This window comes from Roseovarius aestuarii (assembly GCF_019966515.1).
Taxonomy (GTDB): Bacteria; Pseudomonadota; Alphaproteobacteria; order Rhodobacterales; family Rhodobacteraceae; genus Roseovarius; species Roseovarius aestuarii.
Genome location: NZ_JAIMIB010000004.1, coordinates 114048 through 170155, shown reverse-complemented (window position 1 = coordinate 170155; position 56108 = coordinate 114048). Strand labels below are relative to the sequence as shown.

The window sequence follows — 56108 nt, the reverse complement described above, 5'->3', positions numbered from 1 at the left end:
CAATGATCTGGGCATGCTTGGGCGGGCCGGAATGGGTGTGGCGCTGCATGCCAAGCCATCGGTTGCCGCCCAATGTGATCTGCGGGTGAATTGCGGTGACCTGACCGCGCTACTCTATCTGCAGGGATATAGCCGAGACGAATTCGTCAGCTAAGCGGGCGCAGGTTCAACCGGATCGCCGAAGGGTCAGCATATTACCCCTTCTCCAACGAGGTCACGGTCTCATCCCGCAGAGACCTCAGCTCTTTTATCGCCTGATCCAGCTGCGCGCGCTGATCCGAAAGCTCGCTTAGCTGTTTGTCCGCGAGTTCAATCCAGCTGCGCATCTGTGCTGCGGTGCCTTCCTGCTCGTAAATCAGCAGCCATTGGCGGATATCCTCAAGCGCGAAGCCAAATTTGCGCCCCCTGAGGATCAATGTCATCCGGGCACATTCGCGCGGCCCGTAAAACCGCGACCGGCCCTGCCGCTCGGGCTGCAGCAACTCGATATATTCGTAATAGCGCAAGGTACGTGGCGTCACGTCGAACCTGGCGCACATTTCCTTGAACGAAAGGTTGGTATCGGTCATCGGTTCGGCCTCTCCCACCCACAAGGTTAATTTCAACTTCGCTCAGGTGCAACAGGTGCCCTTGCGGCGGCGGCATTTTAAGGCTCATAAAGAGGCATATGACAGGAGAGCGCCCAATGAGCGGCAACAAGGCTGAGCTGGCCCGAAAATTCATGAGTGCTTTGCCACATGCCCAGGCTCTGGGCATGGAATTGACCGATGTCGGGGACGGCACCGCTGAATTCAGCATGGCCTATGATCCGCGCTTTGTCGGTGATCCGGAAACCGGCGTCATTCACGGTGGCGCGGTGTCGGCATTGATGGATACCTGCTGTGGTGCGGCGGCGCTCAGCCATCCGTCATCTCCCGGCGGGACAGCCACGATTGACTTGCGGATCGACTACATGCGTCCGGCCACGCCGGGTCAGGCGATCCGGGCCCACGCGGAATGTTATCATATCACCCGTTCGGTGGCCTTTGTGCGCGCTCGGGCGGTGGATGACGACGATAGTCTGCCCGTGGCAACCGCCACCGGCACTTTCACCGTGGAGGGCGCATAGTGGCACGCCGCACACCCGACCCGGTCCAGGTAGTCAAGCAGCGGCGCGATGCAGCGCTGAAAGCGCTGGTCGACGGCGTGCCTTATATCCGGTTTCTGGGGATCGGATTCGAGCGCCGCGGTGACGAGCTGACCGCAATACTGCCGTTTGATGAAAAGCTGATCGGCAACCCGCTTCTGCCCGCCCTTCATGGCGGGGCCACCGCGGCCTTTCTTGAGGTCACGGCAATTATTGGCCTCAGCTGGGCGATGCTTTGGGAAGAGATCGAAAACGGTGCGTTCGACCCTGACGCACTGGTCGGGGGACAGATGCCGCGACTACCAAAAACCATAGATTTTACTGTGGATTACCTACGCTCTGGCCTGCCTCGCGATGCCTATGCACGCGCACAGGTTAATCGCTCGGGACGGCGCTATGCCAGCGTTCATGTCGAGGGTTGGCAAGATAATCGCACCCGCGCCTTTGCCCAGGCCACGGGCCATTTCCTGATGCCGAAACGTGATGGCTGACACGGCCCGCGCCGTCACCCACCGGCGGGTTTTCAATATTGCCGCCCCCATCGTGCTGGCCAATGCCACCGTGCCGATCCTGGGGCTTGTGGATACCGGAGTCGTGGGTCAACTGGGACAGGCCGCGCCCATCGGTGCCGTGGGCATCGGCGCGATAATCCTGACCGCGATCTACTGGATGTTCGGCTTTCTGCGCATGGGCACCACGGGCCTGACCAGCCAGGCCCAGGGCGCGGGTAAGACCGGCGAAGTGGCGGCAATGCTGACCCGGGCGCTGATGATCGGACTGGCGGCCGGTTTCGCGCTCATCCTGCTGCAGGTTCCGGTCTTCTGGGCGTCTTTCCAGATCTCACCCGCCAGTGCAGAGGTCGAGGCGATGGCCCGCGACTACATGCAGATCCGGGTGTTCAGCGCCCCCGCCATCATCGCGCTCTTTGGTGTCACCGGCTGGCTGATCGCGCTGGAACGCACCCGCACCGTGCTGGCGATTCAACTTGTGATGAACGGCCTCAACATCTCGCTGGATCTATGGTTCGTGCTGGGGCTGGACTGGGGGGTCAGCGGCGTCGCCTGGGCCACGTTCATTGCCGAATGGTCCGGGCTTTCACTGGGGCTGTGGCTGTGCAGGGACGTGTTTCGGGTTCCGGCCTGGCGCGACTGGGAACGTGTCTTCGACAACGAACGGCTTTGGCAGGTCTTCGCGGTCAACTCCGACATCTTCCTCAGGACGCTGATGCTGGAATGCATCTTCGTGTCCTTTCTGTTTCTCGGTGCTGACTTCGGCGATGTCACGCTGGCCGCCAATCAGGTCCTGCTGCAGTTTCTGCACATCACCGCCTACGCACTTGATGGTTTTGCCTTCGCCGCCGAGGCTTTGGTAGGGCAGGCCCTGGGCGCGCGCAACCGGCCGCAACTACGTCGCAGCGCCATCGTCACCAGCCAGTGGGGTCTGCTCATCATCGTAATTTTGGCAGCGGTCTTCGCCCTCTTTGGCGGGTCGATCATTGATCTTATGGCCAAGGCCGTCGAGGTACAGACTGAGGCACGATCCTATCTCATCTACATGGTGTTGGCGCCACTGGTCGGACTGGCCGCCTGGATGCTTGACGGCGTCTTCATCGGGGCCACCCGAACCCGTGACATGCGCAACATGATGGCTGTCAGCCTGATGGTTTACGTAGTTGCCGTGATGGTGCTGGTGCCGATGATCGGGAACGACGGGCTTTGGCTGGCGCTGCTGATCAGCTTTGTCGCGCGTGGCGTGACGCTGGGCCTGCGCTACCCGGCGCTGGAAGCGGCGGCAACCAGCGGATGTTCTTCCGACTCTGCCTAGCGAGTCCAGCGTTTACAGGCGGCTCTGATCCGCACCCCGAACCGCCGGGCGGTTTCCAGATCACCAGCGTCGATCAGCTGATCCTTGTCGCGGGACGAGGTTGCCGTTACGCCAAGATTGCTGCCGTCACCATTGAGGCCGGGATTGTCCGGGTTGACCGGCGGGCCGATTTCCGTGGGGCCGACCCAGATCATACCCATCTGCGCCGCATAGACTGCCAGCCGGATCAGCGTACTCAGCTTGTCGCCCGCAGGATAGGTGCCCACCGTAAAGCCGCCTGCGATCTTGTCGGCCCAAAGCTGGTCTTCCCAGCGTGACGCGGCCTCTTCCAGAAACCCATCAAAGACAGCCGCCGATGACCCCATATAGGTCGGCGTCCCAAAGACAACCGCATCGGCTGCATCAAGTGCCGCCCAGTCGGCGTCGCTCATGCTCTCGACGTCAATCATCCGGGCGGGGGCCGCACCCTCGGCCACAGCTTCGGCCAGACGGCGCGTATGGCCGTGGCCGGTAAAGTAGACGATGGCGATGGCAGGATCGGGGCTTTTCATGCGCGCGACGCTGCCGCAGCGCCACCCGAAAGGCAAGAGGGGCGGATGGCTTTGCAATTGCCCCGGAATGCAGCCTATCTTGCGCCGAAATCAGGCAAGAGGCTGCAATGAATCAGGTCAAGGATCAGTACGAGGCATACCCCTACCCGGAACGCGATCCGAAAGACGAAACGAAGCGGCTGATCAGCGGTTCGCCCTCGCACCCGCTGGAGATCGATCATTTCCTCTTTGCCGGGCAGCGTGACTGGTCAAAACCGCTGCGCGTTCTGGTAGCAGGCGGCGGCACCGGCGACGGTCTTATCCAACTGGCGCAGATGCTGACGCAGGCGGGCAAGGCGTATGACATCACCTATGTCGATCTGTCCAAAGCCTCGCGCAAGGTGGCCGAGGCAAGGGCAAAGGCGCGCAAGCTGCAAGACATCCGTTTTGTCACCGGCAGCCTGCTGGATGCGCCCGATCTGGGTGAGTTTGACTATATCGATTGCTGCGGCGTGCTGCATCACCTGCCCGACCCCGAAGCCGGTTTCCGGTCCCTGCGCGCGGCGCTGGCGCCAGAGGGCGGGCTTGGCTTCATGGTCTACGCACCTTATGGCCGGTCAGGTGTGTATCCGCTGCAAGAGGCTTTCGGTGCGCTTTACGACGGCATGTCCCCCAAAGACCGGTTGAAAGCCGCGCGTAAGCTCGTTTCGGCGCTGCCCGAGGGGCATCCGTTCAAGGGCAACCCCAATCTGGGCGATCACCACGACAGCGATGCGGGGTTCTATGATCTGCTGCTGCATTCGCAGGATCGCGCCTTTGATGTGCCGCAACTGCTTGAGACGATGGCGCGGTCGGGCTGGGAGTTGAGTGGCTTCACCATGCCTGCGCTTTACGACCTGGCACGGATCACGGACGTGCCCGAGCATCTTGATCCGCTCGCACGCATGGCGGTGGCGGAAAAGCTGCGCGGCACGATCAAGACCCATGTAGGCTATGCCGTGCCATCGGGCGAAGGTCGGGCACCTGCGAACGGTCGGAACCGCGCACTGATCCCGCACCTTAAAGGCGTGGACGCACGGGCACTGGCGCAGGCGGTCGCACAGGGCAACGAACCAAAACTGAGCTTTACCGGCGTCGACACACGGTTACGGCTGCCCAAACAGGCGGCGCCCCTGATCGCGGCAATCGACGGGCGTCGCAGCCTGACCGATATCGCCGCCACAACCCGGACCGACCCTATCGGCATGGGCGCCACCTGGGCGCGGATCGAGGCTGAACTGACGGGTTGGGGCTTGATGGTGTATTCAGGCATTCTGCGGTAGCCCTGACACCACGCTGATACCAATGGCGCAGAAGTTAAAGATTCGGGCACCCGTTAACGTTCTACTAACCATGATCAGCGACGCTCGCGTCATGTCAAACGGGCCCGCATTCTCTGAACAGCCTCTTCCCCTTTTCACCGGGGACGAAGCCATTGCGACCGAGGTGTTGAAACCAGGGCAGCAGCCCTCGTATATCCGCGATCATCGCAAACGCCTGCGCGACCGGTTCCTGATGGGCGGGGCACAGGCGCTGCCGGATTACGAGATGTTGGAACTGATCCTGTTTCGCGCCATCCCGCGCCGTGATGTCAAGCCACTTGCACGCCAGCTCATCGACAGGTTTGGCGATTTCAACGCCGTGGTCTCGGCCCCTGCCAATCATCTCAGCGATGTGCCCGGCGTTGGCGAAGCAGTCATCTGCGAGTTGAAAGTTGTCGAGGCTGCCGCGCACCGCCTGTCTCGCGCCCGGGTCATGCGGCAGCAGGTGATCTCGTCCTGGGATGCCCTGCTGGATTACTGCCATACGACGATGGCCCATCGCGAGACCGAGCTGTTCCGCGTGTTCTACCTTGATCGCAAGAACGTTCTGATTGCAGATGAAGAACAGGCAAGCGGCACGGTCGACCATGTGCCTGTCTATCCCCGCGAAGTGGTTAAACGCGCCCTTGAACACAATGCCAGCGCCTTGATTCTGGTGCATAACCACCCGTCAGGAGATCCGACACCGTCGGACAGCGACATCGACATGACGCGGCAGGTGCAGGTGGCGGCAGAGGCGCTTGGCATTACGCTGCACGATCACATCATCATCGGCAAATCCTGCGAACTCAGCTTTCGGTCGCGAGGATATCTTTAGAGCAGATCAGTTTTATCGGGACCAATGCCAATCTGGATTGGCGTTGAGCGACCATCGAATTGAAACCGCGCGAAGTCCAAGCAAGAACAGCAGTTTCAGGCCATTAGCCTCATGAATTCCATCTGACACCAGCAAGTTCTAACGCACCCAGACCTCGACGCGCCGGTTGACCTGCCGCCCCCATGCACTGTCATCGCAGGCCATCGGCATCGCCTCGCCGAAGGCTTCAACCCCCAGATCAATACGATCAAGATTAGCGGTTTCGGCAGCACTTGTCACCGCGGTCATCACCGCCTCTGCCCGGCGCATGGCGATATTTTGATTGGCGCTTGCAGGCCCTTCGCCATCGCTGAATCCGACAAAGACCAGCCGTCGTGCATCATAACGCCCAACCTCCATCGCCCGCGCCAGTTGCTGGACGTTCGAGCGCGATTGCGCATCCAACCGCGCCGACCCGGATTCGAACCTGAAGGTTGTCGACAGGCGCTTGAGAGGCGCAAGCATGCTGGCCATTCTCTGCAGCTCCTCCAGAGGCACATCGTCGCCCGCACGCAGAATGGCATTGGCAAAGCGATCGCCCTGCTCGCTTATGCGTATCTCTTCGGGTGCCTGATCGACAAACCCCGCACGGCGGATCACCAACTGCGCAGACGGATCACGCATATAGGCCAGAAACTCGCGGACCAGCTTGGGAAAGCGGCGTGCCGGAAGATAGAGAAACATTGGCGCTGTCAGGGGGTAATCCTCAGTCTTGACTGACCGGCGGGTGGCGTTCAGCGCAAACCCGCACGCGCCTTTAAGCGCAAGTTCCCACGTATTACCCACTTCCGACCGACTGGTGATGCCAAGGGCAAAAGGGTCGTCCGAGACGGCCGCAGACAACGCGACGCTATCCTTGTGGCGGATGGCACCCTCAACCAGATCCAGGTTCTGGGGTGCCAACAATCGATCTTCCGTAGCCTGCCCCAGCCCCGATGTCGCGTCGTGCAAATGTACGCTGACCGGGGCGTCGGGCCCTCCCAAAACGGTCCAGTTGTCGATCTCGCCCGACAGCACTTGTGCAAGCTGTGGCGTTGTAATCGCCTGAATCGAATTGCTGGGCGCAACAATCGGGACCAACGCATCCAGTGCCAGCACACGGCTGCGGCCCCGCGCCGTCAGATCGCCCAGACCAGCAGCGCGTGCGTGCGCTACCTCCTCGTCGCGCACCTCGCGCAACGTCATGGCAATGTCGGCCTCATCGGCCAGGAGGTCGGCAAAGCCTTCATCAGTATTGGTCAGATTGAACGTGAACTCGCCAAGCTCCGACCCGTCCGCCTTGCTGGACAATGAAATCGCGAATTGGCTCTCAGAGAGGTTTTTCCGCGTAAGGTCATAATCACTACGGATGGCAAAGGCCTCGACAAGGGCGGGCATCAGGACCCGGCCGATTGTCGGCGCGCCCGAAAACGTGACCCGCGCAACGTAATTTTCAAGATTGGGACATCCCGGCCCATCGCACAGGACGCCGGACCCATCTACCGTTAATTCGCCATATATGGTCTCAACGCGGTAAAACTCACCGTCAAAGCCCAGAAGGTTGCCTGAAATCTCGACGTCACCGTCGCGCGATTTCAGAACCACATCCTGTGCCAGTGCGGCAAAACCGCCTGCAAAAATGAAATGTGCGGCAAGCAAAGCCGCACGCATCATTGTCATGAATAGACCCCCGAGCGCCGCAGATTAGTTGCTGGCGATCTTCAAGTCATTCAACACGTTTTTCAACACCAGAAAATCACCTTCGGCGCTGCAATCGGGCATGGCAAGCATAAGATCCCGCACCTGCAGACGCCCGTTTTGGCCCAGCTGTATGGATTGCGCTTCGATATCGTGACCGCAATTCGCCGTGGTAACCTCGGCCTCCAGGCTCAGGCGCACTTCACCCTGGCGCCTGCTTGTTCCTGAGGGAAACGTGTAAACCTCTGCCATGTAAGGATTTTCAATGCCTGGCGCGCCATACCGAGCGATAAAGCCGCCCTGGCCGCGCGCTGCAACTGATAATTCACGGGTGTCGTCAGCCCAGACATGTCCCGCACTCTCGTAGTCTGCATCGAATTCAAACGCATGGATCTGCAGCCCGCTTTGTCCGGCCCACTGCACCACAACGCGGTCATAATACTCAAGCGTCCCGACCGAGACCCGCGCAATGGCACCGTCGTCGGGTGAAAAGGTCACCATATAGACAGCTTCTTCGGTCAGTGCCGGAACTGTCAGATTGCGTCTGCCGTTTTCATCGGTCACGTCGGTGAACATCATGCCATTGTGATGCAGCGTAAAACGCGCCCCGGCAAAACATGGCGCATCCACGGTAAGCGCAACCATCGCCGCTGCTCTCGGCTCTGCCGTCAAAGTGGTCTTGCACGCGAATGTTGGTGCCACTTCTTCTTCGGGCAACACGTTGATCGGTCGATCCGGGTTCGCTTTTGCCCGCACAATGGGTGCGTCCGGAAAGAAAGCCGGACCAGGCAACGACATCGTAGGGGGCAGGATCGCCGAGGTCAGGGTAATATCGGTAAGTTTCAGCGGCGCGCCTTCGTTGCGTACCAGCGGATCCACTTCGACCGGAGGTGCAGATAACTCGCTGGTGGACGGTGCTGCCTGCTGCGCATTGCTCTGCATCAGATAGCCGATGCCCCAAGCGCAGAACAAAGTACCGCCAACGGTGATAATCCGCTTGGGGTTAATCTTTGTCTTAAACATATTGCTCTCCCACACCTTGAACAGGTCTGGTTAAGCATTAGTGCGAGAACGTGGCCTGCTTATGGCATGGTTAGGGTGTGAATCAGGCGGCGATGTGGCGCCTGATCATCAGGCCAACCGGCCGTGGCAGTGTTTGAATTTCTTGCCTGAACCGCAGGGGCAGGTTTCGTTGCGCCCCGGATTGCCCCAGGTCGTCGGGTCGGATTCGACAAACCCCGCTGCGGCGTTTGCCGGTGTTTCATCCGCCATTGCCTGGGCCGTTGCTTGCTCCATCTCGGCGCGCTGTTCTTCAACCTGCGCCAGCATCGCTTGCTGTTCCTCTTCGGTCATCGGCCTGATCTGTCCCAGCTTCTGGCTCACGTCCTGCCGAAGACTGTCGAGCATGGTCTCGAACAACTGAAACGCCTCGTTCTTGTACTCATTGAGTGGATCGCGTTGTGCATAGCCGCGAAACCCGACCACGCTGCGCAGATGTTCCAGCGTCAGCAGATGCTCGCGCCATTTGCCATCAATCGTCTGCAGCAAGATCTGCTTTTCGATCATGCGCATGTTTTCCGGGCCGAACTGTGACGCCTTCTGCGCCATCATTTCATCGGCAGCCGTCTCCAGGCGTTCAGCGATATCCTCGTCGTCCACGCCTTCCTCATCGGCCCATTCCAAAACCGGCAGATCCAGATTGAGCTGTTCGGCAATCGCGGTTTTCAGCCCTTCCATGTCCCACTGGTCGGCGTAGGTTTTCGGCGGCATATGTGCATCGACCAGATCGTCGATCACCTCGTTGCGCATGTCCCGCACGATCCCGGACAGATCGCTGGCACGCATGATGTCCAGCCGTTGCTTGAAGATCACCTTGCGCTGCTCGTTCATCACGTCGTCGAATTTCAACAACTGCTTGCGGATGTCAAAGTTGCGGCCCTCGACCTTGGCCTGCGCCCGTTCCAGCGATTTATTGACCCAGGGATGGATGATGGCCTCGCCCTCTTTCATTCCCAGCCCAGACAACACTTTCTCCAGCCGTTCCGAGCCGAAAATACGCATCAGATCATCATCAAGGCTAAGGAAGAACGCCGATTTACCCGGATCACCCTGACGGCCCGACCGGCCGCGCAGCTGATTGTCGATCCGGCGGCTTTCATGGCGCTCGGTTGCGAGAACGAACAGGCCGCCAGCCTCAAGCACCTTCTGTTTCTCATCCGCATGCTCGGCCTCGATCCTGGCGCGCAATGCCTCGGGATCGGCCTCGGGATCCGCGGTCAGTGCTTCCAGCACTTTCATTTCGACATTACCGCCCAGCTGAATATCGGTCCCGCGTCCGGCCATGTTGGTGGCAATCGTAACGGCGTTCAGCTTGCCCGCGTCGGCTACGATCTGCGCCTCTTTTTCGTGCTGGCGCGCATTCAGGACGTTGTGCTTGACCTTGGCATCCGTCAGCAACTGGCTCAACATCTCGGATTTCTCGATCGAGGTCGTGCCTACAAGGATCGGCTGGCCCTTTTCATGGGCCTTCTGGATCGAGTCGATGACCGCCTTGAACTTGTCCTCGGCATTGCGATAGACCGCGTCGTCACGGTCCACACGGGCAATCGGCATGTTGGTCGGCACCTCGACCACGCCCAGCCCGTAAATCTCGGAAAATTCCTCGGCTTCGGTCGAGGCCGTGCCGGTCATCCCCGCCAGCTTATTATAGAGCCGGAAATAGTTCTGGAATGTCACCTGCGCCATGGTGACGTTTTCAGGCTGAATCTGACATCCTTCCTTGGCTTCGATCGCCTGATGCAGGCCCTCGGACAAGCGACGCCCGGCCATCATCCGGCCGGTGAATTCGTCAATCAGCACAACCTCGTTGTCGCGAACGATATAATCCTTGTCCTTCGAGAAGATCTTATGCGCCCGCAAACCCTGGTTTACGTGATGCACGATGGTCGTGCTTTCGGGATCGTAAAGCGACTGCTCCTTCGGCAGGATACCTTCGAACTGCAACAAATTCTCAAGAAAATCATTGCCCTCATCGGTGAAGGTGACGCTCCGGGTCTTCTCTTCAATCTTGTAATGTTCATCCTTCAGCCGCGGGATCAGCTTGTCGATGGCCACGTAAAGATCGCTTCGATCTTGCGCCGGGCCGGAAATGATCAGCGGTGTGCGCGCCTCGTCGATCAGGATTGAATCGACCTCGTCCACTACGGCAAAATTATGCCCACGCTGGCTCATTTCTTCCAGGTTCGCCTTCATGTTGTCGCGCAGATAGTCGAACCCAAGCTCGTTATTGGTGGCATAGGTCACATCGGCGGCATAAGCCCCCTGCTTTTCGCTTTCCGGCTGCTGTGGATAGACCACGCCGGTGGTCATGCCCAGCGCGGTAAAGACCTTGCCCATCCATTCGGCGTCCCGCTTGGCCAGGTAGTCGTTGACCGTCACCACATGCACGCCCTTGCCGGAAAGCGCGTTCAGGTAGGATGGCAGGGTCGCGACAAGGGTCTTGCCCTCGCCGGTCTTCATCTCGGAAATGTTACCCTGATGCAGGAAAATACCGCCCATCAGCTGCACATCAAACGCCCGCAATCCGAGCGCCCGGCGTGCAGCCTCACGGCAATTGGCAAAGGCTTCGGGCAAAAGCGCATCAATGCTCTCGCCATCCGCGACGCGTTTCTTGAATTCCTGGGTTTTCTCGATCAGGCCATCGTCGGTCAACGCTTCGAATTCAGGCTCCAGCGCATTGATCTGTTCGATCAAAGGCCGCGTTGCCTTGATCTTGCGGTCATTCGGGGTGCCAAAAATCTTTTTGGCAACAGTTCCGATACCCAGCATATTCTATCCGTTCCGGTGTTTTGACAATACGTGAATGGCAATTACTTGCCCCGCATTCCGTGCCACCGTACAAGGTGGTTCAGACAGCAGGACTGCCTTGATCTTAAGGCGATGTAAGGGGCTGCTGGTAGAGTGTCAACGTCGCGCACCCGGGCGACATTCAAAGCAGCGTCCGCAAAGGAAGAATTCCATGTTTACCCGCCTCAGATTTCTGCCCTCCGCAATCCTGACCGTCATGCTTGCTGCTTCGCTGCCGGTTGCGGCGCAGGATGAGCCGACCGCCGCAACCGTGGTAGCAAAAGTGGGCGATAAAGAAATCACCGTCGGGCACATGCTGGCGCTGCGGTCGGGGTTGCCGCCACATTACAACGAACTGGCCGATGAGGTGCTGTTCAACGGTATTCTCGACCAGCTGGTCCAGCAGACCCTGTTGATGCAGATGATCGAAGAAGATCCCAGCCTTTTGACCCGGCTGATGATCGAAAACGAAAGCCGCGCCCTGCTGGCTGCCGAAGCCATACGTGGTGTCATGGAGCTGCCGATTGACGAGGAAGATCTTAAAGCCGCCTATGCTGAACAATTTGCCGGCCAGAGCCCGGAAACTGAATACCACGCCGCGCATATTCTGGTCGAAACCGAGGACGAGGCCAAGAATATCATCAATCAACTGGGCGAAGGGGCCGAATTCGCTGTGCTGGCCAAGACCCTATCGACCGGCCCGTCAGGCCCCAACGGTGGTGATCTTGGCTGGTTTGGGGCCGGTGTCATGGTCGAGCCTTTCTTTAACGCGGTCGAGGCACTTGATCCCGGTGCAGTCTCGGCCCCGGTGCAGACACAATTCGGATGGCATGTGATCAAACTGATCGAAGTCCGCGCCAAGGACATCCCCACAATGGACGATGTACGCGAACAACTTGTGGAAGAATTGCGCCAGCAGGCGTTTGACGACCTTATCGCCGCGCGTCAGGCTGAAACCGAGATTGACCGCTCGGGTGCGGATGCTATCAATCGGGCTGTTATCAAAAGCGACGATATTCTGGAGAATTAATTATGGGAGCAACGCCTCCTCTCTCGCCCTTGGCACCTTCGGATTTTCCCGACCTTCCCGTGATCGAGGGCGTCAGCTTTGCCACCGCCGAAGCGGGCGTACGCTATACCGGCCGCCCGGATGTGATGCTGGCGAAACTGGTAAGCGCTACCACGATTGCCGGTGCCTTCACCCGGTCGGCCACCCGCTCCGCCGCAGTGCTGGATTGCCAGGAAAAGATCGGCCAAAACAGCGATGCAGGTGCCGCGATCCTGGTGAACTCCGGCAATGCCAACGCTTTCACGGGCCGCAACGGAACCGATGCGGTCAAAGCCCTTACCGAGGCCACGGCCAAGACGCTGAATATCCCCGAGGACCGCGTTTTCACCTCATCCACCGGCGTGATCGGTGAGGCCCTGCCACATCAGCGCATCACCGACAAACTGGCCGAGTTGTCGAAAGCGCTTGCCCCCGGCGACATCAGCGCCGCCGCCCGCGCCATCATGACAACCGATACTTTCCCCAAAGGGTCCAGCACCACCGTCACCATTGACGGACAGCAGGTGCGCATCGCGGGCATCGCCAAGGGCTCAGGCATGATCGCGCCGGATATGGCCACGATGCTGGTCTATATCTTTACAGATGCAGCCGTGGATCAGCCGGTACTGCAATCCATGGTCACGGCGCTGAACCGCAAGACTTTCAACTGCATCACCGTCGACAGCGACACCTCGACCTCCGACACGCTTCTGGTCGCCGCCACCGGTGCCTCAGGCATCCGCATCACTGAAAGCAGCGTCGGCTTCATGGAAGGTCTTCGGCAGGTCATGCTGGATCTAGCCCATCAGGTCGTGCGTGACGGCGAGGGCGCCACCAAGTTCGTTGAGATTGCCGTGACCGGCGCCGCCAGTGATGCAGAAGCCCGTATCCACGGCATGGCCATTGCTAACTCCCCGCTGGTCAAAACCGCCATCGCCGGTGAGGACGCCAACTGGGGCCGTATCGTCATGGCGATCGGCAAATCCGGCGCCCGCGCGGATCGCGATCAGCTGTCGATCCGCTTCGGCGATATCCTGGTGGCGAACGAAGGCTGGGTTAATCCCGATTACAGCGAGGATGAGGCCGCCGCCTACATGAAGAACCAGGAACTGGAAATCCATGTCGACCTGGGCCTTGGCGGCGGCACCGCCGTGGTCTGGACCTGCGACCTGACCCACGGCTATATCGACATCAACGCGGATTACCGTTCGTGAGAACCGGTTTCCCATGAAGACAGTTCTGGTTTCCGCTGTTGCCCTGATCGACATCGACGGGCGCATACTGCTGGCGCAACGGCCCGAGGGGAAATCCATGGCCGGTCTCTGGGAATTCCCCGGCGGCAAGGTCGAACCCGGCGAAACACCCGAAGCCGCGCTCATTCGCGAATTGCACGAGGAACTGGGCATCGACACCTGGGAAAGTTGCCTCGCCCCCCTGACCTTTGCAAGCCATAGCTACGACGACTTCCATCTGCTGATGCCGCTCTTTGCTTGCCGCAAATGGGAAGGTCAGCCGCAGGGCCGCGAAGGCCAGACCCTGAAATGGGCCCGCGTCAACCAGCTACGCGACTACCCAATGCCTCCAGCAGATATCCCGCTGATCCCAATTTTGAGAGATTGGCTTTAGCAAGTGAAAGACGAACGATCCGCTCCAAGCTCGCAGCTGACACTAGAACTAAACACAATCATAACAGCGATTTTGGTCACTATGGTCAAAGAGGAAGGTAGCTAGGTATGCAAGACACTGCAGCGCCACTGATTAACTTTGCTTGCGTTGAAAAGTTGGACTCAGCCCCTGATTCCTACCCAATTGGGTTATTTGATGACTTGGAGAAAGCTAAAGGGTTCTTGGCCGACTTTCGTTGGGTTCTTTCAATTGAAGAAGAGTACTTAGGCGGCTTTTATCCAGAGATTATCGGGATATTTCTGTTCAAGTTTACTCCTAAACTTGTTGGCGTTGATGACTTTGTTTGGGTCATCGTTGGTGAAGTACCAAGTGCCTACATTACAGTAGAAGAATGTCCGAACCCAGCTACCGCTTTGGATGGGTACATTGGTGCTATGGAAGAATGGGTAGAGGCTGTTTTGAATTCTGAACCAACTGGTGGTTTGATCCCAGTCAATGAATCGGAAACAAAAGAAAATGCTTTGGTTCTGATAAGACGACTAAAGTATCTCAATGATTTAATTTTGCCAGACTGCAAAGGCTCACTCGAAGAAGACCGCAGACAATAATCGAAGTTGAGTTCCCCTGATTTCGTACATGGTTACAGGCAAAGGCCCATTTCGTCCGCTAAGCGGAAATAGGAAAGGGCCGGAAAAACCCGGCCCTTTCAAATCGAACTTTCCAATTGATCAGTCGAGCGAACGTTCGACCTCTTCGCGTTCGAAGATTTCGATCACGTCGTCGGGGCGGATGTCGTCGTAGTTCTCGAACGCCATGCCGCATTCCTGACCGGACTGAACCTCGGGTACTTCGTCCTTGAAGCGTTTGAGGGTCTTCAGCGTGCCTTCGTGGATCACCACATCATCACGCAGCAGACGCACACCGGCGGACCGGCGGGCGACGCCTTCAGTAACCAGACAACCCGCGACCTTGCCGACACCGGTGACCTTGAAGACTTCCTTGATCTTGGCATAGCCGATGAAGTTCTCGCGGATTTCAGCACCCAGCAGACCCGAAGCCGCCGCTTTAACGTCATCCACCAGATCGTAGATCACCGAGTAATAGCGGATCTCGACACCCTTCTGGTTGGCCGAATTCCGTGCCGGCGCATTGGCCCGTACGTTGAAGCCAAAGACCGGCGCGCCGGATGCTTCGGCCAAGCCGATATCGCTCTCGGTGATGGCACCGACACCCGAATGCAGCACGCGCACGCGCACCTCGTCGTTGCCGATCTTCTCCATCGCCTGAACGATCGCCTCGGCCGATCCCTGCACGTCGGCCTTGACCACGACGGGCATTTCCGAGACGCTTTCGTTCTCCTTGGCGTTGGCCATGAGCTGTTCAAGCGAGGTCGCCGCACCGGCAGCGGCACGTTTGTCCTTGGCGGCTTTCTCGCGGTACTCGGCGATTTCGCGCGCCTGCGCATCGGTCGAGACCACGTTCAGCACGTCACCCGCTTCGGGTGTACCGTTGAGACCCAGAACCTCGACCGGCACCGACGGCCCGGCCTCGTCCACACGATCGCCCCGGTCGTTGATCAGTGCCCGGACCTTGCCGTATTGCTCACCCACGACGAAGATATCGCCCTGACGCAGCGTGCCGTTCTGAACCAGAACGGTGGCGACGGGGCCACGGCCCACGTCAAGCTGCGCTTCGATCACGGCACCTTCAGCGGCGCGATTCGGGTTGGCCTTGAGTTCAAGGATTTCCGCCTGTAGCGCGATGGCTTCCAGCAGTTCATCCAGCCCCTGACCGGTATGCGCCGACACTTCAACGTCCTGCACATCACCCGACATCGCCTCGACAATCACTTCATGGCGCAGAAGGTCCGAACGTACCTTGTCCGGATCTGCCGCAGGCAGGTCGACCTTGTTGATCGCCACGATCATCGGCACTTCGGCCGCCTTGGCATGGTTGATCGCCTCGATGGTCTGCGGCATCACCGCATCGTCGGCAGCAACCACCAGAACGACGATATCGGTGACCTGCGCACCCCGCGCCCGCATCGACGTAAACGCCGCGTGGCCGGGGGTGTCGAGGAAGCTCAGCACCGTGCCGCTGTCGGTTGTCACCTGATAGGCGCCGATATGCTGGGTAATGCCTCCGGCTTCGCCCGCAACAACCTTGGCGTCGCGAATCGCATCCAGAAGCGAGGTCTTGCCGTGGTCGACATGGCCCATGATGGTGATAACCGGTGGACGGTCTTCCAGATCCTCGGGCTTGTCCTCGATCTGCGCAATCACGTCTTCCACATCGGAATCGCTGACGCGTACCACCTTGTGGCCGAATTCCTCGATGATCAGCTCGGCAGTATCGGCGTCAATCGACTGGTTCTGGGTAACCATCATGCCGTTGTTCATCAGTGCTTTGACAACATCCGCGACCCGCTCGGCCATACGGTTTGCCAGTTCCGATACAACGATGGTTTCAGGCAGCTGCACGTCGCGCACCACCTTTTCGCGCTCTACATTGCCGCCCATCGCCTTCTGGCGCGCGCGCTCCTGCTTCCGCTTCATCGCTGCCAGTGATTTCTGACGACCACCTTCGCCGCCAGAAAGCGCCTGGTTCAGCGTCAGCTTGCCCGAACGGCGGCCATCGTCACCGCGACCCTTGGCGCGGCGCTGCTGGTCACGATCCTTATCCTGTTTGCGAGGGGCAGGTGCCGATTTCGACGGGGCTGGCCCACGCTCTGCGGCTGGCGCGGCAGCGGGTTGTGCCGCAGCGGCGGCGGCCTCTTTAGCCGCGGCTTCGGCGGCAGCCTTGGCGCGCTCCTGCTCTTCGACCTTGGCCTTGGCGCGCTCGGCACGCTCCTGCTCTTCGCGTTCCTTGGCCTCCGCCTCCTCGCGGCGGCGCTTGCGGTCGGCTTCGCGCTCTTGCTCTTCGGCTTCTCGCTTTGCGGCTTCTTCGCCTTCGCGCTCCTTGGCCGCCTGCAGCGCCTTCATCCGGCGCTCCATCTCGGCATCGGAAATGCCTGCCGGGCGCTTGCCTGATTTGCCGGGTGCAACCGATTTCGCGGGCGCAGCAGAACTGGCCGCACCTGCCGCCGGTTTGACGATGCGCTTCCGCTTGGTTTCCACCACGACGTTCTTGGTCCGGCCATGGCTGAAGCTTTGCTTCACGTTCCCCGCACGAGGACCGCCACGAACGCCCAGTGTTTTCTTTCCGTCGTTGTCGCTCATCAGCTTCTACTTTCCTTTCCGGTGACCCTTGTCACCGTCCGAGACGCGCAGGCCTTTCAACCTTTGCGCCTCCTCTACAACACGTTTGGACAAACCACCAGCACCCAGTGCCGCATGCACCGCTGTTTGTCGCCCAAAGGCATGGCCCAGCTCTGATGCCGTCAGCCAGCCTATGAAACTGCCGCCCTGAGGCGTGCTGAGTTTCGATTTCCCCCGCTCCGAGCCGTCACTGGCCTGGATCAGAATTTCGGCTTCGTCCTTGGACAGCCAATCCTTGACCCTTTCATACCCAGTTGTAGCTCGTCCCCCCTTGCGGGCAAGGCTGATCAAGTCGATCACCCTGCTCGCCAATATCGCTTCCAGAAGGTCAACAAGCCCCTCCGGCACTGTCACCGGTTGCCTTGCGGCGCGGGCAAAAAGGCCCTTCTTGACGGCCTTTTCCACCGCCGCCCGGTCAGCTGACAGCCAGATGCCGCGGCCCGGCAGCTTTTCCGCCAGATCAGGTGCGATCTGTCCGTCCGGACCAACCGCAAAACGGATAAGCCCGTGCTTTGGTTCCAGAGCGCCCGTGGCGATGCACTTGCGCTCTGGACCATCCGTCCGGTCTTTGGGTTGCCCGCCGCGACCCATCAGGTGCCTCCGAGGCCTGATAAATCAGGCCTCAGCCTCCTGCTCTTCGCCTTCTGTCTCTGCTTCATCGACATCAGGTTCAAGATCGGCGGGATCGACCCAACCCAGCATGATGCGGGCGGTCATGACCATGTTCTGCGCTTCCTCAAGCGAGATATCGAAGGGTTCCAGAATGCCGTCATCCTTGACGCGCTCACCATCATTGGTGGTCCAGCCACCGGCAAGTTCCCAGTCGGCGCAGGTAGCGAAATCTTCCAGTGATTTCACGTCATCTTCGGCCAGCGCCTGCACCATCTGGGGTGTCAGGCCCTCGAATTCAATCAGGCTGTCCTCAACACCCAACTCGCGCGCCTTGTCCAGCGCCGCCTTGGCCTGCGCATCAAGCACATCGCGCGCGCGCGCCTGCAGCTCGTTGGCGGTGTCTTCGTCAACACCATCGATGACCAGAAGTTCATCCAGCTCGACATAGGCGACTTCTTCGAGATTGGTGAAGCCTTCCGACACCAGAAGCTGGGCAAAGAACTCATCCAGATCCAGCGTGTCCATGAAGAGCTTGGTGCGCTCTTCGAATTCGCGCTGGCGACGGATCGAATCTTCGGCCTCGGTCATGATGTCGATATCAAGGTTGGTCAGCTGGCTCGCCAGACGCACGTTCTGACCACGTCGACCGATGGCAAGGCTCAGTTGCTCTTCGGGCACAACCACTTCGATCCGCTCGGCTTCTTCATCCAAAACCACCTTGCTGACCTCGGCTGGCTGCAGCGCGTTCACCAGGAAGGTCGGCTGATCTTCGTTCCACGGAATGATGTCGATCTTTTCGCCCTGCAATTCGTTCACAACGGCCTGCACCCGGCTGCCGCGCATACCAACGCAGGCGCCCACGGGGTCGATCGAGCCGTCATAGGAAATCACCGCAATCTTGGCACGGCTGCCCGGGTCGCGGGCCACAGCCTTGATCTCGATGATGCCGTCATAGATCTCGGGCACTTCCATCTTGAAAAGCTCGGCCATGAATTCCGGCGCGGTACGGCTCAGGAAGATCTGCGGGCCACGGGCCTCGCGGCGCACGTCCTTGATGTAGCAGCGGATACGGTCATTCGGGCGATACGATTCGCGACCAATCTTCTCGTTGCGGCGCAGGATCGCCTCGCCCCGTCCCACATCGACGATGACGTTGCCATATTCCTCGCGCTTGACCTGACCGTTGATGATCGTACCGGCCCGGTCCTTGAATTCCTCAAACTGACGATCCCGCTCGGCTTCGCGAACCTTCTGCAGAATGACCTGCTTGGCCGATTGTGCCGCGATCCGGCCCATATCAACCGGCGGCACCTCTTCAATCAACTGGTCGCCCACTTTCGGGTCTTCCAGATACTGCTTGGCCTGCTCGACAGTGAATTCCGCCTGATAATTCTCAAGCTCTTCATCCTCGACGACGGTGCGCACACGGGTAAAGGTCGCCTTGCCGGTCTTGCGGTCGATCTGTACGCGAATGTCCATTTCGGCGCCGTAACGGCTCTTGGCAGCGCGGGCGAGGCTTTCTTCCATCGCTTCGATCACCAACACCGGGTCGATCATCTTTTCGCGGGCGACAGCCTCAGCGGTTTGCAGCAGTTCCAGCTGGTTGGCAGATGTGATTGCCATTCTCTCAGTCCTCCTCAGAACCGGTTTCGGTCTCTATATCGTCAAACTCGTCTTCGTTCAGCGTGCCCGCGGCCTTGCGCTGGCGCAGCATTTCCTTGATCAGATCATCAGTCAGCACCAGCTTGGCATCGACCAGCCAGTCAAATTCCAGACCGACAGTGATCGTCTCGTCGCCCTCTTCGATATTGATCAGCACTTCACTGCCTTCAACACCCGCCAACACACCCTTGAAGCGCTTGCGCCCGTCGATCAGATCAGCGGTTTCGATCTTGGCTTCATAACCCTCGAACGCCTCAAAATCCTTGAGCCGGGTCAGGGGCCGGTCGATACCAGGCGAAGACACTTCAAGCGTATAAGCCTCGGTGATCGGGTCCTCGACATCAAGTGTCGCACTGACCGCCGTCGAAATCTGCCCGCACTCATCCACTTCGATGCCACCCTCGGGCCGCTCGGCCATGATCTGCAACGTATGATACTTGCCACCCATCAGCCGCACGCGCACCAGCTCAAACCCCATATCTTCGATGACGGGGGTGATGATCTCGGCCATCCGGCGGTCAATCGCTGCTTTGGCAATCAGGTCGTTGGTCATAGGTTCCTGGCAGTAGGACAGAGCACAAAAAAACGGGCGCGCGGCCCGTCGAACTTATCCGGTGGAGCCTTCGGTGTGGACCCGTAAGCGCCGCTGTTGAAATGCATATACGCCCGGCGCTCTGAGTCTGCAAGCCTTGTCTTCAACTATCGCGCGTTGACACGCGACCTTCCGCGCTCTCTAGATAATTCTGCACGGAGCATGGGGGGTCAAATGGCACCGAAACAAGATGCGGTCAGAGACCTGATCAGCAAACATATCGACGCATGGTGTGCCAAATCGCCAGACGGCGTGGCTGCCTCCTACACCGTTGACGCCGTGTTCAGCATCAACCGGGGTGAAGCGATGATCGGTCAAGCGGATATTGCTGAGATGGTCAAAGGCTTCTGCGATGAATTTCCCGATGTCGTGCTGACCCTAGACCACTCTTTCATCGCCGGTGATCACGCGGTCTATGTCTGGACCTTCACCGGAACCCATGCCGAAAGCGGCAAGAAAGTCAGCTTTCAGGGCTGGGAAGAATGGGAACTGACCGACGAACCGAGGGTCAGATCGTCACTGGGCTGGTACGACGCCGAAGATTACGAACAGCAACTTCACAAAGACCCCTGATCGCCCAAAACCAGCGACGTCGGCATTCTGCCGTCAAAGCACTGTTCCTGATTTTCTGAATCACGAACAGCGCTCCGGCATTTCTACGTTAAGCGAACCGCATCGGATTTTTTGATCCGAACAGGTTTCCACGGACAATAACCTGCCTGCAACCTCTATTCCGCGGGCACGGCCTCTGCTTCGATGCCCAGCGGCGCGGGCAGCTTGTTCAGCATCTCAATCGGGCAGACCTGCAGGAAATGCACCTTTTCCACATCCCAGTATTGCAGCAGTTTCTGCGCCTTGGCGCTGCCGGTTTCTGCGGCATGACGCTCGATCAGCTCCTCCAGCTCATCCATCCAGTGACCCTCCGCCACCGGACAGGTCACCAGCGTTTCGGCGTTGATCAGTTTATCCGCGCGCCCGTCAGGATCATACAGATACGCCATCCCGCCGGTCATGCCCGCACCGAAATTGGCCCCGATCGTCCCCAGGATCACGGCAACCCCGCCGGTCATGTATTCACAGCCATTGCTGCCGCAGCCTTCGATCACCACTTTCGCGCCGCTGTTGCGCACGCCAAAACGTTCACCGGCCCGGCCCGCCGCAAACAGGAAACCGTCCGTGGCCCCGTAAAGCACGGTATTGCCGATGATCGTGTTCTCCGACGCCTCCAGCGGGCTTGCCATCGACGGGCGCACCACGATGGTACCGCCACTCAGGCCCTTGCCGACATAGTCATTGGCGTCGCCCGCGACCTCCAGTTTCAGCCCCGGCGCCGCGAAGGCGCCCAGTGATTGCCCGGCACTGCCCGCCAGCTTCACTGTCAGGTGGTTGGGCTGAAGGCTGTTGTTCATGCCGAAATTCCGCACGATATGGCTTGAGAGCCGCGTGCCCACCGTCCGGTCGGTATTCTGCACCGCGTAGGACAGCTGCATCTTCTCGCCATCCTCCAGGAACCGCTGCGCATCGCGCACGATTTCGGCATCCAGCGTCTCGGGCACCTCATTGCGGCCGCGCTCGCGATCATAGACGATATCCGCCGCGCCATCGACAGTGATCAGCATCGGGTTGAGGTCCAGATCGTCCAGATGCGCCGACCCGCGGCTGACCTGCGTCAGCAGGTCGGCCCGGCCAATCACATCGTCAAGACTGCGTGCGCCGATGCTGGCCAGCACCTCGCGCACTTCCTGCGCATAGAAGGTGATCAGGTTCACCACCTTGTCGGCATTGCCGGTGAACTTGGCGCGCAACGCCTCGTCCTGGGTGCAGACCCCCACGGGGCAGGTATTGCTCTGGCACTGCCGCACCATGATACAACCCATCGCGATCAGCGCCGCTGTCCCGATCCCGTATTCCTCGGCCCCCATCATCGCCGCCATGACGATATCGCGCCCGGTGCGCAGGCCCCCATCGGTCCTGAGCGTGATGCGTTCACGCAGATTGTTCATGCTCAGCACCTGATGCGCCTCCGTAAGGCCCATCTCCCACGGCAGCCCCGCATATTTGATCGACGTCGCGGGGCTGGCCCCGGTGCCGCCATTATGGCCCGAAATCAGGATCACATCCGCCTTGGCCTTGGCCACGCCGGCGGCAATCGTGCCCACGCCCGATTGCGCCACCAGCTTCACCGTCACCTTGGCGCGCGGGTTGATCTGCTTGAGGTCATAGATCAGCTGCGCCAGATCCTCGATGCTGTAAATATCGTGATGCGGCGGCGGGCTGATCAGCGTCACCCCCTTGGTGCTGTGCCGCAGTCGCGCAATCAGCTCGGTCACCTTCATACCCGGCAGCTGCCCGCCCTCGCCGGGCTTCGCCCCCTGCGCCACCTTGATCTCCAGCTCCTCGCACTGGTTCAGGTATTCCGCCGTAACGCCAAACCGCCCCGAGGCCACCTGCTTGATCTTGGCACTTGGGTTATCCCCGTTGGGTTCCGGCGTGAAATGCGCCGGGTCCTCGCCGCCCTCGCCACTGTCGCTACGTGCCCCGATCCGGTTCATCGCCACGTTAAGCGTCTTGTGCGCCTCGGGCGAAAGCGCCCCCAGCGACATGCCCGGCGTCACGAACCGCTTGCGGATCGCGGTCACGCTTTCCACGTCATCAACCGAGATCGCTTCCCCCATCGGCTTGATCGCCATCAGGTCGCGAATATGGATCGGCGGGGCCGACTGCATCGCCGCCGAATAGCGCTTCCACAGCTCATAGCTCGAATTATTGCAGGCCATCTGCATCATATGCATGGTCTGCGCGCCCCAGGCATGAGTCTCGCCGGATTTGCGCGCCTTGTAGAAGCCGCCGATCGGCAGAATGTCCTGCCCACGCCCGAAGGCCTGCGCGTGCACCTCCTCCAACTTGGTCTGGATACCGCTTACCCCGATGCCGGAAATCCGGCTGGTCAGCCCGGGGAAGAACTCGGCGCACATCGCCCGGCTCAGGCCAATCGCCTCGAAATTCAGGCCCCCGCGATAGGAGGACACCACCGATATCCCCATCTTCGACATGATCTTCAAAAGCCCCTGATCGATTGCATTGCGATAGCGCGCCACCGCTTCAGTCAGATTACCATCGAGCAAGCCGCGCTCGATCCGGTCGGCAAGGCTGTCCTCGGCCAGATAGGCGTTGACCACAGTCGCGCCCGCACCGATCAGTACGGCAAAATAATGCGGATCGATACACTCGGCCGAGCGCACGTTGAGCGAACAGAAAGTTCTCAGCCCCTTGCGCGTCAGATGGGAATGCACAGCGCTAGTGGCCAGGATCATCGGCATACCGATCCGGTCCTCACCCACGCCGCGATCGGTCAGCACGAGATGCCCCGCGCCTGATCGTACCGCATCCTCGGCCTCGGCCCGAATCCGCGCCAGCCCGGCCTGCAACGCGCCTTTTCCGGTCTCGAAGGTGCAGTCGATATCGGCCACATCTGCGTTGAACTGCATCATCAGCGCATCCCACTGGGCATTGCCCACAAAGGGGCTGTCCAGCACCAGAATCTCGGTCTGCGCGCCGCTTTCATCCAGCACGTTCTTCAGGTTGCCGAACCGTGTCTTCAGACTCATCACCCGCGCCTCGCGCAAGCTGTCAATCGGCGGGTTGGTCACCTGGGAAAAATTCTGCCGGAAATAATGGCTCAGCGGACGGTAACCCTTGGACAAAACCGCCGAGGGCGTATCGTCGCCCATGCTGGCAATCGCCTCTTTACCGTCCTCGCCCATTGGCGCCAGGATCTGTTCCAGCTCTTCAATTGTGTAGCCCGCAGCGATTTGACGGCGGCGCAGCTCCGCACCGGTGTGAATGGGCGCCTCGCTGACAACTGCCAGTTCGTCATCCAGCTCATTGATCTTACCGACCCATTCGCCGAAGGGCAGCGCGCGCGCCAGCTTGTCCTTGATCTCGGTGTCGCGGAAAAGCTTGCCCTTCTTCATGTCCACGGCCAGCATTTGACCCGGGCCAAGCGCGCCCTTGAACTTCACTGTAGCCTCGTCAATCGGCACCATCCCGGCCTCGGACCCGGCAATCACCAGCCCATCGCCTGTCACCACGTAACGCATCGGACGCAACCCGTTGCGATCCAGCCCGGCACAGACCCAGCGCCCGTCGGTCATCGCAAGCGCGGCGGGGCCGTCCCACGGCTCCATGACCGAGTTGCAATAGGAATACATGTCGCGCCAGGCCTGCGGCAGCTCCTCGGCCTGCTTCGACCACGATTCCGGCACCAGCATGGTTTTCGCCATCGGCGCGCTCCGCCCTGCCCGCACCAGAACCTCGAAAACAGAGTCTAATGCAGCCGAATCCGACGATCCGCCCGCCACGATCGGCTTGATATCCTCGGCCATGTCGCCAAAGGCGGCACTTGCCATCCGGATCTCGTGGCTTTTCAGCCAGTTCAGATTGCCCTTGAGCGTGTTGATCTCGCCATTATGCGCCAGCATCCGAAACGGCTGCGCCAGCCACCATTGCGGAAAGGTGTTGGTTGAATAGCGCTGATGATAGATCGCGAAGGCGGATTTGAACCGCTCATCCATCAGGTCGGGGTAGAAAACCGCCACCTGCTCGGCCAGCATCATGCCCTTGTAGATGATCGAACGGCAGGAAAGCGAGGCGATATAAAGCCCGCTGATCCCCGCCGCGATGGCGGCCTTTTCGATCCGGCGGCGAATGACATAAAGCTCGCGCTCGAATGTGTCCTCATCCACACCCTTGGCGTTGGAAATCAAGATCTGTTCGATCTCGGGGCGGGTCGCATTGGCCTTCTCGCCCAGACAGGTCACATCGACTGGCACGTGCCGCCAGCCATAGATGTAGTGCCCCATGCGAAGCACTTCGGTTTCAACGATGGTCCGGCAGGTTTCCTGCGCGCCGAAATCCGTACGCGGTAGAAACACCTGACCGACCGCAACCAGTTGATCCTGCCGCGGCTCGTGCCCGGTGCGGCGGATCTGGTCGTAGAAGAACGGCACCGGGATCTGTACGTGAATGCCCGCGCCATCGCCGGTCTTGCCATCGGCATCCACCGCGCCCCTGTGCCAGATCGCCTTGAGCGCATCAATGCCCGCATCGACCACCTGGCGGCTGGGCTTGCCGTTGACCGCAACAACCAGACCAACCCCGCAGGAAGAATGCTCTTCTTCCTCAGAATACATCCCGTTTTCAGCCATGTATTTGCGTTTGGCTTCCTCGCCCCGCACCCATTCGGCATCATATCTGGTCATTGGTGTCCTCCATCCGTGGGCTTGGCAAAAATCGCCTCTGCTTCGGCCTGCGTCTTCTTTTCAGTCTCACCGGCAAAGGCATAGCCCGCCGGTTTATGGTCGATGTAAATTTCGTTTGTCAGTTTCAGATCACCCAGATCGTCCAGCGCCCCGGCACAAAGACCAAAGAACCCTTCGCCGTCACCCAGCTTGCCGCTCGTGCACCAGAACAGGCCCGACCCGCAGATCCGGCAGAAGCTCCGTTCTGCCCAGTCAGACGATTTGTAGATCTGGATGTTTTCCTCACCCCGCCATTCGATCTGGTCCGGGTCTGCGTCCACGCCCAGCTCAATCCCGCCGCTGAACTTCCGGCACATGCTGCAATGGCAAACATCTATGTGATCCGGCCGCTGATGCAGGATGAACCGCACGGCGCCGCACAGGCATCCACCGGTCATCTGTCGCCCTCCGGCGCAAAAGCGGCTTCACATTCCGCCGCTGTCATCCTGCGGTGCTCTCCTGCCAGCGCATACCCCTCTGGGGTTTGATCGGCAAAAAATTCCAGTTTCAGCGGCGCAGCCGCCGCATTGTCGAAAAGACCCGCCGCGATATGGCGCTGCCCGTCCGCAACCGTGCCATACCAAAGCGTTGATCCGCAGGTCTCGCAGAACCCCCGTTCAGCCCAGTCCGACGACCGGAAGGATTTTGCCGGGCCGTCGAACCTGACGCTGCCGGGGTCGGTTGCCAGGGACATATACATCGAACTGGTGTGACGCCGACACATGTCGCAATGGCACGCGCGCACAATCGGCTTAGTGACGGTTGCCGTCACCGTCACCGCGCCGCAGAGGCATTGGCCACTGATTTCGCGTGTCTCGGTCATGTGAATAGTTCCTTCGTCAGCGGGGTCGGCGTGGGTATCGCCTGAAAATTCTTACTCAGCGGCGACGGCCTCGGCGGCATTCAGATAATCCAGAACCGCATCCGCCGTATCGCGCCCGTCCCGGATCGCCCACACCACCAACGAGGCCCCGCGCACGATGTCACCCACGGCAAAAACCCCGTCCATGGCCGTGCGCCCGGTGGTGTATTCCGCCCGGATCGTACCCCAGGTCGTGACTTCCAAATCCTCTTGATTCCAAAGGGTTGGCAGCTCTTCAGGTTCGAATCCAAGCGCCTTGATCACCAGATCGGCGGGCTCTTCGGCGATGGCGCCGTCGATTTCCTCGGGGCTCTGGCGGCCGGTCGCATCCGGTGCCCCCAGGCGCATTTGCTGCACCATCACGCCCTTGACCGGATCGCCGACAAAGCCTTTTGGCGCACTAAGCCACTGGAAAATAACACCTTCTTCTTCGGCATTGTTCACTTCGCGCTGACTGCCCGGCATGTTTTCGCGGTCCCGGCGATACAGGCACTTTACCGATTTGGCCCCTTGCCGAACCGCAGTGCGAACACAATCCATCGCGGTATCGCCCCCGCCGATCACTACAACCTGTTTGCCTTCGGCGTTCAGCTCTCCGCTATCAAATTCAGGCACGGCATCGCCAAAGCTTAGCCGGTTGCTGGCCGTCAAATAATCAATCGCCCGCACGATGCCCGTCGCACCCGATCCCGGGCCCTGCAGGTCGCGTGATTTATAGACCCCGGTCGCGATGATTAAGGCATTGTGTTTATTGCGCAATTCATCAAACTGGATGTCCTCGCCCACAGTGCAGTTCATCACGAATTCGACCCCGCCCTGCTCCAGCTGCTCGATCCTGCGCAGCACCACGTCCTTCTCCAGCTTGAAGCCCGGAATCCCGTATGTCAGCAAGCCGCCGCCACGGTCATACCGATCGTACACCGTGACCTGAACACCGGCGCGCCGCAACACATCCGCCGCCGCCAACCCGCCGGGCCCGGCACCGATTATCCCAACGGTTTCAACACGTTCCTGCATCGGCTTGGCGGGTGTGACCCACCCTTCAGCCCAAGCGGTATCGGTGATATATTTCTCGACCGAGCCGATGGTGACCGTCCCGTGCCCCGATTGTTCGATCACGCAATTGCCTTCGCACAACCGGTCCTGCGGGCAAATCCGCCCGCAAATCTCGGGGAATGTATTGGTGGCCTGGCTCAGCTCATAGGCTTCTTTCAACCGCCCTTCGGCCGTCATCCGCAACCAGTCCGGGATGTTGTTGTGCAAGGGGCAATGGGATTGGCAATAGGGCACGCCACACTGGCTGCACCGACCGGCCTGTTCCTGCGCCTTGGCCGCCGCATATTCGGCATAGATCTCGTGGAAATCCTTGTTTCGTTCCGCTGCGGCCCGCTTTTCGGGCATGTCACGATCAACGGTTACGAATTTCAACATCGGTTGCTTCGCCACGGTATAGTCTCCGGATTCTCTTGGATGCCGGACCTGTCTAATGGAACAAGCGGATAAAATAAAGTCATAAAGAGTTACCTATTATGAATTAGTTCCCATGCCGGAACCTTGTACAGCGGTAATTTGCCAATGAATTAAATCCGATTCGGACCTAAATACGATCTTCCCTTTGAATCTCAATAATTTATAGCTTTGCCCAAGGGAATTGCAGGACACAGGAAATGACGCTGTTTCATCTGTTTCTCGTCGCCGTCATTCAGGGGGTGACCGAGTTTTTGCCGGTATCATCGTCAGGCCATCTGATTCTGTTGCCACATATTACCGGCCATGCCGATCAGGGGGTGGCAGTGGACGTTGCCGTGCATGTCGGCACGCTTTTTGCGGTCATGATCTATTTCTGGCCCGATGTACGACTGACCATCGGTGGGCTACCCCGACTGATAACCGGCCGCGCCGACACCGAAGGATCACGCCTTGCGCTCTTGCTTCTTATTGCCTCGGTTCCCGTTGTTGCGTTTGGCCTCATCCTCAAGCTTACCGGCCTCTACGACGAACTGAGATCCATCAAGGTGATCGGCTGGGCGATGCTGGTTTTTGGTGTGCTGCTTTACTGGGCAGATCAGAACGGCCAGACTGAAAAAACCGCCCGCGACTGGACCATTCCCGACGCGATGACGATGGGCGTCTGGCAGGCCATCGCGCTGATCCCCGGCACGTCGCGATCGGGCATCAGCATCACCGGTGCCCGGTTTTTGGGCTATGATCGGCCCGATGCGGCGAAGCTTGCGATGCTCATGTCGATCCCGACTATCATCGCAAGCGGCGTCCTATTGGGTGGCAAGGTCGTGCTGAACGCGGATATCGACTTGCTGAAAGATTGCGCGCTTGCCGCAATGCTGGCTTTCTTCGCAGCGTTGCTGGCCCTAAGCCTGATGATGCGATTGCTGAAAACCGTCAGTTACACGCCCTACGTGCTCTACCGAATTGCACTGGGTGGTATACTGCTCTTCGCCGCCTATAGCTGATCAAGCCCGCAGGTTTTCAGCGGATTCCTTGAGCGCTTCGTATTGCCCGGCAGGCCGGAAGCGCCACAGGTAATCCGGTAGAACAGCCTCGGTCGCCGTCGGATCGATCCCCAGATCAGTAAATCCCTTGGCTTCGTCGGACACGATATTGTCCACCCGCAGGCTTGCCACCTGATCCCGCGTGATCTGCGCCCGAACAAGTCCAAGTGTGATTGTTTGAACCACTTCCATGACACCGGCCATAATACCCGCGAGCCAGAAAGGAATGTTCAAGACCAGCCGCCGGCGACGGATCACCCCCAGCATTTCCTGCATCAGCTCACGGAAAGTACTCGCATCCGGGCCGCCCAGCTCGTAAATGCCCGATGCTGCGTCGCCCTTCACGCCCATCTCGACCGCGTGTGCCACATCATCCACATAAACAGGCTGAAACTTTGTCTCTGCACCAACAATCGGCAACATGGGTCCCAGCCGGCTCATCGCTGCAAAGCGGTTGAAAAAACCATCCTCGGGGCCAAAGATAACCGATGGGCGCAGGATCACCGCGGTGGGAAAATGTGCCAGGACACCCTCTTCACCCTGGGCCTTGGTCCGCGCATACATGCTGTCCGAGTTCACATCCGCCCCGATCGCCGAAATGTGCACCAGCCGCGCCACGCCTTCCTCGGCGGCAATGCGCGCGATCCGTTCAGCCCCTTCGTGCTGCACCGCATCGAAATTGTTGCGGCCCTTGCGATCAAAAGTACCTACGCAGTTCACCACCGCATCGGCTCCCTGCATGACCGACCTGACACTGTTGTCATCACGGATATTGCACAAAAGCGGCTCGACCTGCCCCACAACACCGTAAGGCTTGACATGCATGGCCTCGTTCGGACGCCGCACAGCCACGCGCACGCGCCACCCCGCCTTGGACATTCGCCGCGCTATGTAACGTCCGACAAACCCCGATCCGCCGTAAATTGTGACAAGCTTGGACATGTGACGCCTCCAGGCAGAAAACTCCGACATCTCTTCCTATCGCCCTGAACCCGCTTCGACAAGTTGATTAGACAGAGCGGAATCGGAGGAACGTCCCGCTAATACCCCTCAGAGTCAGGTGTTAACGTTGGCATCACGACATCAGCCCGGATGTCGGGTTGGCAACGTATTCATGCCTTGCTTGCTGGTCGTTTCGCCAACCAGAGGCGGGACAGGCTCTTAAGCTGTCATTCCAGGAAGTGCGGGCCAGATAGCCGAAGTATTTTCACGGGCTGCCCCGGTCACTTACACCTCTTTGCCGCGAGACCGGAATGCGTCGATCGCATCCAGCACCGCAGCGACGGTCCGGGCCACCAGTGCAACGATAACTGGCGTTTCTTTAACCTCGAAATCAAGCGAGGTAGCCGAAGTATCAACCTTCTCTACTTCGAGCTCTACCAGCACAGGCAATTTCTTATGTGTACCGACTTTGATAACCACCTCGTCCTCGGGCGCTTGGGCCGATTCTTTTTCGCCCGACGTTGCAGATGAATCCTGTTGGATTATGTCAATCCATTCAGCTGCCGACTGTATACGTTCCGCTGGCATAATCGACAGCGCCTTGTCCACCGCAGCCAGGAAATTCTCTGAATATCCGTCGATCCTGTTCGCGAGAGGAACATACGGATCCTGTTGCTTGGTTGCAAAAGCCGCCAACCGAGTTTGGCTATGCGGCGGCAATGCGCCGGTAATCAGGTGATAAAAGCTGGCAGCCAGTGAGTAGAGATCAGATGACGGCCCCTGTTCGCTGCCTTCGATGTAAAATTCCTGCGGGGAATAGCCATCCTTGATCACATGCAGCGAAGACAGCAGCCGACTGGTTTTTTCGCGGGCCTGGTCGCGGGCAGCGCCGAAATCGATCAGTATAGGCTCACCTGTTTTGCTGATGACGATATTGTCAGGTGATATGTCACGGTGAAGCATCCCCTGCTCGTGCACATGTTCGACCGCGCTGAGAATTTTCAGCAGATAGGCCGTGAGTTTTTCAGGGGTAAGACTTGCGGGGTTGTTCTCAAGCGTATCAAGAAGATCCACGCCTTCAACATAGTCCAGCACCATGTAAGCGGTGTTGTTTTCTTCAAAAACCTGATGAACACGAACGATATTCGGGTGCCGTACCTTCGAAAGGTTGAACGCCTCGCGTGCAAACAGCTGCACGATCGATTCCAGATCTCCCGAATAATTGCGCGAGCGCGGCAAGACCGATGTATTCTGGCGGCGGCAAAAATTTTGCGGGTAGCATTCCTTGATCACGACACGGCGATCCAGACTGTCATATGCTGTATAGGTTATGCCGAAACCACCTGAAGCAAGAAAGCTTTCAATTTCGTACTGCCCGTGCATCAGGTTCGTGCCCGGGGTCAGGTCATCTTCGAAAATCGCTTCGTCAAGTTGTACAATATTGGCGGCGTGCATGTTCATCGGGGTATCCTAGGTAATCGTTACACAACTGGTAGTTCTGGCATTCTTAACGCGGGAAAATTCTTGCTTCCTCCTGGCTAGCTCGCATTTTCTCGACCATTCCTGCTCGGACTGGATTTGATCTTAGCACCCGGTACCAACAACCTGGGCTGGGCGAAGTTTGAGCGCGCTGGCCCACAAACCCCGCAAAGTTTAAGCATACCGCCGACCGGGTTCAGAGGCGTCACGACTTCTGCAAACAGATGTTTCGACCGCATTGGCGCCTCCTTTCACTTTCGGTACGAGAACCAGCAACGGTATTACTTGTAGTTATTAGTTGTACCGACTCCAATGTGGTGAAAGTTGGTCAAACTTACGTATTATTTGATCAAAATCTTAGTAAGTATCTGTTAAGTAAGAATATAAAATTTTTTGTAGTCTATAATTAGTATAACCAACGGTGGCTCACAGAAACACGGTCAAGCGACAATCCTGGCCACGACAACCAATTGGACACGACCCAGAAACGAAAGGCCTGCAAAATTGGAACTTTCTGTTTCATGCCGCCAGTATCTAATTCGAATCACCACGAATTCCGTGACTGATCCCATAAAGCCGACCCTACGGGCGCAAGCGGCCCTCGTATCAATCGAAGTTTTTACTCTGATGGTTTTGGTTGCTCATGCTCATTGAACTCGCACAAAGCACCACGCCCCGGCTGCGGGAAGGAGCGTAACGCCTAACACCGATTAGTCGTCCGTCCAGCCATGATCCCTGTGCGACCCGTCACAATAGGGTTTGTTCCCCGATAAGCCGCAGCGGCAGAGAACGTATTTCTTCGACGACATGCCCTCCCCCTGCGGGCCGACGGGCGATTTGACGTTCTGTACCCAATAAGGGCCATTTTTTTCGATCATCACATCGCAGCGCTCTGCCAGCCGATGCTCGCGCGCGCCGTCGGCATGTCTCAGCGCCAACGCGCCCGAGGGACAGGCGGCAACCACGGCTTCGACCTCGGCTTTGGTGCCATTGTCGGGCTGGACCCAGGGCTTTTGTGCCGGGTTGAAGATGTGACTGGCCAGGCGGCCACATTCAGCGGCGTGGGAACAGAGCAAGGGATTGTACGTCACCGTGACCTCGGCGCCTTCATAACTCAGCAGCCTGTCTTTGCCAGCGGGCTCTCCGCCGCGGCTTTCGAAACTGGCTTCCTTGTGGCTGCCATCACAGAACGGTTTATTCCCGGAATGCCCGCAACGGCAGAGCGCCATCACCTCCTTGGTTTCGACCTCGGTGCCGTCCGCACCGATCATGCGTGTGACGCCCTTGACCACCAGCGGGCCGTTTTCGCGTTCTTCGAACTCCGGTTTGTCGCTCATCTCTGCACTCCCTGATTCTACCATGAGTGTAGCCCGATCGCGGGATTGATCCAAAATTCACCTGCGCACCGCCAACTCGGACGGGTCAGTGCATCTGTGCCAACCGATCCATCACGCCCACAAGCTCGGCACTGATCCCGGGTTCCGATAGGGCATGACCCGCTACCGGAATCATCCGCAGATCGGCATTTTCACCCCAAACCTCCGCCAGCCTGTAGGCGGTGCGGGGCGGGCAAATCATATCATAGCGCCCCTGCACGATTACGCCGGGTATATGCGCGATTTTGGCCATCTGGTCCGTGATTTGACCGTCATAATCGAGAAATCCCGCATTGGTGAAATAGTGGTTTTCAAGCCGCGCAAAGGCGCGCGCATACTCTGCCGGGCTGTCACCGCCGGTACCGCTGGAATGCACGGTCGCCACGGCATTTTCCCAAGCGGACCACGCCTTGGCGTAAATCGTCTGGGTTGCGCTATCATCCGCAAACAGGCGCTTGTGATAGGCGCTGATCATGTCTCCACGCTCATCTTCGGGGATAAGCTCTTGAAATCGCTCCCAGGTTTCGGGCCAGAACTGCCCAGCGCCACCGCCATAGAACCAATCAAGCTCGGCCTGGGTCATCATGAAGACGCCGCGCAGCACCAGTTGCCTCACCCGGTCGGGATGGGCCTGAGCGTAGATCAGCGCCAGCGTCGCGCCCCAGCTGCCGCCAAAGACGATCCAGCGATCAATGCCAAAGCTGTTACGTATCTTTTCGATATCCGCCACCAGATGCCAGGTGGTGTTCGCCTCAACGCTGGCATGGGGTTTTGACCGGCCGCAGCCACGCTGATCGAAAAGCACGATGCGATAGACCTTGGGGTCGAAGTAGCGCCGCATTGCCGGGCTGCAACCGCCACCGGGACCGCCATGCAGCACGATAACCGGTACGCCGTCGGGGTTGCCGGACTGTTCGACATAGACCTTGTGCCCGTCACCCACATCCATCATGTGCCGGTCAAAGGGCTCGACCGGCGGGTAGAGATACTGGACTGCGCTCTTTTGGCCTGAGAATTTGTCCATGATCGTCCTATAGTATGGTCAACACCATCAACGCATATGGAGAGCAGAATGCAAGCCGCTCAGACAACGATTGATCCCGATGAGGTCGCCAAATTCGAGGCGATGGCCGCTGAGTGGTGGGACCCGAACGGCAAATTCAAGCCGCTGCATATGCTCAACCCGTGTCGGTTAGATTATATCACCAGCCAGATCGCGGCGGAGTTTGATCGCGATCTTTCGACCCGCGAGCCGTTCAAGGGCTTGCGCATACTGGACATCGGCTGCGGCGGCGGCTTGCTGAGTGAGCCGATGGCGCGGCTGGGGGCTGAGGTGGTCGGCGCGGACGCGGCAGAACGGAACATTTCTGTGGCGCAGGTCCATGCCGAACAATCGGGGCTGGATATCGATTATCGCCACACAACGGCCGAAGCGCTGGCCGAAGCGGGCGAACAGTTTGACGCTCTCCTGAACATGGAGGTCGTTGAACATGTCGCCGAGCCGCTGACCTACCTGACAGCGTGCCGACAGCTTCTGCGCCCGGGGGGCATTCACCTCTGTTCGACCATCAACCGCAACGCTAAAAGCTTTGCCATGGCCATCGTCGGCGCGGAATATGTCATGCGATGGCTGCCCAAGGGCACGCACGAGTGGCACAAGTTCATCACCCCCGATGAACTCTGTAAACTGCTGAAACAGGCTGGATTAGAGCCTGTTGACCGCAAGGGATTCGTCTTCAATCCCGTGCTCTGGACGTGGTCTCTGTCGCCGCGGGACCTGAGCGTCAATTATGTGACCGCCAGCATCAAACCCGCCTGACCCACCACTATTCCTTGGCTTCCAGACGACCGCGCAATTCTCGCATCACCGGCAAGGTGGCGCGCACTTTGTCCTCGCCCAGATCCGCAACCATTTCCGAAATCATCGGCGCGATCGCACTGATCGCCGCCTCGCGCGCCGTGCGACCAGCGGGGCTGATCGCGACCTTCTTGCGGCGGGCATCATCCCAGTCCGGCCGGATATGCACATAGCCTGCCAGTTCAAGTTTGCTGAGCGTGTTGGTCATCGCCCCGCGCGTGACATGAAAGTTCTTTGCCAGCTGCGCCGGGCTGCGTTCATCATTCAGATGCGCCAGGTGGTTGAGTACCGAGAAATGCGACACTTCCATGCCTTTGGGCAGCACCCGGCTCAGGCGGTTCCGGATCAGCTGATCATTGGTCAAGATCTCGCTAAACAGCGCAACCGCCAAAGCATTTCTGGTTTCATCACTCATTCAGGCGCTACAAATTCAGTTCCGTTTGTCAGCGATGGAATACGCTCTCGCGCTTGTGCCACCTCAGCGGGGTGCAAATCAACGATTATGATGCCGGTTCCGGTTCCGGCACTGCCCACAACCCGGCCCCACGGGTCGATCGCTAGTGAATTTCCGTGGGTCTCGCGCTCACGACCCGCCTGCGCCGAATGCCTGCCGGTTTGCGCCGGGGCAAGGATGTAGCAGCCGTTTTCAATGGCGCGGGCGCGCAACAGCACCTCCCAATGGGCGGCACCCGTCACCGGTGAAAACGCCGACGGCACCGATATCACCCCCGCCCCCGCCTGCGCCAAACCCCGGTAGAGATGCGGAAACCGCAGATCATAACATATGGTCATGCCCAGGAAGAAATCGTCCACCTGGCTCAGAACGCTGTGGCGACCGGGGCGGTAACCCTTCGATTCGTGATAGATTTCGGTATCCGAGACCTGCACATCGAACATGTGAATCTTGTCATAGCGGGATTTGATGTCGCCCCGTGGCGAAATAAGGAAGGACCGGTTGCAGAACCGGCCATCGGGATCGCTGGTCTTGAGCGCCAATGATCCAATCAAGAGCCAAATACCCAGCTCTTCTGCCTGCTCTCGCAGGGACGCAAGGGTGATGTCCTGATCCTCAGGTTGCAATACCTCGGACTGATGCAAACGGCTGGCGGAGACGCAGTTTGTCACCTCTGGCGTCAGCACAAAACGCGCGCCTTCTCCGGCGGCTTGCGCGATCAGGTCGCGTGTCTGCAAAAGATTGGCCCCGGGATCATCGCTGCTGTTAAGCTGGACGAGGGCCGTCTTCATGCCGCTCACGCAGCCACCAGAGCATCCAGCTTGCCGGCCCGCTCAAGCGCATAGAGATCGTCGCAACCGCCTACATGGGTATCACCGACGAAAATCTGCGGCACTGTGCGGCCGCCATTCGCACGCTGAATCATCTCGGGTTTGCGGGATGGATTGGACCAGACATTGATCTCGGAAAAACTGATGCCCTTGTCTTTGAGCAGGCGTTTGGCAGCATGACAAAAGCCGCACATGGGAGACGTGTAGATTTCAACCGATTTCATTTCGTGCGGTTCCTGCTGTTGAGTGTTACAGAGAACTTAGGTGTCCTTTGCCACTCGCGCTAGGGTCAGAATGCACACATTTTTGGCGCCAGCCGACAGACAGGCCTGCGTGGCCGCCGATAGGGTCGCGCCCGAGGTCATGACGTCATCAAGTAACAGCACATCCCGCCCCACCAGTTTGTGCCGGCGTTTCGGATGAACGCTGATTGCACCGTCCAGGGTTTCAAAGCGTTCGTCGCGGCGAAGCCCGTCCAATGATCGCGTACGAACGGTACGGATCAGGAGATCGGGGCACTGCTCCTGCTTGACCTCGATTGCCAACGCTTTCGCTAATAGGGCCGACTGATTGAACCGGCGCTTCAGCATACGCAACCAATGTAGCGGTATCGGTGCGATCAGCATGTTTCGTGTCAACAAAGGTTGCGCCGCACGCGCCAGCCAAAGCGCGGCGGGTCGCACGACATCGTGGCGATCCCCATGTTTCAACGCGAGCACAAGCTTGCGCCCGTTATCGCGGTAAAGCATGGCGGCACGTCCGCGACTCCAGGGTCGGGCGACCTTGAGGCAATCGTCACAGAACTCGACCTCCCCTCGATCCTCACCCAACAACGGCACCCCACAAGCATCACAACAAAGACCCGAGATAAAAGGCGTATCGCGCCAGCATGGGCCGCAGAGGCCGAAATCGCTATCGACCTGCGTGCCGCAAATCGTGCAACGCGATGGATAGATCATCCGCAACGCTGTTTGAATCCCGCCAGCCATCGCCCTATTGTCCCCGATATGAATAACCTGACTGATCGCGCCGCCCTGATCCGCAATCGACACCGCGCGTGCCGGTCGACAAAGCCTGCGTTTTTCCTGCACGAAAATGCCATAGACGAGATCAAGGATCGCATCGGGCTGGTTAACAAAACCTTTAGGGATATCGCCATTGTCACCGGAATCGAAAGTGCCTGGCAAACGGCCTTTCCGCAGGCAAAAGTGGTCAGCGATAGCGAACCGCTGGCGCTGGGCCCTCTCGCCCATGATCTGGTTATTCACGCGCTTTGCCTGCATTGGGCAGACGACCCGGTAGGCCAGTTGATTCAGGCACGCCGAGCTTTGCGGCCGGATGGTCTGTTTCTGTGCGTCCTGTTTGGCGGCGAAACACTACATGAACTTCGCGCCGCCTTTGCGCAGGCGGAATCGGATCTCTACGGTGGCCTGTCCCCGCGTGTGGCGCCGATGGCGGAAATTCGCGATCTCGGTGGGCTGATGCAACGGGCGGGCTTTGCGCTGCCGGTTGCCGACAGTCAGGCGACGAACGTCAGCTACAGCTCACCCCTGGACCTGATGCGCGACTTGCGTGCGATGGGTGAAGGCAACGCCTTGTCCGACCGTCTGAGAACCGGACCGCAGCGGCGGCTGATCCATCGCGCCTCCGAAATCTATCAAGAGCGATTCAGCACGGATCAGGGCCGTGTCCTGGCATCTTTCGACATGGTTTTCCTGACTGGCTGGGCCCCCGATGCCAGTCAACCGCAACCATTGCGCTCCGGATCGGCCTCTACCCGTCTCGCCGAGGCGCTGGGATCGACCGAAACCCCCCTGAAAGATTGACGATCCCGGCCACGGGGTTATGTGCATGCCATCCCATCAAACACAGTAACGGATTTCCACATGTCAGACGCAGGCCTACCAGAACACGCTCCGGGCGATCATCCGGCGATCAAACACGGCAAAACCGGCGTGTTGCTGGCCAATCTGGGCACACCCGACGGCACGGACTACTGGTCGATGCGGCGGTATCTGAATGAATTTCTCTCGGATCAGCGGGTCATCGACTATCCACGCTGGAAATGGCAACCGCTTCTGCAGCTTATCATCCTGTCAAAGCGCCCGTTCAGCAGCGGTGCCGCCTATAAATCAATCTGGAATGAAGAAAAGAACGAAAGCCCGCTGATGACGATCACCCGTGATCAGACCGCGAAAATGGCCGATAACCTGCACCAGCGATACGGTGATCAGGTGATGGTGGATTTCTGCATGCGTTATGGCAATCCGTCGACCAAATCGAAAGTGCGGCAAATGGTTGAGGCTGGGTGCACGCGTCTGCTGTTTTTCCCGCTCTACCCGCATTATGCCGGGGCGACATCGGCAACCGCGAATGACCAGTTCTTCCGCGCCCTGATGGAAGAGACATGGCAACCCACCTCCCGTATCGTCGAGCCTTATTTTGACGATCCGCAATATATCGACACCTTGGCCCGATCTGTCGAAGATGCCTATGCTCCACTGACGCAGCGGCCGAACATTCTGGTGGTGTCCTATCACGGGATGCCGCAACGGTATCTCTCGCAAGGCGACCCTTACCATTGCCAATGTCAGAAAACCACGCGCCTGCTGAAAGAGCGATTGGGCTGGGATGACACACAGATTACAACCACCTTCCAGTCGGTGTTCGGGCCGGAAGAGTGGCTGAAACCTTACACTGTCGAAGAAGTCGCGCGGCTGGCCCGTGAGGATGGTAAAAAGAATATTGCGGTCATTGCCCCGGCTTTTTCGGCCGACTGCATCGAAACACTTGAGGAAATTAACGAGGAAATCCGCGAAAGCTTCGAGGCTGCGGGTGGCCGCGACTTCACCTATATCCCCTGCCTCAATGATGGCGAGGCGCATATCGCAACGCTATCGTCAATCGTCGAGCGAAATTTGCAGGGCTGGCTGGAGTAGCCCCCGGATAGGTATTGCTCAAAAGAAAAGGCAGCGGAAGCCGCTGCCTTTTCTGCTCAATTCCTGTGCCGAACGATTAGTCGGCTGCAACTACAGCAGCGACGATCGCGATCAGCAGAAGCGGAACCCAGACGCCAGCGGCAGACGAGCTAGCTGCTGTTTCTTCAACAACAACAGGTGCTTCCATCATCGGTTCTTCCATGCTGCCCGCGAACGCGGTTGAAGCGGCGGCAGCGAATGCTGCTGCAAGAGCGAGTTTCTTCATACTATCCTCCAAATTCGCGCCTGACATCGAATCCACAACGTCAGGCGCCTAAACTTACCTTGTGGCGGCTTCTAAACAGCAGAATCAGGAGATTGCAAAGTTATCCCGGCAACAATTGTCACGAAAATCCTGAATTTTCGTCAAATAAGCAACACTTGCGTGCCCACTTTGGTCGCGTTGAAGAGTTCGGCAATATGTTCGTTGTAAAGACCGATGCACCCGTTCGAAGATCTGCGCCCGATCTTGCGGGTGTCATGGGTGCCGTGAATTCGGTAGTAGGTCCAGCTCAGGTAGAGCGCATGCGTACCCAGCGGGTTATCCGGCCCGGGACCCACGAATGCGGGCCAATCCGGATTTCTCTTGAGCATGGATGGCGTCGGACGCCAGCTTGGGCCTTCGACTTTGCGAACCACTTTTGTCCGCCCCCGCCGTGTCAGCTCTTCGGACAGAGGAACACTTGACGGATAAAGCCTGTAGCGCCCGTCCTCGGACCAGAAATGCAGCGCCCGCGACGAGATATCGACCAGAACGGCGCCATTGTTCAGATTCGAGAAATAAGGCTGCCAATCCAGCGACCGGAAGCTTGAAATATTACGCCGTACCGCGTCGTTGATATCCTGTTCCATTTCAACGGTTCCGGCACCATCGACGCTTTGCGCAATCAAAGGCGTCCCGATCACCGATGCCGTTCCGGCTAAAAAAGCGCGTCTGCTCAGGTCTTTTCGTGCATTGATAAACATATATATTCCCCGATTCCGAAAGGCCCAGATTTGTCGCGAAACATATGGCTTGAAAGCCTCAGTCGCAAATCAAACAAACGTTAGTAGGCAAAGTTATGCGAACTGGGTTTGAACTGCAACGCGGCTAGGGATAAGGCTGTCGCACAAAAAACAATCAGGTGGCTGAGATAATGGTGCGTATTCTTGTTCTGCTTCTTTCCGCGACTTTAGTTCTCTCGGCGTGCGCAACGCCGCCATCTCAGGTTGGTACAGACGGCAGACCGCTGCCAAAGATCTACAAGATCCGTTCAGGAGATACCGCAGAAATTCAGTTCCGCATGCTGGATTCGGTCAATTCGCTTCGACAGGCTGGCGGCCGCTCTCCGGTCAAGCTGGACGCCAAGCTGAACGCGGCTGCGGCAACCCATTCGCGCGATATGTCGGTCCAGAACCGGCCCTGGCATTTCGGGTCTGATGGATCGTCACCAATCGATCGCGTCGCCCGCGTTGGATATCCCGGTACTTTGGTCGGCGAGAACATCTCCGAAACCTTCGAAACCGAACTGGAAACACTGGCCGCCTGGATGGATCAGCCCCATACCCGGGCCGTAATCCTCGATCCCGCTGCCCGCGATATGGGTTTCGCCTGGCTTCAGGAAAAGAACGGCAAAATCTGGTGGACGCTGGTAATGGGCCGCTAGACCGCACGACCCCTAAGGCCGGAGTGTGATTGGCGTTCCATCTTTCACCATCGCATAAATGTCCTCCATCTCACGGTTTTTGACCGAGATACATCCTGCCGTCCAATCGGGGCGTTGCCTGGCTTTGCTGTTTGGCATCCCGTGGATAAAGATATCTCCGCCGGGGCTTTTGCCTGCCGCTCTGGCCCAGGCGATATCGCGTATGTTCGGATAGGAAATACCGATCGACAGATGAAAATCGCTGTTCGGATTGCGACGGTCGATCCGGTAGGTACCTTCGGGCGTTTTACCGTCACCCTCAAACTGCTTGTGACCAGCCGGGGCAAACCCAAGATCAATATCGTAAGCCTTCAACACTTTATTTTGATGTAGAAGATACATCCTGCGATCGCTCTTTTGGACGATCACATGGGTGACCTCGGGTCCGTCATATGTTTTGAACTTGGAACTGCATGCTGAAAGCCCTGCCACAAGCACGACCAGCGCCAGATATTTCACTATCCGCATTTTTTTCACCGAAGTTTACTGCTCACACCCCTTTTACGACGGAACGGGCCGCTTCGGATAGAGCTAATTGGCTAATCACTCAGTTTTGAACGAAAATTCGGCCACCAGCTCAACATGCGTGGACCATCGAAACTGATCCACCACACGTATCGGCCCAAGGTGGTAGCCATGCGATACCAATTCACGCGCATCGCGGGCGAAACTCGTGGGATTGCACGAAACATAGGCAAGCGTTGTGGTACCAGCGCGGCATAGCTCGGTCGTCTGGGCCTGTGCCCCCGAGCGCGGCGGATCAAGGACCGCCGCGTCAAAGCCGGACAAGTCTTCGGCCAACAAAGGTCTGCGAAACAGATCCCGCACCTCATGTGTGACTTGTCTCAGGCCCGGCGTCTTTCGCCATCCGGCATCGAGCGCTGCAATCATAGCGGCCTCGCCTTCGACGGCGTGCACTTCGGCATTCGTGGCCAAAGGCAGCGAAAACGTCCCGCAGCCTGCAAAGAGATCGACAATGCGTTTTGCGCCGCGGGTGATACTTTCAACCTCGGCCAGCAACGCCGCCTGCCCTTCGGCGGTCGCCTGCAGGAATGACCCGGAAGGTGGTTCCACCCGGGCAGTGCCGAAAACCTGTTGGGCCGCATGGCGGGTGACGATGATTTCATCCTCCCAAGCCAATCGCGCCAACCCATGCGCGCCGGCCAATGCCGCGAGTTCGATCCTCAACGGTCCATCCAGTGGCTTGCCGCCCGTCACCGCCAGGTCAAGACCGCCCGTCGACAGGGTTGCGGCGACATCGATACCGTTTTTCCGACTGGCGCCGACCTGAGCCAATGCCTCGGCCACCGGAAGCGCCGCCATCAGATCCGGATGTAACAACTGGCACTCCGGGATCTCTACAATAACGTCGGATGCCCGGGTGTGAAAGCCAGCCATTGCACCCTTCTTGGTTCGCCGCGCAGCAAATGTCGCGCGACGGCGCGACCGGGGCGGCGATACGCTGATCGGCAGAAACTCGGCCTCCAGCCCATGAGCCGCCAGCGCCTGGGCAACGATGCCGATCTTCCAATCCGCCACGAATGTGTCTGACCCGTGCTGCAGCTGGCAGCCGCCACAGGACCGAAAATGCCGACAAGGTGCGGCGACACGATCGGGCGAGGGGCTTTCGATTTTGACATTGTGCAGCCGGTTGCCCTCCAGCTCTCCGGACACGATTTCACCCGGTAAGGTCAGGGGTGCATAGATCGGCCCGTCAGCGATCCCGTCCCCCTGCTGACCCAGCCGAATGATCGTGTAGCGCGTCATAGGCGAACCAATTCTTCTTTCGTCAGGCTGAAATCGGACGCGATCCAGCGCTGTTCAAGCTCCTTCAGGCGCGCGCCAAGTGCGGGGCCGGAATAGTCGGGCATCAAATCAGCGGCCCGTATCGGAAAATGAGATGATGCGCCTTTTTCCAGTATTTGGGCGCTTTCCGGATCATGTCGTTGTTCCAACAACGCCGAACGCAGGATGAGGATATCCAATCCGGATTTTACTCCATAGCGATAACCAAGCTCTGCCGCACCTTTGGTGGAAGAAATCTCGTTTCTAAGCAAGTCCAACTGTCGCGCTTGCGTGTTGCTCAGGCGCAGTGGTTCAACCGGGTCCTCGCCGCCCAGACAAGCCAGTCGTCTCAGCGGTTCGGCGGCAATACCAAAGTCACTCTCGATATGAACGAGTGGCGCAAGATACCGATCATCCGCGCCGGGCAGAACTGCACGCATCACGCCCGCATGGCGCATGGCCGCGACGGACATTGCCGGATCAGGGGCCGCCAACAGTTTCACGATCTCAGCGCCGATACGCTCGCGCGACAGCGAGGCCAAGCCGTCGACATGGGCCGCAATCGCCTCCAAACCCTCGGCGTCCAGCCCCTCCAGTGGATCGCCATACCAGGCATGAAACCGGAAAAACCGGAGAATGCGCAGGTAGTCTTCACGGATACGCTGGCCCGCGTCGTCGATAAACCGAACCCGCCTGGCATGCAGATCATCCATGCCGCCCAACGGATCAACCAAGGTACCATCAGCTTTGGCATAAAGCGCGTTCATCGTGAAATCACGGCGGCGCGCATCGTCGATGATGTCATCGGAAAAGGCGACAACGGCGTGGCGGCCATGGGTCTCAACATCTTTGCGGAATGTCGTGATCTCATGCGGGATGTGATCGGCGACAACCGTGACCGTGCCATGCTTAAGCCCGGTTGGGACAGGTTTCAACCCGGCGTTTTCGGCAAGCTCGATGACCCGTTCGGGAAGCGCATCGGTAGCAATATCAATGTCACTCACCGGTTCGCGCAGGAGCGCATTGCGGATACATCCGCCCACGAAAAGCGCCTGATGCCCCGCGTCATTCAGCATCGCACAGACGGCTTGCGTCGCCGGTGTCTCGATCCAATCTCCCGCGACTTTCATAGCGGTGCTGCCGATTCGGACAGAGTGCGCAACATGCGCGCCGTCGCCCCCCAAATGTAGTAGGGTCCGTAGGGAACCGTATAATAGTGCCGCCGCGATCCGCGCCAATATCGGGACTGGATCAGGTAGCGTGAGCTGTCCAGAACGTGTTCCAGCGGAACAGCAAACACTTCATCCACCTCGCCCCGTTCCGGCACCGGCGTGAAAGGCGTGCGTATCTGCGCCAGCACCGGGGTCACGATGAAGCCCGTCACCGTTTCATGCGGCGACATCTGCCCCAATACGTTGACGTTTGACGGATCAAGCCCGATCTCCTCTGATGCTTCGCGCAGAGCGGTCTGGGTGATATCCGCGTCGCCACTATCCTGTTTTCCACCCGGAAAAGCAATCTGCCCCGGGTGGTGTTTCAGCGCAGAGGACCGCTTTGTGAGATAGACTACCGCGCCTCTATCGCTGCACAATATGGGTACCAGTACTCCTGCCGGGCGAAGCTTTCGACCAGGCGGCAAGACAACATCAGGGTTCAGATCAAAGTCCGATGAGGCAGCTGTTGGATTAACCAAGGCCGCCTTTATCTGCGAAAGACAGTTAGTCACCGTCACCGGACTTGCCTTCAGCCTCAAACCCCAGTGTTTTCGGATCAAGCACGTAATGCGCCCCGCAAAACTGGCAATCGGCCGTCACTGTGCCGGCATCCGTCGTCATCTTTTCGATATCGCGGGCCGAGTAGATCGACAGGCTGCTGCGTACACGTTCTTCGGTGCAGCTACAGCCAAATCGTACGGATTGCGACTCGAACACGCGTGGGGTTTCCTCGTGAAACAATCGCACCAGCAGATCGGTCGGCGCCACTGAGGGGCCGATCAATTCCAGATCCTCGACCGTATCCAACAGCATGTTGACCCGGGTCCAGTTCTCAAGCTCCTCGCCGTCAACGATATCTTCCGCGCCCAGCAATCCGCCCTCACCGGACCCGCCGCCCTGAACGTGGGATGATGCTTTCGGCATGTGCTGCAGCATGACACCGCCCGCGCGCCAATGCTCATCCCCGCCCGCTTCGGTTGATTTTCCAAAACTGAGGGAAAACCGCGTCGGCAGCTGTTCGGACTGGGCAAAATAGGCTTCCGCACAGTCGCGGATGCCGGTACCCGCTATGGGAGTGATACCCTGATAGGGTTCAGTCCCCTCACCCTGGTCTATGAGAACTGCGAAATAGCCGTCACCGACCTGATCGAAAGGCGGTCCATCGGTCAGACGGTCGCGGTCAAAACTGGCGTACGCACGCATGCGCGCCGCGCGGCCTTCAGAGTCGGGCCCATAGTAATCGGTCGCAATCATCCGTACCGGGCCTTTGGATTGGATCTGCAGGGATAGCTTCCAACGCAGCTTGATCGTCTGCCCGATAAGCGCCGTCAGCAACGCCATTTCGGCCACTAATGCCTCGACCACCGGCGGATAATCATGCTGTTTTAGAATGCCCTCCAGCACGCCGTCCAGACGCGCCACGCGCCCGCGGATATCCGATTGATCCAGCTGGAACGGCAGGATTGTATCGTCCCAGGCGATTTTCTGTCCGAGTGTCATGGGGTTTCCTTATGCGCCTGATGTTGGCATATCGCGTCTATATAGGCAGGGCAAGACAAGGTCCAAGAGGCAATATTCGATGATCAGACGCTTTGGCGAAACGCCGATTTCGACGCAGCGATACACCCCGCGACCCGGGGTCTACGCTATCCTTGCTCGGGGTCGGTCACTGCTGCTGACCCATCAGGCTGAACCGCAGCCGGAGCTGCAGCTGCCGGGCGGTGGGATCGACCCGGGTGAATCGCCACTTATGGCTCTGCACCGCGAGGTAATCGAGGAAACCGGCTGGACGATCACACAAGCCCGCCGCCTAGGCGCCTACCGCCGGTTTACCTTCATGCCGGAATACGATCTCTGGGCCGAAAAGATTTGTACGATCTATCTGGCCCGTCCGGCACATTGTCAGGGCCCCCCGACCGAGGACGGCCATACCACGCTTTGGGCCAGCCCCGAAGTCGCGGCAACCGAGCTTGAGAATTCAGGCGACCGACACTTCGTCAGATTACTATGGAGGCTTTCTTGAATTCCAGCAGGACGGCGGACACGTCATCGTCAAAGTCCTGATCATCGGCAAACTCTGAAAGCTTCCAGACGATCGATTCAAGACATGCCATGCCTCGTGTCTGACGCAAATCTTTCATGATACGTGTCAGCCCCTCATCACCCAGCAGGTTGCCTTTCAGATCTGCCCGTTCGATGACACCGTCGGAATGAATCATCAACCGGTCACCCGCCGCCATCGAGACCTCGAACTGTTGATATTCGGCGCCCTCGATCAAACCTACCGGTAATCCGCCGTCGCCCAGAAATTCAACCGAACCGTCCGCGCGCTGAATGGCAGGATGCGGGTGACCGGCCTGAACCATCACAATCTTACCGGTATCGAGATCGACGTCAGCCAGCACCATGGTGAAATAAAGCTCTGTCTCCATTTCACTTAAGATCAGCCGATTTAGGGCCGCAATCGTCTCGGCGGGCGGGCGTTGTGCATAGTCACCTGATACGGTTTTGTACAAGGCGACATTCTGGTCAGGTGACGCCGCCGACAGGTACCCTGCCAACCGAGCCGTCATCAGCGCCGAACTGATCCCGTGGCCCGACACATCTATACCGTAAAGGCCAATTCGCGTCGGGCTGACATCGAACATCCCAACAAGATCGCCGCCCACGTGACCGCAGGATTTCAGCAGCAATGAAACCTCCGCCGCCCCGAAATCGCGATACCGGTCGCTTACCAGCGATTGCTGCAGCTTCTTGGCTTCGATCAGGTCACTGTCGAGGGAATCATAAAGCGTTTGCAGCTCGTCCAGCGTGGATTTGATCAACCGGTTCTTCTCGTTCAGTTCGCGTTCCATCCGCAAAATGCGTTCACCCGCAGAAATCCGCGCCCGCAGTTCCGCGGAATTCACTGGTTTGGTCAGAAAATCATCCGCCCCAGCGTCAAGCCCGTGTGCGATGTCGTCTTTTTCGGTTTTCGAGGTCAGCAGGATAAAATATCCGTAATTCTCACGCGTCATCTGTCTGAATTCGCGGCAAAATTCTGGGCCGGTCATTCCCGGCATCATCCAGTCGCTCATGACCAGATCAGGGGGAAAGTCACGACAAATGTCCAACGCCTCGATGCCGGATTCCGCCTCGTATACCTCAAAACCCCAGCGCTTGAGCGATGCTGACAGAATGCGTCGCTGCAACCGGCTGTCATCGACAACCAGAACCCGCTGTATCACGCCTGTCGTATCAGCGCCCTGATCGACTGAATTCTCCGGTAATGTCACGATGCAGACCTAAATTGAACACCGGCACTCTGGCAACCGCCGTTTAACATCATGTGAATGCTAAAATTGTGTGGATTTTAAGCAGATTATTGCGTCGTTTCTTAACCCATCGGTGCAACAATCAACGCTCTATTTAGCAGGCAAACAGATATGATCGACTGGAACCGAATAGCAGAGCTGCGTGATGAAATCGGCGCCGATGACTTCGGCGAAGTCGTTGAAATATTTCTGGAAGAGGTCGATGACAAGATCGCTGAACTGCGTGATTTGACAGACAAAAGCGATCTTGAATCCGTGATGCATTTTCTCAAGGGAAGTGCGTTGAACCTGGGGTTTTCGGCATTCTCGGATCTTTGTCAGCAGGGTGAAACGGCAGCGCGGATGGGTGATGGCGAAAACATTGATCTGACCGCGGTTATCGCCTGCTACGACACCTCAAAAGCCGAGTTTCTAAGTGCCTTGAATAAGCTTGACGCAGCCTAATGTCACCGGTCTTAGATCAGGAATTGCGCCAAGATCGTATCGTCGGTGATATCGCGATAGGCAAAACCCGAATGCGTCAGCTTTTGTTCGAGCTCGGCAAAATTTTCTGCTTTCGATGTTTCGATACCAATCAGGACCGACCCGAAATTGCGCGCCGATTTCTTGAGATATTCAAACCGTGCGATGTCATCATCGGGGCCTAGCATCGCCAGAAACTCTTTCAGCGCGCCGGGGCGCTGCGGCAATCGAAGCACAAAGTATTTCTTGATGCCGATATAGCGCTGCGCACGTTCCTTGACCTCAGGCAATCTCTCGAAATCGAAATTGCCGCCTGATGTGACGCAAACCACTGTTTTACCTGCGATATCATCACCCAGATCCTTCAGCGCATCGACCGCCAGTGCGCCTGCCGGCTCCAGCACGACCCCCTCGACGTTCAACATTTCCAGCATTGTCGTGCATAACCGGTCTTCCGCCACGGCGATCGCATCCGAAGCATCGAGGCTTTGCAATCTGGCAAAGGTCTTTTCGCCGATACGGGCCACGGCAGCGCCATCGGCGAAATTGTCGATCGCATCAAGAGTGACCGGTGCGCCGCTCGTCAAAGCGGCCTTCAGGCACGCCCCGCCCGCAGGTTCAACAAGGGAATAGGCAACTGTGTCGCCGAAATAGCTGCGCACACCCGCCGAAAGGCCGCCGCCACCCACCGGCATGACGATCCGGTCCGGCACACCGTCCAGCCTCCGTTCAACCTCGACCGCAACCGATGCCTGGCCTTCGATCACATCATCATCGTCAAAGGGCGACAGAAAATGCCCGCCGATCTCTGCGCAATGCGCTTGTGCTGCGGCGAGCGTGCTGTCGAAATAATCACCGGTCAGTTTGATCTCGATGGACGAGCCGCCAAACTTCTCGGTCTGACCAATCTTCTGCTGGGGTGTCGTCACCGGCATGAAAATAACGCCCTTTACCCCCAAATGGCGACACATGAAGGCAACGCCCTGCGCATGGTTACCTGCGCTTGCACAGACAAATACAGTGGTTTTTGGTGTCTCGGCCAACACCTTACGCATGGCATTCAGTGCCCCGCGCAGTTTATACGACCTGACGGGTGTCAGATCCTCGCGTTTAAGAAAAACATTGGCATTATAGCGCTGCGACAGGTGTTCGTTTCGCTGCAATGGCGTTTCGGCGAACACGTCGCGCATCGCGGCCTCGGCGGATCGGGCCTTATCTTGAAAATTTGTCATCCAATGCTCTGTGGCGCAGGCAAAGCCGTCATGCAAGCCCCGACCTTGCCCCGCAGCACAAAACCCGATAAGCGCCGGTAAATTCTGACATGAGGGAAACGAAAATGTCCGCGCCCAAGAAAGTTGTGCTGGCCTATTCCGGCGGCCTTGATACCTCGATCATCCTGAAATGGCTGCAATCGGAATACGGTTGCGAAGTTGTCACCTTCACCGCCGATCTGGGGCAGGGCGAAGAGCTGGAACCCGCACGACAAAAGGCAGAGCTGCTCGGGATCAAGCCGGAAAACATCTTTATCGAAGATGTGCGTGAAGAGTTCGTACGCGATTTTGTCTTCCCGATGTTCCGCGCCAATGCAGTCTATGAGGGGCTCTATCTGCTGGGTACGTCGATTGCCCGGCCGCTGATTTCCAAGCGTCTGGTCGAAATCGCCGCCGAAACCGGTGCCGATGCGGTGGCGCATGGGGCAACGGGCAAGGGCAACGACCAGGTGCGGTTCGAGCTGGCAGCCTATGCCCTCAACCCCGACATCAAAGTGATTGCGCCCTGGCGTGAATGGGATCTGACCAGCCGCACGAAGCTGATTGATTTCGCTGAGAAAAACCAGATCCCAATTGCCAAGGACAAGCGCGGCGAAGCGCCGTTCTCGGTAGATGCAAACCTGCTGCACACCTCGTCCGAAGGCAAGGTGTTGGAAGACCCGGCAAAGGCCGCACCGGACTATGTCTATCAGCGCACGGTGCATCCCGAAGACGCGCCAAACGAGGCTGAATTCGTCGAAATCGGTTTTGAACAAGGCGACGCGGTTAGCATCAACAGCGAGGCGATGAGTCCTGCCACCATATTGACCAAGCTGAACGAACTGGGCGGCAAGCACGGGATCGGACGGCTTGATCTGGTTGAAGGGCGCTTTGTGGGCATGAAATCTCGCGGCATCTACGAAACACCGGGTGGCACGATCCTGCTGGAAGCGCATCGTGGCATCGAATCGATCACAATGGATCGCGGTGCGATGCACCTGAAAGACCAACTGATGCCGCAGTATGCTGAACTGATCTATAACGGGTTCTGGTACAGCCCGGAGCGCACGATGTTGCAGGCTGCGATTGATGCCTCGCAAGATCATGTGACCGGCACCGTACGTGTAAAGCTCTACAAAGGTTCGGCCCGGACCGTCGGGCGCTGGTCGGATCACTCGCTTTATTCCGAGGCGCATGTGACCTTCGAGGAAGACGCCGGAGCCTATGATCAGACAGATGCCGCCGGGTTCATCCAGTTGAATGCACTGCGGTTGAAATTGCTGGCCGCCCGGGACCGCCGCCTGAATGGTTGAACAGACCGGCTAGACTGAACTACCCGCAAAAGAATGGCGGCCCACATCAGCGGGCCGCCCTCCGTGAGTGGTAACTTTTGGTACGGCGCCCAGAAAACAACCGGGCGACACTGGCACCTTATTGTGCGGTGATCACCTGCATGACGAGATTGCCATCGGGTTTCACCGGGCCGTCCTCTTTGGCGCCGAGGGTATATTCGAAAATACCTGTCTGAGTGCCGCCAGCTTCCGAATGAACCATCAGCATCAGCATCTCACCGGGCTTGATCTCTTCCGTCAGAATGGCGGCAACATCGTTGTTCATGCCTGCGCGCAGCGGCGCGTGACCGACAACCGGGCCGGGTTTCTTGTCGGTATCCGTGCGGTGCACGACCAGCCAGCCATTTTCAGCGGCAGCAACCATGTCAGCGCTGACAATCCCGTTTGAGACATCCTGATCAGACGCTTCAACGCCCGGACTTACCGCATGGGCGGCGGCAAAGGCCGATCCTGCAGTCAGGGTAAGTACTGCAATGGCATGTGTGATTTTCATTTTTGGTCCTCCTTGCGAGGAAAATATCCTCGGTTGCGAACAGTGCGAAATGCGCTGCTTGGCAGAAGCCACGGACGGAGACAGAAAAAAGTTTCAAAATTAATGAAAAATTTATGGGGTTATTTTTACCGCACTGAGCTTTTCAAAGAACGGTAACGCATCACGGGCCAGATCGGCCTTGGCGCCGGTCAGATCGGGCAACGGGCCCTCGGCGGCGGCAAAACCGGTAGAACGGTGCACCGAACCGTACCAATGCGTGGCCCAGACACCGTCATCCGGATGACCACCGGCGGGCCAGCGTAGCATCCGGTCGTCCCACGGAAGGTCAATAACGTCACAAAGCCGCCTTAGCATGGTTTCCGGATCGTGCCTGATATCGGCTGAATCGATCACAACCGGGCTATGGCCGTCGCTGACCAGCTGGTCGTAAAGCTCGGCCTGCTGGACAAAACCGATATCGGTTAGCGTCGGGTTGTCGTATTTGGCGGAAAAACTAGCCGCAACACGGGCTGGGTGGCGGATGAGGAAAACATTGGTAAGCTGCGAAATCCAGTCGCGCGGCATACCGGTGATCATATGCTGAGACATGTGTTTCTGGTAGAAGTGCGCTTCGCCTCCAGGCGCCGGGCCCAGCAGGGTGTCGATGACCTGATCGGCATCGGTGGGCTGCGAGGCAATGATCTCGGCACGCATCGGATGATCAAGCCCGGTTTTCGTCAGGTAGGCGGCGTAGAACGGCTCGTCCACCACGGCGCAATCCGCGCGCGCCCCAAAGGAATACATCATCGCCGTACTCAGATTGCGGGGGCCCGACCACATGGCAATGCGCATTCCTGATATCCTTTTACTACTGCTCGTCGGCGCGATCCGGCGGCAACCTTGCTGGTTTCTGATTGTTACAAATGACGCTAAATCGGCGCGAAATTGCTGCCAAGGAGTAAATTGCTCTCACCTGCCTGTGAGATTTGGTTTCAGTGGCTTGGCGTATCGTGCCGCTTGGGTCAAGCTGCCAGTCAAACGGAGGAAGAGCAATGATGACGATTGACTTAAGGTATGTGAAAACGGCGCTTCTGGCTGTGCTGATCGCCGTCGGACTGGGTATTCAATGCCAGAAAGCTCATGCTGCCGGCAGTGAGACATTGATTGTCGCCGGTGGCTGTTTCTGGTGCGTCGAGTCGGATTTTGAGTCAGTGGCTGGCGTCAAAGCTGCCGTATCCGGATATGTTGGCGGCAAGACCAAGAACCCGACGTATAAACAGGTGACAGCAGGCGGCACCGGGCATTACGAGGCGGTCAAGATCACTTTTGATCCGGCCATGGTCAGCCGGGCCCAATTGCTAGATATGTTCTTCCGGTCGGTCGATCCAACCGATGCGGGCGGCCAGTTCTGCGATCGGGGGGCAAGCTATCGTACCGCCGTTTTTGTCGCCAACGCGTCTGAGAAACAGGTTGCCGAAGCCGCAAAATCCAAAGCGCAGGCTGATCTGGGTCAGAAGGTAGTGACACCGATCCTGTCCGCCAACGCCTTTTATGACGCGGAGGAGTATCACCAAGATTACTATAAAGGCAAAAATCTGGTCATTACGCGGTTTGGACCCAAGCGACAGTCAGAAGCCTATAAGCGCTATCGCAAAGCCTGCGGACGCGACAAGCGGGTGAAGCAACTGTGGGGATCGGCTGCGCCCTTTGCGGCAAAATACTGATATAGACGTCCGGTTTCCCCGAAAGGTTTCGAATTGTATGGTTTCCCATGAAGGTCGGCTCAACAGGCAAAGCCGTCCTTATGTATCAAACACACTTCACTTGTGCCTCCTGTTTTATGGTAACTTTCGCGTCTCAGCTCGCACCGTACCACATGCGTGCGAGCAATCCGTCCTTCTTGACCAAGTGGTGGTAAATCGCCGCCCCTGCATGAAAGACAAAAAGGCCAACCATCAAGCGGGCGCCCATACCGTGGGGAATACGAGGTGCATAGTTGCCAAAATCAGGGAGCATCGCGTCTGTCTCTCCAGATAGGATCGCGCCTGCCCCTGATACGACCATCAAGCCAATGCCACTGGCCACCATGCCGAGAATCACGATGTAGAACAGCACGTGAACCGCTTTGGCGGCTAACATCTGCCAGGCCGGACCACCTGCAACCGGATCCGGTTTTCTATCCGCGAATTTCCACCAGAGAAGCCGTGCAATCGTCAAAACCAGGATAACGATCCCCAAAGCAGCATGAAACTTCAAAATTTCTTCCTTGGCCGCGCCGTCAATTATGGATGCAGCCCAGAAGCCCGATCCCAGTTGAGCTAGGATCAGCAAGGCGCTCAGCCAGTGAATGGTGATCGCAACAGTTCCGTATTTTGCAGATGTGCTTTTCATAGGATCATTCCTATTGGGTGTTCACGTTGATTTGTCTGTCCAGCCAATGTCGGAGTGCGATCCATCGCAGAACGGTTTGTTTTTCGAAGCGCCGCATCGGCACAAGACATATTTGTCGGGTGACGCTCCTTCCGCCTGAACACCGGACGCCAACGGAATCCTCGTGACACGATAAGGCCCGTCGTTCTCGATTGTGATACCCGGTTTTTCACCGATGATATGCTGTGCTTGTCCGCCTGGCTCACTCCAGGACAGCGCGCCGGACGGGCACGCCCCTACGACCTCCTTGATTTGATCCGGGGTAGCGTTGTCCGGAACGATCCAGGGGTCTCGTTTGGTGTCAAAGGCGGCCTTCAGTCGTGCTCCGCATTCTCCTGCGTGAGAGCACACCAGCCGGTTGTAATGGATGTCAATCTGTTTACCGTCAAAGACCTTCACACCATCGGGTGTGCGATCTCGAGAAGGTTCGGTCGAAAAGCCGATTTCGCTGTGTGATCCATCACAATAGGGTTTCTTCTTGGACTGGCCGCATCGACACAAGGCAACGACAGAACGGGTTTCGAGCTCTTGGCCCGCGTAGTTGGTAAGCCGGGGATTGGATTTGGCAACCAGTGGCCCGGCAGGCCGCTCTTCGATCATGGGCTGAGGTGTGTCTGTTGATCGAGCACCGGAACCACCAATCCTGCCCGTCATTGTCAGACCATCGCGGATGTTCAGGCCCATCATGGTCAGGTTTGCTACGCCAGCGATCAGCTCAATCACCTGAACCGTGTAGAATACCGTATCGAATTCCCCCGCAGCGGCCTTGCCAGCCAAAAACCATGCCGAGGGAAGCAAGATCAGGAGCCCGTTCATTGCGATAAGAGGCATGCGTTTTTTCTTTGCGAGAGCCTTTGCGTCCGTCCGGTTTTTGCCCATCACGGTGCCTGATCCGCCGGCAATCACCATTGCCGGAATAAGGATGAACATGCCCTTCAAAATCAGAGCCTTGACCGCGGCTATCGTCTCGTGGCCCGCAAACAATTCACTGATTGCTGTGGACGTCCAGAAAAGGAGGATCATCAGAAAACCGATGCCGCCTGCAATCGCGTGAATGCGTGTCTTCATAAGTCACTCCTATTATTTGGCTTGGCGCAGTGCTCTGTCAGGCCGTACAGCAGTTCGGAACGGCGATCTTTTCGAACAGATGTGGCGCCGTGATTGCACTCGAAGGATAATGACTGAGTGCTTCTTGAAATTCTGGATTAGAGAACGCGGCACGGAAGTCAGCGATAGAGCCCCAAATGGCGTAATTCAGGTACGTGCCACTATCGCCAACGGCTTTGTGCATTTGCGTGCTGATATAACCTGGCTGCTTTTTCATCCACAGCGCATCACCCTTCCAGGCCTCAATCAGAGCGTCGTGATCAGCCGGATCGATGGTGAAAAGGTTAACCAAAACTACGGGACCAGTGTCGAGGCCCAGTTGCTGTTCAATCGGAAACTTTGGATCGAGTGGTTCGAACTTGACCATTTATCATACTCCGTGAGTGGTTGCCTAATTTGGTATCATGTTGTCAATTTAAGCTTCCTAATCAATTTGACAACACATTGTCAATATAATAAGAATCCGGCATGGCGAATGAACAATGGACCGAGACCGGAGAAGCGGTGACAGCGCTGATATTGGATGTGTTTCGACTAAATGGTCGATTACAACTTGCTGGTGATCGGCTCGTCGCAGAGCTTGGGTTGACCAGCGCGCGCTGGCAAATACTCGGAGCGATCGCCTATGCCGACCGGCCTGAGTCAGTCGCGTGGCATGCTCGAACGATGGGTGTTCATCGGCAGGGGGTTCAACGCATTGTAAACGAGTTGGAAAAGGAAGGCATTGTTGAATTCCAACCAAATCCTCATCACAAACGTGCGCATCTTGTTGTCCTAACTTCTAAAGGACAAAAACTGTTTGATGCCGCCATCGCGTTACAAGTTCCGTGGGTGAATGATCTTTCCAAAGGTCTGTCTTTAGATGATATCGCAACCGCGCAAGAGATCGTCGGCCTGCTAAAGAAACGCCTCCGAGAAACTTCGCAGCCTTAGGACGAGTTTTCTTCTGAAAACCGACCTTAGTTCGACTAGCAGCATCTGATAAATGGGCTCGAACCAGTCATCCGACAAAAATCACCCCACCTTACAGGCCGCCAGCACCGCCATGTTCAGAATGTCGTTGGCAGTAAAGTTGGTCGAGCAGATCTGGATCGACTTGTCGACACCCGCGAGGATCGGGCCCACCACATTCGCGCCACCCATTTCCTGCATCAGCTTGACCGAGATCGACGCCGAATGCCTTGCGGGCACCACCAGCACATTGGCCGGGCCGGTCAGGCGCTGGAACGGATACGCCTCTTGCGCGGCGGTATTCAGCGCCACATCCACCGTCATTTCACCCTCGAATTCGAAATCGACACCGCGTTCTTCCAGCACTTTTGGCGCCAGATGCATCTTTTCTGCTCGCTCCGATTTCGGGTAGCCGAAGGTTGAAAAGCTGACAAAGGCGACACGCGGTTCCAGCCCCATATCGCGAGCGACCTCGGCGGCGCTTTCGGCGATATTGGCCAGATCCTCCTGATCCGGCCACTCATGCACCAGCGTGTCGGCGATGAAAACGATCCGGCCCTTATGCATGATCGCGGTGACGCCAACGGCACCGTGTTCGGCATCTGCGTCGAAGACATGATTGATCAATTCCAGCACATGCGCCGATTTCCGCGTCGCCCCGGTGACAAGCCCGTCGCCATGTCCATGGGCCAGCATCAGAGATGAAAACACGTGCCGGTCACGCGCGGCCAGGCGATGCACATCATGGATGTCGATGCCTTTGCGTTGCAGCCGGGAATAGAGGAAGTCCTTGTATTCATCGAGGTGGTCGGTGTTGGCGGCATTGACGATCTCAAGCTCGGCCACCGCGTCACCCATTCCAGCGGCTTCGAGTTTTTCTTTCACATCGACCTCGCGCCCGACAACCAGCGCGTGGCCAAAGCCCGACCGCTGGTACTGCACCGCAGCCCGCAGCACGCGGGGGTCATCGCCCTCGGCAAAGATCATGCGGGCCTGTGCCGCACGGGCACGGGCATTCATCGACCGCATGATGCTGGCGGTTGGGTCCATCCGCGATCTCAGCGTCACCTCATAGGCGTCCATGTCAACGATGGGCCGCCGCGCGGCACCGGTCTCCATGCAGGCCTTCGCGACGGCGGGCGGGATCGTATAGATCAGGCGCGGATCGAACGGGGCGGGGATGATGTAATCACGGCCGAAATGCAGCTTTCGGCCATAGGCGATATCGACCTCGTCGGGCACGTCCTCGCGCGCCAGCTTGGCCAACGCCTCGGCACATGCGATCTTCATCTCGTCGTTAATGGCTCGGGCATGCACGTCAAGCGCACCGCGGAAGAGGTAGGGGAATCCAAGCACGTTATTGACCTGATTGGGATAATCGCTGCGCCCGGTGGCGACAATCGCATCGGAACGCACAGCGTGCGCCTCTTCCGGCGTAATCTCGGGGTCAGGGTTGGCCATGGCAAAAATCACCGGATCA

57 protein-coding genes (2 of these 57 cut by a window edge) are annotated in these 56108 nt (G+C 58.2%); 21 read left to right on the top strand and 36 right to left on the bottom strand.

Translation table 11 applies throughout. The features are described 5' to 3' along the window. On the top strand, nt 1-154 hold the 3' portion of the coding sequence (serB, locus tag LC334_RS07800) for a phosphoserine phosphatase SerB (RefSeq protein ID WP_085799899.1). It extends 716 nt beyond the left edge of the window; 154 of the gene's 870 nt are visible here — the last part of the coding sequence; its start codon lies off the left edge, out of view; the stop codon is at nt 152-154. A gap of 40 nt (nt 155-194) precedes the next feature. Here the strand turns inward: serB and LC334_RS07795 are convergent, their stop codons facing one another. Continuing rightward, a complete protein-coding gene (locus LC334_RS07795) occupies nt 195-569 on the bottom strand; it encodes a MerR family transcriptional regulator (protein WP_085799900.1) in 375 nt (124 codons plus the stop codon). A gap of 116 nt (nt 570-685) precedes the next feature. Here LC334_RS07795 and LC334_RS07790 point away from each other — a divergent pair, with 116 nt between their 5' ends. The 3 genes from LC334_RS07790 to LC334_RS07780 are packed head-to-tail and all read left to right on the top strand — an operon-like array spanning nt 686 to nt 2950. Beyond that, nucleotides 686-1108, top strand: a complete 423-nt coding sequence (locus LC334_RS07790) for a PaaI family thioesterase (RefSeq protein WP_085799901.1) — start codon at nt 686-688, stop codon at nt 1106-1108. After that, entirely contained in the window at nt 1108-1617 is a 510-nt protein-coding gene (locus tag LC334_RS07785) for a PaaI family thioesterase (protein ID WP_085799902.1), read from the top strand. The genes LC334_RS07790 and LC334_RS07785 overlap by 1 nt, the downstream gene beginning before the upstream one ends. Next, nucleotides 1610-2950: an MATE family efflux transporter gene (locus LC334_RS07780; RefSeq protein ID WP_085799903.1), complete on the top strand. Its 1341-nt coding sequence runs from the start codon at nt 1610-1612 to the stop codon at nt 2948-2950. The genes LC334_RS07785 and LC334_RS07780 overlap by 8 nt, the downstream gene beginning before the upstream one ends. Here the strand turns inward: LC334_RS07780 and LC334_RS07775 are convergent. Next, on the bottom strand, nt 2947-3501 hold the full coding sequence (locus LC334_RS07775; RefSeq protein ID WP_085799904.1) for a flavodoxin family protein: 555 nt from the start codon (nt 3499-3501) through the stop codon (nt 2947-2949). The genes LC334_RS07780 and LC334_RS07775 overlap by 4 nt on opposite strands. A 107-nt stretch (nt 3502-3608) precedes the next feature. Between LC334_RS07775 and LC334_RS07770 the strand changes: the two genes are divergently transcribed. Then, nucleotides 3609-4802, top strand: coding sequence for a class I SAM-dependent methyltransferase (locus LC334_RS07770; RefSeq protein WP_085799905.1), 1194 nt, complete (start codon nt 3609-3611; stop codon nt 4800-4802). A gap of 91 nt (nt 4803-4893) precedes the next feature. After that, nucleotides 4894-5658, top strand: a complete 765-nt coding sequence (radC, locus tag LC334_RS07765) for a RadC family protein (protein ID WP_085800055.1) — start codon at nt 4894-4896, stop codon at nt 5656-5658. 138 nt (nt 5659-5796) lie between these two features. Here radC and LC334_RS07760 read toward each other — a convergent pair whose 3' ends face one another. The 3 genes from LC334_RS07760 to secA form a co-directional block, all read right to left on the bottom strand. Next, nucleotides 5797-7356, bottom strand: coding sequence for a substrate-binding domain-containing protein (locus LC334_RS07760; RefSeq protein ID WP_085799906.1), 1560 nt, complete (start codon nt 7354-7356; stop codon nt 5797-5799). Nucleotides 7357-7380: 24 nt separating this feature from the next. Continuing rightward, a complete protein-coding gene (locus tag LC334_RS07755) occupies nt 7381-8397 on the bottom strand; it encodes a hypothetical protein (RefSeq protein WP_085799907.1) in 1017 nt (338 codons plus the stop codon). Nucleotides 8398-8505: 108 nt separating this feature from the next. Continuing rightward, nucleotides 8506-11202 (bottom strand): preprotein translocase subunit SecA, encoded by a 2697-nt coding sequence (gene secA / locus LC334_RS07750; RefSeq protein ID WP_085799908.1) that lies wholly within the window; start codon nt 11200-11202, stop codon nt 8506-8508. A gap of 190 nt (nt 11203-11392) precedes the next feature. Between secA and LC334_RS07745 the strand changes: the two genes are divergently transcribed. The 4 genes from LC334_RS07745 to LC334_RS07730 all read left to right on the top strand — a co-directional run bounded on the left by LC334_RS07745 (nt 11393) and on the right by LC334_RS07730 (nt 14502). Continuing rightward, complete coding sequence (locus tag LC334_RS07745; RefSeq protein WP_085799909.1) at nt 11393-12250, top strand: peptidylprolyl isomerase; 858 nt, start codon at nt 11393-11395, stop codon at nt 12248-12250. A 2-nt stretch (nt 12251-12252) separates the two neighbouring features. Further along, nucleotides 12253-13482, top strand: a complete 1230-nt coding sequence (gene argJ, locus LC334_RS07740) for a bifunctional glutamate N-acetyltransferase/amino-acid acetyltransferase ArgJ (protein WP_085799910.1) — start codon at nt 12253-12255, stop codon at nt 13480-13482. A 13-nt stretch (nt 13483-13495) separates the two neighbouring features. Further along, the gene (gene mutT, locus LC334_RS07735; RefSeq protein ID WP_085799911.1) at nt 13496-13894 is read left to right on the top strand and encodes an 8-oxo-dGTP diphosphatase MutT; all 399 of its coding nucleotides are present in this window, start codon (nt 13496-13498) and stop codon (nt 13892-13894) included. A gap of 107 nt (nt 13895-14001) precedes the next feature. Next, a complete protein-coding gene (locus tag LC334_RS07730) occupies nt 14002-14502 on the top strand; it encodes a hypothetical protein (protein ID WP_085799912.1) in 501 nt (166 codons plus the stop codon). A gap of 120 nt (nt 14503-14622) precedes the next feature. On the opposite strand, the gene infB is transcribed toward LC334_RS07730, so the two are convergent. Genes infB through rimP form a run of 4 tightly spaced genes read right to left on the bottom strand, consistent with a single transcriptional unit; the run spans nt 14623 to nt 19978 of the window. Next, complete coding sequence (infB, locus tag LC334_RS07725; RefSeq protein ID WP_085799913.1) at nt 14623-17112, bottom strand: translation initiation factor IF-2; 2490 nt, start codon at nt 17110-17112, stop codon at nt 14623-14625. A gap of 6 nt (nt 17113-17118) precedes the next feature. Continuing rightward, nucleotides 17119-17742, bottom strand: a complete 624-nt coding sequence (locus LC334_RS07720) for an RNA-binding protein (protein WP_085799914.1) — start codon at nt 17740-17742, stop codon at nt 17119-17121. 24 nt (nt 17743-17766) lie between these two features. Next, a complete protein-coding gene (gene nusA, locus LC334_RS07715) occupies nt 17767-19386 on the bottom strand; it encodes a transcription termination factor NusA (RefSeq protein ID WP_085799915.1) in 1620 nt (539 codons plus the stop codon). A gap of 4 nt (nt 19387-19390) precedes the next feature. Further along, on the bottom strand, nt 19391-19978 hold the full coding sequence (rimP, locus tag LC334_RS07710) for a ribosome maturation factor RimP (RefSeq protein WP_085799916.1): 588 nt from the start codon (nt 19976-19978) through the stop codon (nt 19391-19393). Between the two features lie 213 nt (nt 19979-20191). On the opposite strand from rimP, the gene LC334_RS07705 reads away from it, so the two are divergent. Then, complete coding sequence (locus LC334_RS07705; RefSeq protein WP_176237662.1) at nt 20192-20590, top strand: nuclear transport factor 2 family protein; 399 nt, start codon at nt 20192-20194, stop codon at nt 20588-20590. 155 nt (nt 20591-20745) lie between these two features. Here the strand turns inward: LC334_RS07705 and gltB are convergent, their stop codons facing one another. Genes gltB through LC334_RS07685 form a run of 4 tightly spaced genes read right to left on the bottom strand, consistent with a single transcriptional unit; the run spans nt 20746 to nt 27625 of the window. Next, entirely contained in the window at nt 20746-25278 is a 4533-nt protein-coding gene (gltB, locus tag LC334_RS07700; RefSeq protein ID WP_085799918.1) for a glutamate synthase large subunit, read from the bottom strand. Continuing rightward, nucleotides 25275-25715, bottom strand: coding sequence for a GFA family protein (locus tag LC334_RS07695; protein WP_085799919.1), 441 nt, complete (start codon nt 25713-25715; stop codon nt 25275-25277). Before LC334_RS07695 ends, gltB begins: the two co-directional genes overlap by 4 nt. After that, on the bottom strand, nt 25712-26140 hold the full coding sequence (locus LC334_RS07690; protein ID WP_085799920.1) for a GFA family protein: 429 nt from the start codon (nt 26138-26140) through the stop codon (nt 25712-25714). The genes LC334_RS07695 and LC334_RS07690 overlap by 4 nt, the downstream gene beginning before the upstream one ends. Nucleotides 26141-26191: 51 nt before the next feature. After that, a complete protein-coding gene (locus tag LC334_RS07685) occupies nt 26192-27625 on the bottom strand; it encodes an NAD(P)-dependent oxidoreductase (protein WP_176237663.1) in 1434 nt (477 codons plus the stop codon). A gap of 221 nt (nt 27626-27846) precedes the next feature. Between LC334_RS07685 and LC334_RS07680 the strand changes: the two genes are divergently transcribed. Beyond that, the gene (locus tag LC334_RS07680; protein WP_085799922.1) at nt 27847-28650 is read left to right on the top strand and encodes an undecaprenyl-diphosphate phosphatase; all 804 of its coding nucleotides are present in this window, start codon (nt 27847-27849) and stop codon (nt 28648-28650) included. Here the strand turns inward: LC334_RS07680 and LC334_RS07675 are convergent, their stop codons facing one another. From LC334_RS07675 to pip, 4 genes are all read right to left on the bottom strand, one after another. Further along, a complete protein-coding gene (locus LC334_RS07675) occupies nt 28651-29631 on the bottom strand; it encodes a complex I NDUFA9 subunit family protein (protein ID WP_085799923.1) in 981 nt (326 codons plus the stop codon). Between the two features lie 285 nt (nt 29632-29916). After that, on the bottom strand, nt 29917-31092 hold the full coding sequence (locus LC334_RS07670) for a serine/threonine protein kinase (protein ID WP_085799924.1): 1176 nt from the start codon (nt 31090-31092) through the stop codon (nt 29917-29919). A gap of 728 nt (nt 31093-31820) precedes the next feature. Further along, entirely contained in the window at nt 31821-32447 is a 627-nt protein-coding gene (locus tag LC334_RS07665) for a CDGSH iron-sulfur domain-containing protein (RefSeq protein WP_176237664.1), read from the bottom strand. A gap of 85 nt (nt 32448-32532) precedes the next feature. Continuing rightward, the gene (gene pip, locus LC334_RS07660) at nt 32533-33510 is read right to left on the bottom strand and encodes a prolyl aminopeptidase (RefSeq protein ID WP_085799926.1); all 978 of its coding nucleotides are present in this window, start codon (nt 33508-33510) and stop codon (nt 32533-32535) included. Nucleotides 33511-33558: 48 nt separating this feature from the next. On the opposite strand from pip, the gene ubiG reads away from it, so the two are divergent. Next, complete coding sequence (gene ubiG, locus LC334_RS07655; protein WP_085799927.1) at nt 33559-34305, top strand: bifunctional 2-polyprenyl-6-hydroxyphenol methylase/3-demethylubiquinol 3-O-methyltransferase UbiG; 747 nt, start codon at nt 33559-33561, stop codon at nt 34303-34305. Between the two features lie 7 nt (nt 34306-34312). Here the strand turns inward: ubiG and LC334_RS07650 are convergent, their stop codons facing one another. From LC334_RS07650 to LC334_RS07635, 4 genes are read right to left on the bottom strand one after another with little or no spacing between them, the layout of a single operon-like run. After that, entirely contained in the window at nt 34313-34759 is a 447-nt protein-coding gene (locus LC334_RS07650; RefSeq protein ID WP_085799928.1) for a MarR family winged helix-turn-helix transcriptional regulator, read from the bottom strand. Next, on the bottom strand, nt 34756-35589 hold the full coding sequence (locus tag LC334_RS07645) for a carbon-nitrogen hydrolase family protein (RefSeq protein WP_085800056.1): 834 nt from the start codon (nt 35587-35589) through the stop codon (nt 34756-34758). Before LC334_RS07645 ends, LC334_RS07650 begins: the two co-directional genes overlap by 4 nt. A 5-nt stretch (nt 35590-35594) precedes the next feature. After that, entirely contained in the window at nt 35595-35852 is a 258-nt protein-coding gene (gene grxC / locus LC334_RS07640; RefSeq protein WP_085799929.1) for a glutaredoxin 3, read from the bottom strand. A 36-nt stretch (nt 35853-35888) separates the two neighbouring features. After that, nucleotides 35889-36617, bottom strand: coding sequence for a ComF family protein (locus LC334_RS07635; RefSeq protein ID WP_085799930.1), 729 nt, complete (start codon nt 36615-36617; stop codon nt 35889-35891). A gap of 18 nt (nt 36618-36635) precedes the next feature. Between LC334_RS07635 and LC334_RS07630 the strand changes: the two genes are divergently transcribed. Together LC334_RS07630 and hemH are read left to right on the top strand one after the other, a co-directional pair. Further along, a complete protein-coding gene (locus tag LC334_RS07630; protein WP_085799931.1) occupies nt 36636-37454 on the top strand; it encodes a methyltransferase domain-containing protein in 819 nt (272 codons plus the stop codon). Between the two features lie 60 nt (nt 37455-37514). Then, on the top strand, nt 37515-38567 hold the full coding sequence (hemH, locus tag LC334_RS07625; RefSeq protein WP_085799932.1) for a ferrochelatase: 1053 nt from the start codon (nt 37515-37517) through the stop codon (nt 38565-38567). A 76-nt stretch (nt 38568-38643) separates the two neighbouring features. Here hemH and LC334_RS07620 read toward each other — a convergent pair whose 3' ends face one another. Then, nucleotides 38644-38832, bottom strand: coding sequence for a hypothetical protein (locus LC334_RS07620; RefSeq protein ID WP_085799933.1), 189 nt, complete (start codon nt 38830-38832; stop codon nt 38644-38646). Nucleotides 38833-38972: 140 nt separating this feature from the next. Further along, a complete protein-coding gene (locus LC334_RS07615; RefSeq protein ID WP_085799934.1) occupies nt 38973-39572 on the bottom strand; it encodes a L,D-transpeptidase in 600 nt (199 codons plus the stop codon). Between the two features lie 170 nt (nt 39573-39742). On the opposite strand from LC334_RS07615, the gene LC334_RS07610 reads away from it, so the two are divergent. Next, a complete protein-coding gene (locus tag LC334_RS07610; RefSeq protein WP_085799935.1) occupies nt 39743-40252 on the top strand; it encodes a CAP domain-containing protein in 510 nt (169 codons plus the stop codon). 12 nt (nt 40253-40264) lie between these two features. Here LC334_RS07610 and LC334_RS07605 read toward each other — a convergent pair whose 3' ends face one another. From LC334_RS07605 to hslO, 5 genes are all read right to left on the bottom strand, one after another. Then, the gene (locus LC334_RS07605) at nt 40265-40759 is read right to left on the bottom strand and encodes a L,D-transpeptidase family protein (RefSeq protein ID WP_139836349.1); all 495 of its coding nucleotides are present in this window, start codon (nt 40757-40759) and stop codon (nt 40265-40267) included. A 75-nt stretch (nt 40760-40834) separates the two neighbouring features. Continuing rightward, entirely contained in the window at nt 40835-42058 is a 1224-nt protein-coding gene (locus LC334_RS07600) for a class I SAM-dependent RNA methyltransferase (protein ID WP_085799937.1), read from the bottom strand. Beyond that, on the bottom strand, nt 42055-43206 hold the full coding sequence (locus LC334_RS07595) for a CCA tRNA nucleotidyltransferase (RefSeq protein WP_085799938.1): 1152 nt from the start codon (nt 43204-43206) through the stop codon (nt 42055-42057). Before LC334_RS07595 ends, LC334_RS07600 begins: the two co-directional genes overlap by 4 nt. After that, complete coding sequence (locus LC334_RS07590; RefSeq protein ID WP_223412913.1) at nt 43203-43769, bottom strand: CoA pyrophosphatase; 567 nt, start codon at nt 43767-43769, stop codon at nt 43203-43205. The genes LC334_RS07595 and LC334_RS07590 overlap by 4 nt, the downstream gene beginning before the upstream one ends. 25 nt (nt 43770-43794) lie before the next feature. Beyond that, nucleotides 43795-44790, bottom strand: coding sequence for an Hsp33 family molecular chaperone HslO (gene hslO, locus LC334_RS07585; RefSeq protein ID WP_085799939.1), 996 nt, complete (start codon nt 44788-44790; stop codon nt 43795-43797). A gap of 79 nt (nt 44791-44869) precedes the next feature. On the opposite strand from hslO, the gene LC334_RS07580 reads away from it, so the two are divergent. Continuing rightward, nucleotides 44870-45313, top strand: a complete 444-nt coding sequence (locus LC334_RS07580) for an NUDIX domain-containing protein (RefSeq protein WP_085800058.1) — start codon at nt 44870-44872, stop codon at nt 45311-45313. Here LC334_RS07580 and LC334_RS07575 read toward each other — a convergent pair. Next, on the bottom strand, nt 45288-46565 hold the full coding sequence (locus tag LC334_RS07575) for a PP2C family protein-serine/threonine phosphatase (RefSeq protein WP_223412912.1): 1278 nt from the start codon (nt 46563-46565) through the stop codon (nt 45288-45290). The two genes, LC334_RS07580 and LC334_RS07575, sit on opposite strands and share 26 nt — an antisense overlap. 150 nt (nt 46566-46715) lie before the next feature. On the opposite strand from LC334_RS07575, the gene LC334_RS07570 reads away from it, so the two are divergent. Then, the gene (locus tag LC334_RS07570) at nt 46716-47048 is read left to right on the top strand and encodes an Hpt domain-containing protein (protein ID WP_085799940.1); all 333 of its coding nucleotides are present in this window, start codon (nt 46716-46718) and stop codon (nt 47046-47048) included. A gap of 11 nt (nt 47049-47059) precedes the next feature. Here LC334_RS07570 and ilvA read toward each other — a convergent pair whose 3' ends face one another. Continuing rightward, nucleotides 47060-48298: a threonine ammonia-lyase IlvA gene (ilvA, locus tag LC334_RS07565; protein WP_085799941.1), complete on the bottom strand. Its 1239-nt coding sequence runs from the start codon at nt 48296-48298 to the stop codon at nt 47060-47062. A 104-nt stretch (nt 48299-48402) separates the two neighbouring features. On the opposite strand from ilvA, the gene LC334_RS07560 reads away from it, so the two are divergent. After that, nucleotides 48403-49629 carry an argininosuccinate synthase gene (locus LC334_RS07560; protein ID WP_085799942.1) on the top strand — a complete coding sequence of 409 codons (1227 nt, stop codon included), beginning with the start codon at nt 48403-48405 and terminating at the stop codon, nt 49627-49629. Between the two features lie 118 nt (nt 49630-49747). On the opposite strand, the gene LC334_RS07555 is transcribed toward LC334_RS07560, so the two are convergent. Next, entirely contained in the window at nt 49748-50161 is a 414-nt protein-coding gene (locus tag LC334_RS07555) for a DUF7282 domain-containing protein (RefSeq protein WP_085799943.1), read from the bottom strand. A 111-nt stretch (nt 50162-50272) separates the two neighbouring features. Further along, nucleotides 50273-50992: a sulfotransferase-like domain-containing protein gene (locus LC334_RS07550; protein ID WP_085799944.1), complete on the bottom strand. Its 720-nt coding sequence runs from the start codon at nt 50990-50992 to the stop codon at nt 50273-50275. A gap of 203 nt (nt 50993-51195) precedes the next feature. On the opposite strand from LC334_RS07550, the gene msrA reads away from it, so the two are divergent. After that, the gene (gene msrA, locus LC334_RS07545) at nt 51196-51864 is read left to right on the top strand and encodes a peptide-methionine (S)-S-oxide reductase MsrA (protein WP_085800060.1); all 669 of its coding nucleotides are present in this window, start codon (nt 51196-51198) and stop codon (nt 51862-51864) included. Nucleotides 51865-51997: 133 nt separating this feature from the next. On the opposite strand, the gene LC334_RS07540 is transcribed toward msrA, so the two are convergent. Genes LC334_RS07540 through LC334_RS07530 form a run of 3 tightly spaced genes read right to left on the bottom strand, consistent with a single transcriptional unit; the run spans nt 51998 to nt 54044 of the window. Next, on the bottom strand, nt 51998-52531 hold the full coding sequence (locus LC334_RS07540; RefSeq protein ID WP_085799945.1) for a cytochrome b: 534 nt from the start codon (nt 52529-52531) through the stop codon (nt 51998-52000). A gap of 21 nt (nt 52532-52552) precedes the next feature. Next, complete coding sequence (locus tag LC334_RS07535; RefSeq protein WP_085799946.1) at nt 52553-53638, bottom strand: CDGSH iron-sulfur domain-containing protein; 1086 nt, start codon at nt 53636-53638, stop codon at nt 52553-52555. A 37-nt stretch (nt 53639-53675) separates the two neighbouring features. Then, nucleotides 53676-54044 (bottom strand): antibiotic biosynthesis monooxygenase family protein, encoded by a 369-nt coding sequence (locus tag LC334_RS07530; RefSeq protein WP_085799947.1) that lies wholly within the window; start codon nt 54042-54044, stop codon nt 53676-53678. A gap of 101 nt (nt 54045-54145) precedes the next feature. On the opposite strand from LC334_RS07530, the gene LC334_RS07525 reads away from it, so the two are divergent. Then, the gene (locus LC334_RS07525; protein WP_085799948.1) at nt 54146-54610 is read left to right on the top strand and encodes a MarR family winged helix-turn-helix transcriptional regulator; all 465 of its coding nucleotides are present in this window, start codon (nt 54146-54148) and stop codon (nt 54608-54610) included. Between the two features lie 81 nt (nt 54611-54691). On the opposite strand, the gene LC334_RS07520 is transcribed toward LC334_RS07525, so the two are convergent. Then, nucleotides 54692-56108, bottom strand: the 3' portion of a protein-coding gene (locus LC334_RS07520; RefSeq protein WP_085799949.1) for an NADP-dependent malic enzyme. Its footprint extends 839 nt past the window's final position; only the last 1417 of its 2256 coding nucleotides appear in the window; its start codon lies off the right edge, out of view; it ends in the stop codon at nt 54692-54694.

What these genes read in the sequence shown, in the direction of transcription:
- LC334_RS07795 (WP_085799900.1), bottom strand. Translation starts at nt 569, where the DNA reads ATGACCGATACCAACCTTTCGTTCAAGGAAATGTGCGCCAGGTTCGAC.
- LC334_RS07790 (WP_085799901.1), top strand. Translation starts at nt 686, where the DNA reads ATGAGCGGCAACAAGGCTGAGCTGGCCCGAAAATTCATGAGTGCTTTG.
- LC334_RS07780 (WP_085799903.1), top strand. Translation starts at nt 1,610, where the DNA reads ATGGCTGACACGGCCCGCGCCGTCACCCACCGGCGGGTTTTCAATATT.
- LC334_RS07775 (WP_085799904.1), bottom strand. Translation starts at nt 3,501, where the DNA reads ATGAAAAGCCCCGATCCTGCCATCGCCATCGTCTACTTTACCGGCCAC.
- LC334_RS07770 (WP_085799905.1), top strand. Translation starts at nt 3,609, where the DNA reads ATGAATCAGGTCAAGGATCAGTACGAGGCATACCCCTACCCGGAACGC.
- radC (WP_085800055.1), top strand. Translation starts at nt 4,894, where the DNA reads ATGTCAAACGGGCCCGCATTCTCTGAACAGCCTCTTCCCCTTTTCACC.
- LC334_RS07760 (WP_085799906.1), bottom strand. Translation starts at nt 7,356, where the DNA reads ATGACAATGATGCGTGCGGCTTTGCTTGCCGCACATTTCATTTTTGCA.
- LC334_RS07755 (WP_085799907.1), bottom strand. Translation starts at nt 8,397, where the DNA reads ATGTTTAAGACAAAGATTAACCCCAAGCGGATTATCACCGTTGGCGGT.
- secA (WP_085799908.1), bottom strand. Translation starts at nt 11,202, where the DNA reads ATGCTGGGTATCGGAACTGTTGCCAAAAAGATTTTTGGCACCCCGAAT.
- LC334_RS07745 (WP_085799909.1), top strand. Translation starts at nt 11,393, where the DNA reads ATGTTTACCCGCCTCAGATTTCTGCCCTCCGCAATCCTGACCGTCATG.
- argJ (WP_085799910.1), top strand. Translation starts at nt 12,253, where the DNA reads ATGGGAGCAACGCCTCCTCTCTCGCCCTTGGCACCTTCGGATTTTCCC.
- mutT (WP_085799911.1), top strand. Translation starts at nt 13,496, where the DNA reads ATGAAGACAGTTCTGGTTTCCGCTGTTGCCCTGATCGACATCGACGGG.
- LC334_RS07730 (WP_085799912.1), top strand. Translation starts at nt 14,002, where the DNA reads ATGCAAGACACTGCAGCGCCACTGATTAACTTTGCTTGCGTTGAAAAG.
- infB (WP_085799913.1), bottom strand. Translation starts at nt 17,112, where the DNA reads ATGAGCGACAACGACGGAAAGAAAACACTGGGCGTTCGTGGCGGTCCT.
- LC334_RS07720 (WP_085799914.1), bottom strand. Translation starts at nt 17,742, where the DNA reads ATGGGTCGCGGCGGGCAACCCAAAGACCGGACGGATGGTCCAGAGCGC.
- nusA (WP_085799915.1), bottom strand. Translation starts at nt 19,386, where the DNA reads ATGGCAATCACATCTGCCAACCAGCTGGAACTGCTGCAAACCGCTGAG.
- rimP (WP_085799916.1), bottom strand. Translation starts at nt 19,978, where the DNA reads ATGACCAACGACCTGATTGCCAAAGCAGCGATTGACCGCCGGATGGCC.
- LC334_RS07705 (WP_176237662.1), top strand. Translation starts at nt 20,192, where the DNA reads ATGGCACCGAAACAAGATGCGGTCAGAGACCTGATCAGCAAACATATC.
- gltB (WP_085799918.1), bottom strand. Translation starts at nt 25,278, where the DNA reads ATGACCAGATATGATGCCGAATGGGTGCGGGGCGAGGAAGCCAAACGC.
- LC334_RS07695 (WP_085799919.1), bottom strand. Translation starts at nt 25,715, where the DNA reads ATGACCGGTGGATGCCTGTGCGGCGCCGTGCGGTTCATCCTGCATCAG.
- LC334_RS07690 (WP_085799920.1), bottom strand. Translation starts at nt 26,140, where the DNA reads ATGACCGAGACACGCGAAATCAGTGGCCAATGCCTCTGCGGCGCGGTG.
- LC334_RS07680 (WP_085799922.1), top strand. Translation starts at nt 27,847, where the DNA reads ATGACGCTGTTTCATCTGTTTCTCGTCGCCGTCATTCAGGGGGTGACC.
- LC334_RS07675 (WP_085799923.1), bottom strand. Translation starts at nt 29,631, where the DNA reads ATGTCCAAGCTTGTCACAATTTACGGCGGATCGGGGTTTGTCGGACGT.
- LC334_RS07670 (WP_085799924.1), bottom strand. Translation starts at nt 31,092, where the DNA reads ATGAACATGCACGCCGCCAATATTGTACAACTTGACGAAGCGATTTTC.
- LC334_RS07665 (WP_176237664.1), bottom strand. Translation starts at nt 32,447, where the DNA reads ATGAGCGACAAACCGGAGTTCGAAGAACGCGAAAACGGCCCGCTGGTG.
- pip (WP_085799926.1), bottom strand. Translation starts at nt 33,510, where the DNA reads ATGGACAAATTCTCAGGCCAAAAGAGCGCAGTCCAGTATCTCTACCCG.
- ubiG (WP_085799927.1), top strand. Translation starts at nt 33,559, where the DNA reads ATGCAAGCCGCTCAGACAACGATTGATCCCGATGAGGTCGCCAAATTC.
- LC334_RS07650 (WP_085799928.1), bottom strand. Translation starts at nt 34,759, where the DNA reads ATGAGTGATGAAACCAGAAATGCTTTGGCGGTTGCGCTGTTTAGCGAG.
- LC334_RS07645 (WP_085800056.1), bottom strand. Translation starts at nt 35,589, where the DNA reads ATGAAGACGGCCCTCGTCCAGCTTAACAGCAGCGATGATCCCGGGGCC.
- grxC (WP_085799929.1), bottom strand. Translation starts at nt 35,852, where the DNA reads ATGAAATCGGTTGAAATCTACACGTCTCCCATGTGCGGCTTTTGTCAT.
- LC334_RS07635 (WP_085799930.1), bottom strand. Translation starts at nt 36,617, where the DNA reads ATGGCTGGCGGGATTCAAACAGCGTTGCGGATGATCTATCCATCGCGT.
- LC334_RS07630 (WP_085799931.1), top strand. Translation starts at nt 36,636, where the DNA reads ATGAATAACCTGACTGATCGCGCCGCCCTGATCCGCAATCGACACCGC.
- hemH (WP_085799932.1), top strand. Translation starts at nt 37,515, where the DNA reads ATGTCAGACGCAGGCCTACCAGAACACGCTCCGGGCGATCATCCGGCG.
- LC334_RS07620 (WP_085799933.1), bottom strand. Translation starts at nt 38,832, where the DNA reads ATGAAGAAACTCGCTCTTGCAGCAGCATTCGCTGCCGCCGCTTCAACC.
- LC334_RS07615 (WP_085799934.1), bottom strand. Translation starts at nt 39,572, where the DNA reads ATGTTTATCAATGCACGAAAAGACCTGAGCAGACGCGCTTTTTTAGCC.
- LC334_RS07610 (WP_085799935.1), top strand. Translation starts at nt 39,743, where the DNA reads ATGGTGCGTATTCTTGTTCTGCTTCTTTCCGCGACTTTAGTTCTCTCG.
- LC334_RS07605 (WP_139836349.1), bottom strand. Translation starts at nt 40,759, where the DNA reads ATGCGGATAGTGAAATATCTGGCGCTGGTCGTGCTTGTGGCAGGGCTT.
- LC334_RS07600 (WP_085799937.1), bottom strand. Translation starts at nt 42,058, where the DNA reads ATGACGCGCTACACGATCATTCGGCTGGGTCAGCAGGGGGACGGGATC.
- LC334_RS07595 (WP_085799938.1), bottom strand. Translation starts at nt 43,206, where the DNA reads ATGAAAGTCGCGGGAGATTGGATCGAGACACCGGCGACGCAAGCCGTC.
- hslO (WP_085799939.1), bottom strand. Translation starts at nt 44,790, where the DNA reads ATGACACTCGGACAGAAAATCGCCTGGGACGATACAATCCTGCCGTTC.
- LC334_RS07580 (WP_085800058.1), top strand. Translation starts at nt 44,870, where the DNA reads ATGATCAGACGCTTTGGCGAAACGCCGATTTCGACGCAGCGATACACC.
- LC334_RS07570 (WP_085799940.1), top strand. Translation starts at nt 46,716, where the DNA reads ATGATCGACTGGAACCGAATAGCAGAGCTGCGTGATGAAATCGGCGCC.
- ilvA (WP_085799941.1), bottom strand. Translation starts at nt 48,298, where the DNA reads ATGACAAATTTTCAAGATAAGGCCCGATCCGCCGAGGCCGCGATGCGC.
- LC334_RS07560 (WP_085799942.1), top strand. Translation starts at nt 48,403, where the DNA reads ATGTCCGCGCCCAAGAAAGTTGTGCTGGCCTATTCCGGCGGCCTTGAT.
- LC334_RS07555 (WP_085799943.1), bottom strand. Translation starts at nt 50,161, where the DNA reads ATGAAAATCACACATGCCATTGCAGTACTTACCCTGACTGCAGGATCG.
- LC334_RS07550 (WP_085799944.1), bottom strand. Translation starts at nt 50,992, where the DNA reads ATGCGCATTGCCATGTGGTCGGGCCCCCGCAATCTGAGTACGGCGATG.
- msrA (WP_085800060.1), top strand. Translation starts at nt 51,196, where the DNA reads ATGACGATTGACTTAAGGTATGTGAAAACGGCGCTTCTGGCTGTGCTG.
- LC334_RS07540 (WP_085799945.1), bottom strand. Translation starts at nt 52,531, where the DNA reads ATGAAAAGCACATCTGCAAAATACGGAACTGTTGCGATCACCATTCAC.
- LC334_RS07535 (WP_085799946.1), bottom strand. Translation starts at nt 53,638, where the DNA reads ATGAAGACACGCATTCACGCGATTGCAGGCGGCATCGGTTTTCTGATG.
- LC334_RS07530 (WP_085799947.1), bottom strand. Translation starts at nt 54,044, where the DNA reads ATGGTCAAGTTCGAACCACTCGATCCAAAGTTTCCGATTGAACAGCAA.
- LC334_RS07525 (WP_085799948.1), top strand. Translation starts at nt 54,146, where the DNA reads ATGGCGAATGAACAATGGACCGAGACCGGAGAAGCGGTGACAGCGCTG.